The sequence below is a fragment of the Bacillus sp. T33-2 genome, from assembly GCF_002860205.1.
Lineage (GTDB): Bacteria > Bacillota > Bacilli > Bacillales > Cytobacillaceae > T33-2.
The window spans coordinates 1-46,468 of record NZ_PGVB01000050.1 but is presented as its reverse complement, the minus strand read 5'-3'; the positions used below and the strand labels follow the sequence as shown (position 1 = coordinate 46,468).

The window sequence follows — 46,468 nt, the reverse complement described above, 5'->3', positions numbered from 1 at the left end:
CAAACAGGTATCGGGGAGCTAGTTCGGTCATCTAGCCGGGTTCTAGGTGACACAAACAGGTATCGGCTAGCTGGTTCGGTCATCTAGCGGGGTTCTAGGTGACGCAAACAGGTATCGGCGAGCTAGTTCGGTCATCTAGCCGTGTTCTGGGTGACACAAACAGGTAGTAGTGGGCGGATTCGATATCCTAGGAGTGTCCGACGGGGTGGCAATGACACCGGCAATTTTATGCGACAAATGTGGCGGAAAAATATACCTTGAGTATATATATAGAAGTATATAGGAAAGAGTGCACAATTTCGGATGTTCTGTGAACAAAAAGAACCGGGCGGTTTTTGCCCGGTTTTTCTTACTGGTGGGGCCTGACCCCCAGTGCGTTAATACGATAACGCGACGGGGGTCAGGCCCCAGAGCGGGACGTTATCTACCCCGCTTGCCTTTCCGGTTCGCAAACCATGTGAGTTTTGCGGTGTTTTACATAAAAAATAATGGTTGCCGCGAGCGTGGTGCCTCCAAATATGACACACATCCACTGCAGTCCGACAACGTCGAGCAGGAAACCCGTTATCAAAAGAACTACCTGGAAGGTAACCCGGTCAAGCATGTTTCGGAAGGAGAAAAATCGGCCGTGAAAGTCCTTGGGCACCTTTGTTTGAAAAATGGTCGAAGCAGTAGGGAAAAAGCAGCCAATCGAAAATCCGAATATGACAAAAGCAAGGATGGTCAGCACCGGCTGGTCCGCCATATACAGAAGCAGCTGGGACAGGCCAATCGCGAAAGAGCTGGCAAATAAAATATTGTACGGCGAGAACTTGTAGCTGATTTGTTTGATAAAAAATGCACCGGTCATGAAGGCGATTCCTTCTGCCGTGTAGATCCACCCTTTAATGGCAGAGCTGTCCTGGAGTTCGCTGATATTGATGACCAAAAGATTGAAGCCGCCGATAAACAACAGGGGTATCAATGTCATGATTAGGGTCATTGCAACGATCGGAAGCTTGTTTATGACTGGAAATACTTCTTTAAATCCAGCCTTTTTTAAGGCCCTGCCTGTTGCCGGTAGATCTGCCTTCGTTTCATCTATGTTCAATAATAAGGTAAGGATGAACAGGATAATATACGCTGCCAATGAAAAGATATACAGCATGTATAAGGGCATGATCACCAAAAAGATTCCGCCAACAGCCGTTCCAAGTACCCTCGAAAGTGTCGCCACATTCATATGGACGCCATTCAGCTGGAGCAAATCTTTTTCAGCTACAACAAGGGGCAGTGCTGCCTGAAGTGCCGGAAAGTAAAAAGCGGCAGAAATTTGGATTAAAAAGAAAAAAATGAGCATCCACCAGATAGATCCTGTGTGAATCGCGATAAGCATGAAGATGACACTGACAGCCCTCATGACGCCGGCGCCCAGCATCACAGTTTTTTTGCTCGACTGATCAGTAAGCCGCCCTGCCCATGGGCCAACCGCTATCCCGGCAAGCAAGCCGCCGGCCATGAGGAGCGACTTGAAGAAATCGGACGGTATTTTATCCTGCATGAACTCCAAGTTTCCAATGATGCCAAGCCACAACCCGAGACCGGCGATAAACTCCCCTGTTAACAAAATCCATACGTTCCTGTTTCTCCACATCCCTTTGACCTCGCTATGTCTTATTTTTCGTGTTCCGAAATACTATTTCCATCTTACTACAGATCGTGACTGAATTGTGAAGTTTGTTAACAATTTCATTCGTGGATTTTTTAAATAAAACAAAAGTCTCGGCCGGAAGGGGTTGTCTATTGAGAGCAGTTACAGAAAATGAAAAAACAAAATTTCTATAAGCATAAATGTTAAAATTAGGTTATTGATTAGAATGTGACATATCTACCACACTATAAATTCAAGGGATACCGAATGCCAATCTTTTTCAGCCAAGGGGGAAGGAATTTGCATCCCACAGCTCCTTTTCAACCTTTGAATTTCCTCTTTAAAATCCTTTGATGATGGAATGTTGCTCATAATTGTTCACCAACCTTTTCTAGTATCTGTAACGATGATAGTTACAGAAGCTAACGAAAATTCCTTTTTATTTTCAAAAAAAGAAGCTGGATTAAAAGGTATTACCTCTCGTCCAACCTCCAAGTTATTTATTAATCATTATGTGTTCGATAATAGTTCTTGGCTGTGTAAATTGGCCAACTCCAGAAAATGTTTCCCTGAGCTACAATATATCGGTCTAAAAAGATCTCAAAATTCAAGTTTAAACGGGTGGTTTCTAAGAAGTTTGTTATAGACAGATAATTCGGGTCATTTTCTTCAAGGCATTTGCGGTCAACAACTAAATAGTGACCATCCAATAAATGAGCAATGGGTAAATAATTAGATGGCAGCAAACTTAAATCATTAAGAGACTGCTTAATTTTTTCTAATGAAAAGATATCCAACCCTCCGCCAGCATGTATATTATTGTCGATTATGATATCGAATATTGTGCTGCCATTATGTTGAAGCAGAAATTCCTTATGGTCTTCAGGCAGCATAAAATTTGTTAAATTCTCAAAATCAGTAATCGCGTCTATCATTGCTGGTGGGTTAAATTTACAAATGGCATTGCTAAGCGCGCCTGCCCGTCCTGATATGATAAGTTGATTATTAGTGTCTAGTCTTTTTTTTAATCCTTGTAGTGTTTTATGAACGAGTCTACTACCCATAAAAACTCCCCTCTATTACCTAGCGTATTGTCACAACTTTTATATTAGGAATTGGATCACTGTTGCTTACATTAAGGATTTAATTCAGTAATTCTTAGATTAATAAGTTCAAAATGGAAGGGAAGGGAAACTTTTACTCGTCCACATTTTAGATTAAGAAATCTCCTTAATTATATCGAAAAGGTTTAACTCGTTCACTTCCTCGACTACTTCTCTGGCAGTATTTCGATTAAATTTTTTTAACAGGCTGCTGACTTGTTTTTTGATAGTCTCCAATTCAACTGCACGTGCTTCGGCAATTTCCTTTCGTTTTAAACCGCTGCAAAGGAGTTTTAAAACCTCCAGTTCCGATGGTGTAAGGTTGGCGATAATTTTGAAAAAATGTGTTAGCTGATCTTCTGATTTTTTAATCCGGGCAAACTCATGTCTAATTTTTTCTGCAATAATTGGACGAATGGGTGATTGATTGTTCGCTGCGGAATAAATTGCTTCCAGTATTTCTTGTTTCGGTGCAGATTTCATTAAATAATCGACGATACCCGTTTGAAAAGCCGCAAAAACCACATTATTATCCTGATGGATCGTCAACATCACGATTTTCGTATCAGGTAAAATTTTATTAATTTCCGATGCAGCCTTTATACCCGCCATAGGGCTTTCCATCTCGATATCCATTAAAACAATGTCAGGTTTCTTTATAGCGGCATAGGCGACTGCTTCATATCCACTTTTGGCGGAACCAATCAAGGAAAGATTCCCAACGCTGTTAATAATCCTTTCGAGACGTCTTCGGTGGGCTTCCATATCATCCGCGATTAATATTTGAATGGTTTCCAAGATTCTTCCCTCCCTTAAAAATAATGTAGGGGTAAAATTTTATACCCTCTTTAGAAGCGGCAATAAAATATCAAATTGAGTATATTTCCCGAGTTCACTTGTTACTTCAATTTTTCCTCCATGGGCAGTAATGATTTTATGACAAAAGGAAAGACCGATTCCCCAATTTGTAATAGATGGTTTTGTTGAAAAAAATGGAGTGAAAATTTCATCCACGTTTTCGGCATCAATACCTGGACCGTCATCCTTAATCCTTACAGTTCCCCACTGGTCAACATGGTTAATACTCACCCAAACATTGCCCCCAGTGTTTTGTAAAGCCTCTACTGAATTTTTGATGATATTGACGGTTACTTCCTGGATTTGATCTTCATCTATCAGTACTAGATTGTTAGAACTGGATTTTTCGAAATGAATGTTCACATTCGATGTATTGGAACGGAAGTGTTTAACCGCTTTTTCAATAGGAATGTTCAGAGGTGCTCCCTTCATATTTAACGTAATCTGTTTCAGTTTGTCATTTGCCTCATTAATGCTTTGAAAGGATTTTTCGCAGGAGTCTACGATCAGTTTTAGGCTATACAGCGCATCCTCATCATTCGCGAATTTTTCCTGCAAGTATTCTGTTTCCGAACGAATCGCGAGCAAATGATTTTTGATGGCGTGGGTAAAGGCCCGAATTCCAAGGGAAGCCGTATCAATTTTTTTCTTTGTAATGATATTCATACTAGAGTAACGGGCTTCATTTGATTTGTACTTATAAACATTAATAATCATGATCACAATGGCTACAAGAACAACGAAAGGAAAAAATTGGTATTCAATTAAAAACAAATTAATCGAAGGCTGTAAATAATTTACATAGTTTTCGCTGAATGTCGCTCGAACAAAATTGGATGGCGCCCAGTAAAAAATAAATAGGTGTACAAAGGTCAAAGGCAGTAAGCTAATTAAATTATAAAGTGTATGATCTCGGATGAATCTAAGACTATTATTCATAAGGTAATGGTAGATAAATAAAGCAAAGCTGATCAATATGTACGCAAAATTTACTATCTGAAACACAATATCACCGGTGTGGCTATATTGATTATATTGGTCCAACATGCCATGATCTGAAGCAAGATTTTGAAGCTTAAGATTTATACTTGGATCATAAAAAAGGAATTGGATGATCCCAATCATACCCAGGAGAATGTATATGTAGAATAATTTTCGATTCATGTTATGGCTTGTAGCAAACAATACGGAATAACTTAATAATGAAAAATAAAAAAGGATAATACCGGTATTAAATAAGCGAATCAACGTATTCTCATCAAGGTTTTTCAGAACAAGATAAGTCCAGGTGCCTGGGCTGAAACCCAAGAATTGATTCACAATACTGAAATAATAATTAAATTTAGTTAAATAGAGTGTAAAAGCAATATAGGCTAAAATCCAGCCAATGGTTAGGGTACATAAAAAGAAGATGGAGCGGCTATCTAAGTTTTTATAAATAAAAAAAACAAGTAAAACGATACATAAAAGACTTAAAAAAATCACGGGAGTCACTCCTAGTTTGATAAAAAGGGGGAAAGAAATTTTCTACTTATTGAAAAAAATGAAAACCCTTACACTCAGTATATAACAAAATATTTAAAAAAATAAGGGGGAGAAACACATGCAAAGAATAGTTAGTTTAGTAGTTACTTTATTTTTATGCATTGGCTTAATCGCAGGCTGTGCAAGTAGTACGGAAAAAGGCAGTGCAGGTACTGGCAAGCCAAAAAAATCCAATGAAAAAGTTAGTTTAAAAATGGCGGTATTCCCAGCAGACGAGGGGGCTTTTAAAAGAGGGTACGATAATTTCAAAAAAGATCATCCAAATGTTGAAATTACGTTTGAAACCTTCCCGCAACAGCAGTATTACGAAAAAATCCGTATGCAGCTTTCAGGCGGGGATGGATATGATCTATTTACCGGTCAAATGGATAATATGATTGATACTGGTTTATTGGAACCGCTGGATAAACACATTAAAGAAAGTGAAATGGATGTTACGGGCTATGGAACGATGTATGACACCTATAAATATGAAGGAAAAGTGATGAGCCTGCCATATCGTAAATCTAACTGGATGCTCTATTATAATAAGACGTTATTCGACGAAAAAGGTGTCGAATATCCAAGCGATGATATGACATGGGATGAGTTTAGAGAACTAGCGAAAAAAATGACAAGTGGAAGCGGAGAAAATAAAATATACGGCGCATATTTACAACAATGGCCGCAAACATGGTATATGAGTGCCGTTCAAAAGGGTGCTTCCCTTATCGATAAAGACCATTCAGCATTTAAGGATGCATTGAAGCTGAGGATTGATCTGGAAAAGGATGGATCTATCATGAAATGGTCTGAACAGGTTACAACGGGAGCCCATTATAATGCAGCGTTCCAAAAAGGAAATATTGCGATGAACATTATTGGAGACTGGCATGTTGCCCAGCTTCGCCAAGCAGAAAAAGAAGGAACCTTAAAGTTTGATTGGGATGTTGTTCCGATTCCACATCCGGAGGGTGTTGCCAAGAATACATCACTTGCATTACCTGTATCGATCATGATGAATAAAAACACTAAGTATCCAAAAGAAGCCTTTGAATTCCTGAAATACATGACAGGAAAAGAAGGGGCAGAGCAACTTGCATCAGAAGGTTATTTAACCGGCTATATGGACAAGGATGTTGAAAAAGCCTATCTTGGCGATGGCACGCAAAAACCGAAAAACCTTCACTACTTCTTAGAAACAAAAGATTACCCTGAATACCCGATGCTTCCAGGTGTAAATAATATTGTGGTTTCACAAATCTTTAAACAAGAGGGCGAGCTCGCTTTCCATGGCCAGAAATCAGTGGATGACGCGATTAAGGAGATTACGAAACGTGTAAAAAACGAATGGGCAAGTAAGCACGGCAAGTAAAAATAAAAAGCAGGCACTGCTGCTAGATTAAACAGCAGTGCCCTGTTTTTTAATAGAAAGGACTGAATCCGATGAAGCAAGCGAAAAGGCCAAAATCGGCGATGATTAGACGAAACCGTTTGGTCGCCTATACCTTTCTTCTACCGAATATTATTGGTTTTGTCTTATTTATCCTCATTCCGGTTATTGCTTCTTTTTTAATGAGTTTTACATCATGGAATGGCTTCGGACAAATAGAATTTATCTGGTTTGAAAATTATCAGAATTTAATCGGAGATCCTAATTTTCGTATTTCATTTGTGAATAGCATTCTGTTTACATTAATTTCAGTGCCCATCACATTATTTTTATCTGTCTTGATTGCTATCGCTTTAAATCGGGGAATTCGCTTTGTGAAGTTCTTTAGGACAGCGGTGTTTTTACCGTATGTTACAGCAACGATTGCCGTTGCAGCGGTATGGCAGCTTATTTTCAATCCGACGATGGGTCCGATCAATGGAACATTGATGAAGTTTGGGATTGATAATCCTCCAGGCTGGTTGTCTTCAACAAGCTGGGCGTTAGTATCCGTCTCCGTGGTATATATTTGGCATTCGGTAGGTTATTATATGGTTCTCTTTTTAGCAGGGCTGCAGAATATTCCTGAACACTTGTATGAAGCAGCTGAATTGGACGGTGCAGGACCTTTAGCGAAATTTTTCCATGTAACACTACCAATGTTATCGCCTGTTATATTTTTTACGATGATCATTGGAGTCATCAATTCTTTTAAAGTCTTTGATTTAATTTATGTCCTAACAGGTGGAGGACCTGGAAGATCAACACATGTCCTTGTGTACGATATTTATAATACTGCCTTTAAGCAATTTGAATATGGATACGCTTCTTCCATGGCCTATGTGTTATTTCTCATCATCCTGATTTTCGCTTTTATCCAATTTAAAGGTCAAAAAAAATGGGTGAATTATTAATGTCAGTATTAAATCGATGTGTAAGAGAGACGAAAGGAGCTGAGTTTTTTCATGGAAATTGCAACTGAATCCTCGGTCTATACCCTTGGACATAAACCGCGAAAAGTATTGGTAAATAAAATACTTAAATATATTGCGATTATCTTTGTTTCATTTTTGATGGTGCTGCCCTTTATTTGGATGCTGTCTGCATCACTGAAGGCAGAGTCGGAAATTTTCGGTTTTCCGATTAAGTGGATTCCAGAGACATTCCAGTGGAGCAATTATATGGACGTTTGGACAAGGGTGCCTTTTCACATTTATTACTTAAATACATTGAAAATTGCAGTAGTAACAACGGCGTTAGTCATTATCAACAGTTCCCTTGCCGGTTACGCTTTTGCAAAAATCAAGTTTCCCGAAAGTAACCGTTTATTTTTCATCTATGTTGCAACCATGATGATCCCTTATCAGGTCATGATGATTCCGCAATTTATGCTGATGAAGGAATTAGGATTAGTCAATTCTCATTGGTCGTTGATTTTACTTGGAGCCTTTAATCCGTTTGGTGTGTTCTTGTTCCGTCAGTTTTTCTTATCGATACCAGATGAATTACTAGAAGCAGCAAGAATTGATGGACTAAGCGAGTTTGGTATCTATTGGAAGATTATTTTGCCTTTATCAAAACCCGCCATTGCCACTCTCGTCATTTTTTCTTTCATGCATTCATGGAATGATTTCTTAGGTCCATTAATTTATTTAACTTCCGACCATTTATATACGCTACAGCTTGGAATTCAGCATTTTATTACACAATATAACACGGAATATTCTCTGCTAATGGCCGCTGCCGTTTCAGCCGTCATCCCAACGATCATTGTCTACTTCTTAGCTCAAGACCATTTTATCAAAGGAGTAGCCAACACCGGTATAAAAGGATAAAGGAGCGAAGTAATGAAACTGCTTAAAAAAGCATTGTCAATTTTTATTTGTCTTTCATTGATCTTTGTGATGACATCGAATTCCTCGTTGATTTTTGCAGCTGAATCAGGCCGGCTTTTAAATACTGGATTTGAAGAAACAATTGCACCTAAGTCAGGATGGGACCAATTAGGTGCTGCTGAGTGGAGTGTATGGACACCGGCAGGAAATCCCGTTGTGTCTATTTCAGAAGACGCGAGTTACACGGGTAAATATGGATTAAAGATTAATGCAGCTCAAACCGCGAGAGCAGCAGTTTCACAAAATGTGTCCGTTCAGGGCGGAAAAACCTATGAACTTAGTACATGGCTTAAAACAGAGAATATTATCAGCAGTCAAGGTGCCAGGATGCGAGTGATTACTTATGAGGGAACTCAACAGCTCGGTCTCCTTTATTCATCGAGATTAACCGGCACCCACGATTGGTCGCAAATCAAAATGGAGGTAAAGCCTCCTGAAAATGCAGACAGTATTCTTGTTCAGCTTTTCTTTGAAACTGGGACGGGAACGGTGAAGTTTGATGATGTTTCCTTCAAATTGATTGAGCCTGCTACCTCGATTTCATTAGAGAACAGTGAATTAACGATTCAAGAACAGGAGACGGCTGATTTAAATGTAAAGCTGGAACCAGCAGATGCTAGTTCCATCGTTTCCTATATTTCTACTGATAATACAATTGCGACTGTGGATAATGGCATAGTGAGCGGAGTAAAAGCAGGAGAGGCCACAATTTTCGCTTATACAGATAATGGACTTTATGCCAGCAGCACGGTTAAGGTTGTGAAAAATGATGCTCTAGAACGGCCGGCTATCGAGGTGCTGGACATTTATCCAAAAGGAGTCCAACTTGATGTGGGCGAAGTGCGTGTATTTCAAGCAAAAACCACTCCTGAAAATGCTGATTCAGCAAAATTGGTCTGGCAATCTTCCAATGAAGCGGTAGCTGCTGTTCAAAATGGCCTGATTGAAGCAAAATCAGCCGGAAACGCGGTCATTACCGTTCAGACGGAAGATGGAAGGATAAAAAGTGAAAGCCAGATGACAGTTACCGAGCCTGTGCTGGACGAATATGACACTCTTCGTAAGAAGTGGGAAAACCTGATGACAGGTTTTGATTCTTATGACAACTCCAATGAAAGAATGAATCAAATTATAACCGAGCAAACAAACTCAGCAGAATTACTATGGAAGACGATGGTTAAGAATCAAGAGCGTTCTTTCCTGTGGTTTGATTTGGCTAGTACAGACAATTCTGCTGACATACGTGAAAGCTACCGAAATTTAACCACCATGACAAAAGCAGTGACGAATGAAAATTCCCCGCTTTATCGTAATCCGCAATTGCTAAAGGATATAGCGGACGCTCTTCTTTGGCTGTATGAAAACCGATATAACGAAACCATCACACAGTATAGCAATTGGTGGCATTGGGAAATTGGGGTTCCGAATGAATTAAACAGTATCATGGTCCTTCTGTATGATTACTTAGACAAAGAAACGATCCATCGTTATTTAAAGGTGGTAGATCACTTCCAGCCGGATCCAACCAAATCCGGAGCGACTACCCCGGAAAAATATCGTGAAGCCCGTGGAGCGAATAGGATTGATGTCAGCAAGGTAGTAGGAATTCGCGGCGTGATTGTAAAGGATGCGGAAAAAGTAGCTGCTGCGCGGGATGCACTAAGTCAAACCTTTGAAAACGTGACGAAAGGTGAAGGCTTTTACGAGGATGGATCGTTTATACAGCATGGGAATATTGCTTATAACGGATCATACGGAATTGTGTTAATTGAGGGACTAACAGAAATGCTTGAATTATTAAGCGGCTCGACTTGGGATGTAAGCGATCCAAATATAAACAATGTTTATCGATGGATTGAAAATGCTTTTGAGCCGTTTATGTACAAAGGTGCTTTGATGGATATGGTGAGAGGAAGAGCGATTTCCCGTGATTTTCTGCAGGATCATCAGGCTGGTCATACGGTCATCAAAAGTGTGATTCGCATGGCACAATTTGCTCCTGAACCATATGCCGAAAAGTACAAGAGTATGGCCAAATATTGGTTACAAGAAGATACTTTCCTAGATTACTTTGAAAATGCAAGCAATTTTCGAGACATTGCCATGGCTAAGAATCTATTAATGAATCAAGAGGTCAACCCCCGGGGAGACCTGGATTTTCACAAGACCTTTGCTTATATGGACCGAGTGGTTCACAGAAAACCGGGCTACGCTTTCGGGATCAGTATGTACTCTGAAAGAATTCAAAACTATGAAGATATGAATAATGAAAACCGAAAAGGCTGGTACACCGGTGATGGGATGACATACTTGTACAATGGTGATTTAGCTCAGTATAGTGATGGTTTCTGGGCGACAGTTGATCCTTACAGGATGCCTGGAACCACGGTTGATACGATGAAAAGAGCGGATGGAAGCGGCGAACATACCTCACCAGAATCATGGGTAGGGGGTTCAACGCTGAATCGATTTGGAGCTGCAGGTATGTCTTATAAAGCCTGGAACAGTTCTCTGACCGCCAAGAAATCTTGGTTTATGTTCGATAATGAAATCGTTGCGCTTGGTACGGGAATCAGCAGTAATGATAACAGAACGATTGAAACGATTGTTGAAAACCGCAAAATCCGTCATGACGGTAGTAATCAATTGATGATTAATGGTGAAAATCTCGAAATAAGTGACGGACAAAACCATTCAATTACTGCCGAATGGGCCTTCCTTGAAGGAAATGTTCCTGGAGCGGATATTGGCTACTATTTCCCAGAAGGAAAAACACTGACGGTAAAGAAAGAGGAACGGACTGGTGCATGGAAGGATATCAATTATAGCGGACCGGCTGATCTAATCAAGCGATCCTATGCCACGTTGTGGTTTGACCATGGTGTTAATCCAGTAAATGACACCTACTCCTATGTACTATTACCTGGTCTAAACCCGGAACAAACGAAACAATATTCCGCGAAACCGGAGATTGAGATTTTACGAAATGATACAGCTGTTCAAGCTGTCCTGGATAGGAAAGAAAATATCATTGGCGCTAATTTCTGGAATGATGAAAAGCAAACGGTGGGCTCCCTTACGGTTTATCAAAAAGCCTCCATCACGCTGCAGGAGAAAGATCGTGTCCTTGAGATTGCTGTTTCCGACCCAACGATGAAAAACAACGGGTTCATTGAAGTCGAATTCGATAGGAAGGCTGTCAAGGTTCTGGAGGCAGATGAAAATATTACCGTAGAATCCACCAAGCCATCAATCAAGTTGAAAGTCAATGTGAATCAAGCCCATGGCCAAACGTTCACAGTGAAATTGAAAATGATTCCGAGCAAAGAAGGCAACAGCCCACATTCCATTAAATAGGAACCGGCGGCCCAAAATTTTCAATCAATGACGCTGCGTAAAGCGTTTGGATCTTAAAACTAGAGGTGAAGGAATATGACAGTATTTGTGGATCAAGTGAGGAAAGAAAAAATAAACGATTTAGGAAAGTATCAAGAAACCCCTGCTGTAGATCTTCCCTTCGTGGAAAAAGCGATTCAGCATGTTTTAGCAAAAATTGATCAAAGCTTAGATGTGTTTACGGATTTGTTTCCCAACACAAACAGTGACAATCTTGTTTATAAACCGATTGAAAACGTAGAATGGACAACAAGCTTTTGGACTGGGATGCTATGGCTTGCCTATGAATATACAGGGGATGAAAAATACCGAAAAGTAGCCGAAAAGCAGGTAGAGAGTTTTAAAGAACGTCTTGATAAGCGTATTGAAGTAGACCACCATGACCTAGGATTTTTATACACTTTATCCTGTGTTAGCGCTTATAAATTGACTGGAAATAAGCTGGCAAGAGACACAGCGATTAAAGCTGCTGATCTATTAATTACGAGATACTACGATAAAGCGGGTATTATCCAGGCGTGGGGAGACTTGACAGATCCGAAGCAAAAGGGACGGATGATCATTGACTGTAATATGAATCTGCCATTGCTTTACTGGGCATCCGAAGTAACAGGAAAAGCTATATACCGGGAAATAGCGCAGAATCATGTTAAACAGGCGGCCAAATATATCGTCAGGCAGGATGCTTCAACCTTCCATACCTATTATATGGATCCAGAGACAGGAAAACCATTGTATGGAAATACGCACCAAGGGTTTTCGGATGATTCTTGCTGGGCACGTGGGCAGTCCTGGGGTATTTATGGATTTCCCCTAAGTTACCACTATACAGAAGACTGGAATTTAATTAAATTAGCGAAAAAGCTTACAAACTATTATTTAAATAGACTGCCGGAAGATCAAGTTTGCTACTGGGATTTGATTTTTACAGAAGGTGATGAAGAACGGGATAGTTCTGCGGCGGCGATTACCGTTTGCGGACTGTTGGAGATGACGAGACATTTGCCTTTAACGGATCCAGAAAAGAGAGTTTATGAGAATGCAGCGCTAGCAATGATTCAATCATTATATGAAAATTATACGACCGAACTAGACAGCGTAGCCAATGGCATTTTAAAGCATGCGGTCTATTATAAAGCTGGCGGCCTCGGTGTAGATGAGAGTTGTATATGGGGCGATTATTATTATTTTGAAGCATTGATCAGGCTGGCTAAAGACTGGAAAATGTATTGGTAAGAGATTTTAGCGGAGTGGGAAATAGCTTTTTAATCGATGTTTCCCACCCTGAATCTCACGGAAAGGGGAAAAGTTGGAATGATGGATGGAAAGATTTATAAAGCAATGGAATTTATGATGAATGCTTTCTTGTTAAATATCCTTTGGCTGGTGATGTGTCTGCCACTCATCACGATTTTCCCTGCCACAACAGCCATGTTCGCTGTGGTGCGCGAGTGGAAAAATCGAGGGGATATTCGAATTTTTGCTACCTTTTTTAAAAAATGGAAAGAGAATTTTAAACAAAGCATCGTCATTGGTATCATATGGCTGATTTTTACTGGCGTCCTTTTGGGGGATTTGATGATTACCAATCAGCTAAATTCCAATGTGAAATACATCTTATTTTCGTTTTTTTTCCTTTTATTAATATTGTATTTATTTGTATCCATCTATATTTTTCCTGTCATCGTCCATTACCAAGTAACTTGGAAAAATGCCATAAAGAATGCACTGCTATTATCGATCAGCCGCTTGCATAATACAATCTTGTCAATCGGCGTCCTTATCGGTGCGATTGCTTTATGTTTCTATTTTCCTGCTGCCATGATGCTGAGTTTCAGTTTGGGTGCTTATCTTATTCACTCCTTAGTTAGCAGAGGTTTTCACCTTGAAAATGAGGCGGAAGTTTCATAAATGAGCAGATTAATCAGCAAAGGAGGCTGCTATGAATAAGTATAATGTCATAACCAAAATAACTGAGTGTGGTGTCGTCGCGGTGGTAAGAGCTGACTCCAAAGAAGAAGCCGTGCAGATTTCGGAAGCTTGTGTAAAAGGCGGAATCTATGGAATTGAGGTTACCTTCACCATCCATGACGCAGAAGAGGTTATTAGAGAATTAGCGTCTCACTATGCTGACAACAGCGAGGTCGTTCTTGGGGCAGGTACGGTGCTCGATGCTGCAACGGCGAGAATCGCCATTTTAGCAGGTGCGCAATTTATTGTTAGCCCATGCTTTGATGAACACACGGCAAAGCTTTGCCATTTATATCAAGTTCCCTACATGCCAGGCTGCATGACGATTACGGAAATGAAAAACGCATTAGAGTATGGAGTGGATATCATCAAATTGTTCCCTGGTCAAGCATTTGGTCCAGAATTTATAAAAGCAGTAAAAGCTCCGCTTCCTCAGGTGAATATTATGCCAACCGGCGGAGTAAGCCTGGATAATGTGGACCAATGGATAAAAAATGGATGTGTTGCTGTCGGTGTGGGCGGAAATCTGCTTGCACCCGCCCAAATGGGAGATTATGAGAAAATTACTGAAAATGCACGTGAATATATTAAAAAAGTAACAGAAGCGAGAGAGTCATTATGATAAAAAAAATTGTCACTCTTGGAGAGATCATGCTTCGTCTCTCGACGCCAACGGGAATTCGTCTTAGCCAAACGGATCAATTTTCTGCTCATTACGGGGGTGCGGAAGCAAATGTGGCTGTGTCATTAGCTCAATTCGGATATGCCGTTTATTTTGTAACCAAGGTTCCTGATCATCCATTAGGAAAGGCTGTTGAACAGCACTTGAAATGCCATGGTGTCCAAACGAATTACCTGTTAAAGGGAGGAGAACGGTTGGGGACCTATTATTTAGAAGCAGGTGCAGGCGAGAGAAGTGCTCAGGTTACCTATGACAGGAAAAATTCGAGCTTTTCAAAGCTTGGAGTCGATGAGGTAAAAATAGAAGAGATTTTACAAGGAGCATCATTATTTCATGTTACGGGCATTACCCTGGCCTTATCTCCTTCCTTAAGGGAACTTGTTCTTCTTATTCTGCTAAAAGCAAAGGAACTGGGCGTAAAAACTAGCTTTGATTTTAACTACCGTGCAAAGCTTTGGAGTCAGGATGAGGCTTCCGAGGCAGTAAAACCATTGCTGCCGTACATTGATATTTGTTTTTGCGGGGAATTGGATGCCGTTCACATCCTTGGAGTTCATCCCGCGGATGGTTCATTATCCCAAGAAGAGAGACTGATCAATTACTATCAAACCATTAAAGAAATGTATCCAAATATTCAATATTTGTGTTCAACCTTTCGAACTGTCATTTCTGCTTCCAGTAATAAGCTGCAAGGAAACTTATATGTAGGTGGTAAACTTCACCAATCAAATGTTCATACAATTGAACCAATTGTCGATCGTGTGGGAGGCGGGGATGCATTTGCCGCAGGAATTTTATCGGGGATATTGGAAGAAATTCCAGCTGAGGAGATGGTTTCTTTTGCAGCAGCAGCCTCAGCCTTAAAACATACAATTCAAGGTGACTGTAACATTTTTTCAAGGGAAGAGATCCTTGATTTTGCCGCAAAGGAACCGGGTAAAATCGTCCGCTAATCGTTTACACGTGATCTTTGAGCAATCACTATCAAAAAGGAGAGATGAATGATGGAAACACGTTACGCACACCATCCGGAGGATATGAAAAAATATACGACGGAGGAATTGCGAAAAGAATTTCTCGTTGAAACTCTTTTTGAACCAGGTCAGGTACACCTAACCTATACACATGTGGACCGAATGGTTTTTGGAGGAGTCACTCCTGCTGGCCAGGAATTAACAATTAAGCTTGATAAAGAATTAGGAGTTGAGTATTTCTTAGAACGTCGGGAGTTAGGAATCATCAACATCGGCGGCGAAGGATCTGTCGTCGTCGACGGAACGGAATATGACATGCAGCAGAGAGACGGTTTATATGTTGGGAAAGGAACGAGGGAGGTACTATTCCGTTCGAAGGATGCTGAGAGTCCAGCTAAATTTTACATTAATTCTGCGCCCGCACATCATACGTATCCAACCGTTAAAATTGATATCAATCAAATTGACCCGTTACAAATGGGTTCTCCTGAAACATTAAATGAGCGCAAAATTTATCAATATGTTCACCCAAATGTTTGCGAAAGCTGTCAGCTGCAAATGGGTTTAACCATGCTGGCACCAGGAAGCGTCTGGAACACGATGCCTTGTCATACACATGAGCGCCGGATGGAAGTGTATTTATATTTTGATATGGAACCGGAGACTCGTGTCTTCCACTTTATGGGCAAGCCGGATGAAACAAGACATTTAGTGATGAAAAATGAACAAGCCGCAATCTCACCAAGCTGGTCGATTCATACTGGAACGGCAACAAGCAACTACACCTTTATTTGGGGAATGTGCGGAGAGAATATTACTTACAGTGACATGGACCATGTAAAAATGGAAGGTTTACGCTAGGCTTTGCCTAAGTATGAGTTCTTCAGATAGGGAGGGTTAATTAATGAGCAATCATCTTGAATCATTTTCACTTGAATATTTTAGCCTCGCCGGTAAAGTAGCGATCGTGACGGGCGCGAATAAAGGATTAGGACAGGGATATGCCGTTGCCCTTGCTAAAGCCGGTGCTGACATTTTTGTTGTTTCAAGGAGCGGGGATTGGAATGAAACCAGGGATCTATTAGAAGAAACAGGGAGCAGGGCGGCTTTTTTTCAGGCCGATTTAAGTGATAGAGAGGCTGTAAAACAAGTAATTCCCGAATGCCTAAAAACATATGGAAAACTTGATATTCTAGTAAACAATGCGGGTACGATCCTTCGCTCGCCATTATTAGAGTATAAAGAAGAAGATTGGGACCAAGTGATGGAGGTCAATTTACATTCTCTGTACTTGTTGAGTCAAGGGGCAGCCAAAGTGATGGCAGAGCAGAAAAGTGGGAAAATCATTAATATTGCTTCCATGCTTTCTTTCCAAGGCGGCAAGTTTGTCCCGTCCTATACGGCCAGTAAGCATGCTGTTGCAGGTCTTACAAAAGCGTTTGCCAATGAATTAGCCGATAAAAATATCCAAATCAATGCACTTGCCCCTGGTTATATTGCTACGGACAATACAGCCCCCATCCGAGCGGATGAAAAGCGTAACGCTGAAATCCTGTCACGAATTCCAGCAGGCCGCTGGGCTGATCCATCTGACTTGATGGGTGCTGTTGTATTTTTAGCAAGCAGAGCGTCCGATTATATGAACGGGCATGTTTTAGCGGTTGATGGAGGTTGGCTAGCGAGGTAAATAGAATGAGGTTTTGATTTTACTTCCTCAATTGTATTTGCCATCCGAATTCAGCAAAAATGCGTTAATCCTTCCTTGGTCTAATTTCACTAGAGAGGTAGGAAGCAAGTCTTGTTTTTGCTGTGTATGGACAGAAGTGACCTTACAATCCAGAAGCGGATTCCTGTTCATACTTTCGTTGCCAACCAGATACTCGTTAAAATTCTGTTTAATTTGATCCATTTGAGTTAAAACATCCGTATTACTGGCAGCTTTCACGCAGCGATCCAGAGCGTTTCTGCCACCAGCCAGCATTCAGCATCAGGGACAGAAGACATTTTATACAATATAAAGAAGTTTCCCTGGCGATTAAAGAGGTTGCAGAGAATGTAGAAGTCCAACATGCATTAACGGATAAAATAAATCGCCTATTACATCAATTTAAAGTTTAACTAGGAGGGGTGTTACAACTCTCTTTTTACTCTAATAAGAATTTTTTCACTGATTTCTTTAAAAATGCTTAAACTAGTGGGTGCGCTGATCCAGGAAGGATTAGCGCTTATTTTATGAATTAACGCTCATTTGGAACGCATGGAGCAGTTTTTGAATAGGAACGGGTGATTTATTACCATGGATATCCAAATGGGTTTTATGGTTTGGACAAGGTTTCCCTATCGATACACTCCGCTTATCCCCCCCCCCGAGATAATAACACTTGTTTCTGGAATCTTATTAGTTCGGTCATTAGAAAAGAGATAAATGTTTATATAACTTCATTCAATAAACAGGTGCGTAGATCCAGGAAGGATTAACCGCCTTTTCTTACTTCAAAATCAGTTACAAATGAGGAATAATAAGAGTTTTCAGGGATTAAAGTAACTAAAGTTTGGATTAACTTATCTATTGAGAAAAGTACAGTTGTTCCTAGCCAATTACCAGGTAAGAATTCAGCTGGTAACATAGGGTCAGCTATTATTAGATCATCCCTTATCTCCTTTAGTGTTAGAAAGTTTGTAAATACCTGTAAAGGATTTCGGTTCTTATCTGTAATTAAACTATTGAATTTTGTTTTATACTCATCCTCAAGCCATATTTGTATATTTTTGTAGTTAGTGTTGATTTCTTCTAAATTCCATAATGATCTAGCAGTGTTTGGACCTGATCTACCTTCAGGATCTATCCCATTTAACAAAAACTCATTACTTGAAATAATGGTTATATAATCTTCTATTTCAAGTGAATCAATCAGATTTATCACCTTATTTATTACATCCCATGGGTAAACATAAACGCTCTTGTAAAGCATACCAAAACCTAATTCTAGTAAACCTTTCCTAAATGCATCCCTTTTCCTTCTTAATGTTTCTGGAATCTCCAAGAATACTAAGTACCATTTTCCGTTCCAATGTTTAGTGTAAAAGTTATCCTTTTTAGAATATAGATTATATGCGTCTAGACCACTTGGTGTAATTTTATAAATTCCTCTCTCTAATGAGGTTATATAAGACATTCCTTTAAATTTAGATAAGATATTTCTTATTGATTGTGGAGTATAATTCATTTCCTCAAAAATATTAATGAGTTCTTTCCCTTCCATTTCAACCTTTTTAGATAATAAGTATAATAACTGCTTTTCAACTGTCACGTATTTCACCTCTACATAGAAAAGAATATAACGAATTAATAATGTTATTCAAGTGAACGCTATTAAAGAAAATAATTATTAAATGCTGCTTTTTTAAAAGAATAAATATCTATTACTTAGTTTAATTGACACATCAATGTATGTTATATAATATAAATATTAACGACCGTATTTATTCGTGTTATAAAAACCACAAGGAGGTTATTTATTTATAATTAAATATCTGAATAATAGCTATTAATTTGAAGGACGTGATAAAAGTGAATAATCTACAAGAAGTTAATGAATTTGAAACATTTCAACTGTTAAATGAAAACGGAGAAGTTGTACATAAGAACTTATTACCTGAACTAAATAATAAAGAGTTACAACTTCTAATGGAACGAATGATTTATACTAGAACAATTGATCAAAGATGCATTTCATTATCCAGGCAAGGAAGATTAGGATTTTATGCTCCAGTTGCTGGACAAGAAGCTAGTATGATTGGAACGCAGTTTGTACTAGAAAAAGAAGATTGGATATTACCGGGGTATAGAGATCTTCCACAAATGTTTTTTCAGGGGGTTCCATTATCCCAATTATTCCAATGGTCCAGGGGGCATCATAAAGGAGGTCTAATGCCTGAAGGAGTTAACGTTACACCTCCTCAAATCATAATAGGCGCACAAATTGTTCAAGCTACAGGAGTTGGACTTGGTTTAAAAAAGAGAAAGAAAAAAAATGTTGCAATTACTTATACTGGTGACGGTGGATCGTCTCAAGGAGATTTTTATGAGGGGATAAACTTTGCAGGAGTTTTCAATGCTCAAACCATTTTTGTTGTTCAAAATAATCAATTTGCAATCTCAACACCATTTGAAAAGCAAACAGCAGCAAAGTCGATTGCACATAAGTCTGTTGCTGCTGGAATTAAAGGCGTAAGGGTAGATGGAATGGATATTCTAGCTACTTACGTAGTTACAAAGGAAGCAAGAGAACGAGCAATTAGTTCAAATGGGCCTACGTTAATTGAAGCTGTTACCTATCGGTATGGTCCTCATTCAACATCAGGTGATGATCCAACACTCTATAGGAACGAACAACTTGAGAAAGAATGGGCCAAAAAAGATCCTATAAAAAGATTTAGATTGTTTTTAGAAAAACAAGGTTTATGGACTGAGGAACAGGAGTTTCAAATTATAGAACAAGCAAAAAAAGATGTAAAAAATGCAATAAAACAAGCTGAATCTGAGAGTAAGCCAAAGGTCTCCAATTTAATTGAGAATATGTATGAAGAACTACCTTTCAATTTAATGGAGCAGTTAAATCGAGTAAAAGATTTATGAATCAAGTGAGGTCAGAGGGATGAATGCGGTTACAGTCGTTATAGGCTCAATGTGTTTTTTAATGATTGCGTATCGTCTTTACGGTACTTTCATGGCTGTGAAAGTTATGAAAGTAAAAGCATTGGACGAAAAGAGAAAGACACCGGCACATGAGATGAAATGATGGAAAGGATTATGTGCCTACCAATAAATGGGTGACCTTTGGCCACCATTTTGCTGCAATCGCGGCAGCTGGACCGCTTGTCGGACCGATTTTGGCAGCCCAGTTCGGTTATCTTCCCGGATTGTTATGGCTATTAATCGGGGCGGTTATCGGGGGAGCTGTGCATGATGCAGTTGTCCTGTTTGCGTCCATGCGCAAAAAAGGAGGAAGTAGCGAAGGAAGAGCTTGGGCCTGTTGCGGGATTCTGTACAGGTTTGGCGATGCTGTTCATTATTACGATTACCATCTATAGTCGTTTTTCCCTTATGCTTACCAGAGGTATTTTCCTTCAGGCTCAAGCGCCAGCTTAAAGCGCTTAGGCCATAAATAGAGGATTTGAAAAATGAGAAAGAACAAAATGGCAATAAACATTTCATGTACTACATTTAATAAGAAGTATTCACAATAAAAAAGTTTTTATTTACTCCGCTTGACAATATACCCTATAGGGTATAATATAAGTCTATAAACACAGATATGGTGGTGGATATGTTAATTTCAATACTAGTGTTAGTTTTCGTCGTTCTGGGTACCAGCGTCTATAAACGCCATGTCCCTGTCCATAATGTTCCTTGTAATGAAACCGGTTTTCTTGAACCTCACACGACTATATTGGATATAAGGGATTATAATAACAAAGCCAATGATATAAAGCGTGAATCCTTAAATATACCTTATGCCTATCTAAGACGTTTTAATAGCGAGATCACGCCGGGTAAGATACATGTAATTGCTTCAAATAGATTAGAGTTAAATTTGGGAATTCGATTTTTAACGAGAAAAGGTTTTGATATAACCAGTTATGAAATATCTGAGTGTCCTTGTAAGCAGAAAGGTGGGTTAGAACATGGAATACGATAAAAATGTAATAAACCGTTTAAAACGGATTGAAGGCCAAATAAAAGGTGTATTAGGAATGATGGAACAAGGAAAAGACTGTAGGGATATTGTCACGCAATTATCAGCTGCACGAAATGCGATTGACCGTACAATAGGTGTCATTGTGAGTGAGAACTTGGAGCAATGTGTTCGTGAAAATGTCGAAAAAGGCGAAAACACAGACCATCTTGTAAAACAAGCTGTTGAGCTACTAATCAAAAGTAGATAAAATATAAGGGTTGACAGCTTATGCAATAGACATTATTATATACCCATCGGGGTATTAGAAAACCCTTTTATTTTTAAGTTAACAAATACCCATAGGGGTACGAGTATATTAATATAAATATGGAGGCTAAACGAAAAAACGAAATGAATGCAGATAAAGTATTAGATGCTAAGGGGCTTGCTTGTCCGATGCCAATCGTAAAAACAAAAAAAGCAATCAATGATTTACAATCAGGTCAGGTACTAGAAGTTCATGCAACAGATAAGGGAGCGAAGGCTGATTTAATAGCTTGGGCCAAATCTACTGGAAATGAACTGTTAAAACATGAAGAAGAAAACAATGGTTTAAAGTTTTGGGTTAAAAAGGGTTAATGTTCTTTATCTAAATACTAAGAGGGGGAAATTTCAATGACAGAACAAAAGAAAAAAACCACGATTATCTTATTCAGTGGAGATTATGATAAAGCAATGGCGGCTTACATCATTGCAAACGGGGCTGCAGCATATGACCATGAAGTGACTATTTTCCATACCTTCTGGGGTTTAAATGCACTGAGAAAAGATGAGCCATTAACATTAAACAAGGGATTCCTAGAAAAAATGTTTGCCAAAATGATGCCTCGCGGCGCTGACAAAATGGGCTTATCCAAAATGAACTTTGCTGGAATGGGACCTAAGATGATCAAGCAGGTCATCAAAAAGCACAATGCTATGACCCTTCCACAATTAATCGAGATGGCTCAAGAACAGGAAGTAAAGCTGATTGCATGTACGATGACAATGGATCTTTTAGGCCTCCAGCAAGAAGAACTGTTAGACGGCATTGAGTATGCAGGTGTGGCAGCTTATTTAGGGGATGCTGAAGACGGAAACGTGAACTTATTCATCTAAATTGATACGGGGGACCTAACGGTTCCCTACGTAATTAAGGAGATAGGTAAATGGAATATTTAAATTATGTGCTGATAGGACTGTTAATATATTTTCTCCTACAGCGTGTGCTGCCTACAAGTGGAGTAAAGCAAATTACCACTTCTGAGTTGAGAAATGAATTGAAAAATAAAAACAAACAATTTATAGATGTTCGTACAGCTGGTGAATTTAAATCTAAACATATCAATGGCTTTAAAAACATTCCCTTGAATGAGCTTAACAGGAAGGCAAACGAACTTTCGAAAGATAAAGAAGTAATCGTGATTTGCCAGAGTGGAATGAGAAGCAACAAAGCTAGCAAAACACTAAAAAAACTAGGTTTTAAAAATATAACAAATGTTAAAGGTGGAATGAGTGCTTGGCATTAAAATTTTGAACAGGAGGATAGCGGTATGGAACAAATCACTGCTAAAGAGGTCGAAGAGTTACTAAATGAAGGAAATACGCTCAATATTATCGATGTACGTGAAGTGGATGAAGTAGCCAATGGAAAGATACCAACTGCCATTCATATTCCGTTAGGATTGCTAGAATTCAAAATTCAGGATTTGGACAAATCCAAAGAATATATAATGGTTTGCCGTTCTGGAGCGCGAAGTGGCAGGGCAACCCATTTCCTTGAGGGACAAGGTTTTACAGTCATCGATATGACTGGTGGAATGCTAGCTTGGGAAGGAAAAACAGAATAAAAATATTTTGAAGTGTTAAATACCTATGCGGGTATAATTTGAAGGGGGATTTCTCGTGGAGATTATTAAATCAAATGTTATGTTGGATGCAAAAGGTTTAGCTTGCCCAATGCCGATAGTGAAAACCAAAAAGGCTATGACTCAGTTAGAGGGAGGCCAGGTGTTAGAGGTCCAAGCTACTGATAAAGGTTCAAAGGCTGACATTAAAGCTTGGGCTGAGAGTACAGGGCATCAGTATTTAGGTACTATTGAAGAAGGAAATGTCCTTAAGCATTACCTGAGAAAATCATCGGGTGAAGAAACAGTGGAAATTAAGCATCCGTACGTTATTAACAATGATAATCTTCAAGCAAAATTAGCGTCCAATGAGGATATTGTCATTCTGGATGTAAGGGAAGAGGCTGAATATGCGTTTAACCATATTCCTAATGCTATTTCCATTCCATTAGGTGAATTAGAAAGCCGTCTTAATGAATTAAATAAAGAGGACCAAATCTTTGTTGTATGCCGTACAGGCAGCCGCAGTGATTTAGCCGCGCAAAAGTTGGCGGCAAATGGATTTGGAAAAGTGGTTAATGTGCTGCCGGGCATGAGTAAGTGGTCAGGAGAAACTGTTAGCCTTAACCTGTAGTATCTAATGAATTATGTATAACAAACTGATGCCTGTACAAAAAACGTTCGGTGCAACGCAGTAAACCACAGCTTTTTCTGCCATGTGTTACTAGTACCGAACCATATCTATTCAACAGATTCTACATGATATATAACTTGAAATCGTGTAAGTGATAACCAGCCTAACTTAATCGTCAGTCGATTCTGTCTGTTTCGGTTTAGAATGTTTTCCTTTGATGTTCAGTCAAAGTCCATGACAAATCTGGTCGGTTAAAATGTGGCACTTCCATGGACTCACCCCTAGTATTTTTGGCCGCATAATAAAACATCTTTTTACTGTTATTTCCAAATCAAACCACCGCCCGTTTATAGCTATCTTGTATAGTATAGGTTCTAAGTATACGGGATGATATAACAGGTCACCAGGATGAGAGGGGCTTGTTTAAAAACGGGAAAACAAAAACCAACAACGAGATTTAACAGAGCAATTTATAGAAAAGGGAATTTGGGTCATTTTCTGTTCCATTCCCTTTGTTCAAAAAATATTTATTATAGGGATAGTAAAACATGAGTACAAAAGTAGCAATTATTGCAAGCAATGGTGGTTTGTTTGATGACGATGGATGTTATGGGACTGGAAAAAGAAGCGTTCGTTGAAGGCATTGAAGTTGGTGGGGCAGTGACATTCCTTGAGTTCGCAAAAGATGCTGATGTCACGTTAACATTTTAATAGAATAAAAAATTTTACTAAAAAATATACTGTAGGGGGTATTGTTATGACGGTAAGTATTATGACAGCTAAAGAAGTTACACAACGAGTTTTTAATAAGCAGGAATTGTTCATTCTTGATGTGCGAAATGTTGATGCATTTCAAGATTGGAAGATTGAAGGGCAAAATTTTGAGTACCTGAACATTCCGTATTTTGACCTGCTGGATGGGGTAGAAGAAATCCTGGATCAAATTCCGGCTAATAAAGAGGTATTAGTCGTGTGTGCGAAGGAAGGCTCATCTATCATGGTGGCTGAAATGCTATCAGAGGCAGGCCGTGATGTTTCATATCTGCAAGGCGGAATGAAAGCATGGAGTGAGTATTTAGAGCCTGTTAAAGTTGGAGACCTTAAAGATGGCGGAGCAATCTACCAATTTGTCCGCATCGGAAAAGGATGTCTTTCCTACATGGTCGTTTCTAATGGCGAGGCAGCGATCATTGATTCAACCCGTATGGCAGATGTGTACACCGCATTCGCCGATGGCATTGGAGCAAAAATTTCAAATGTTTTTGATACACACCTTCACGCTGACCATATTTCAGGTGGAAGAACGATTGCCGAAAAGACAAGTGCAACTTACTGGCTGCCTGCTAAAGATGCAAGAGAAGTAACATTTGAGTACCAGCCCTTAGAGGACGGCAACAGTGTAACCATTGGGAATACAATGATCAATATTGAAGCCCTCTACTCTCCGGGTCACACCATCGGCTCCACGTCATTTGTCGTGGATGAAAAGTATTTGCTTTCTGGAGATATCCTGTTTGTTGATTCCATCGGAAGACCGGATTTAGCGGGACTGGCTGAAGATTGGGTTGGGGACTTGAGAGAGACTTTATATAAACGTTACAGAGAACTTTCGGATGAACTGATTGTACTTCCGGCTCACTTCATGATTATCGAGGAATTGAATAATGACGGCAGCGTTGCGAAAAAATTAGGTACACTGTTTGCAGAAAATCATGGTCTGAACATTGAGGATGAAGCAGAATTCAGAAACATGGTAACCGGCAACCTGCCTCCGCAGCCAAATGCCTATCAAGAAATCCGTGAAACAAATATGGGCAAGCTTACACCGGATGACGAACAGCAGCGCGAGATGGAAATCGGACCTAACCGTTGTGCGGTGCGGTAATCCAAAAAATAAATATTATAAAATTATTTTGATATTAGGAGAGATGAACAATGAATTCAGATAAGGTATTAGACGCAAAAGGCCTTGCTTGCCCGATGCCAATCGTTAAGACTAAGAAAGCGATCAATGAACTGCAATCTGGACAAGTGCTGGAAATACATGCGACAGATAAGGGTGCAAAGGCTGACTTGGCCGCATGGTCAAACTCTGGAGGGCATGAGCTTTTGCTATCAACAGAAGAGAATGGCGTATTGAAATTCTGGATTAAAAAAGGTTAAGCCATAAGCAAAGGGAACCAAACTTGGTTCCCTTTTGGCAAGGGAGGTACTACAGATGGACATAACATTTATTATTACCATCTTTTTAATCGGATTCATAGGCTCCTATATATCAGGGATGCTTGGAATAGGCGGATCAATCATTAAATACCCGATGCTTTTATATATCCCGCCTATATTCGGTCTAGCAGCATTTAGTGCTCATGAGGTTTCAGGTATTAGTGCTGTACAAGTTTTTTTCGCTACGATTGGCGGAGTTTGGGCCTATAGAAAAGGGGGCTATCTCAATAAAACCCTGATTGGCTACATGGGAGCGAGTATTTTAGCAGGCAGTTTCATTGGAGGATATGGTTCCAAATTAATGTCCGAAGATGGTATAAACATTATATATGGCGTGCTGGCGTTAATAGCTGCGGTAATGATGTTTATACCAAAGAAGGGAATCGATGATATTCCTCTTGACCAAGTAAAGTTTAACAAGTGGCTGGCCGCATCATTATCATTAATCGTTGGGATCGGGAGCGGTATTGTCGGGGCAGCAGGAGCGTTCTTATTGGTGCCAATTATGCTGGTTGTGCTGAAGATACCAACAAGGATGACGATTGCTTCCTCATTAGCCATCACCTTTATTTCATCCATCGGTGCCACGATTGGTAAAATTACAACCGGACAAGTTAATTACTTTCCTGCCCTCATCATGGTGATTGCCAGCATTATCGCATCCCCTCTTGGAGCAATGGCGGGAAAAAAGATGAATACGAAACTTCTTCAGATCATATTAGCTGTGTTAATAACAGCAACTGCAGTAAAAATCTGGTTAGATATTTTATAAGTGCTAACTAAATAGAAATGGGAATAGTTTATCTGTCCCAAATATGGGGTGGTAAAAATGTTAAAGAGAAAGAACTGTTGTCAGGGTTCTTGAGGGATCACCAAGGAAAAACCCGGAAAGAAATTTATTCCTCCAATATGACCGGGGGTTTTCATCAGGAGTCATTATATTAATCCAAAAAGTATTATAAACGTCGGTTCGCTAGTATGTATGTTTCATTATATAAATTTGGTTTGTTGTATAAATCCAAATACAGCAGGAAGGGTAATACAGTTAGTTATTATCCTAGTGCCTTAACTTTAAAGGTTTATTTAGCATTTATAAAAGAGTAAGGAATCTATCTTATTATAATGTTACATAGACCTTTCTTTTTCTGATGCTATTAATATACACCAGTACATAGAAAATATTAGGCTCTGTGGATATAATTGACTCAAATCTCTGCAAACTAAAGAATTCGATTAATCAATATTCTTAGTTAAAGGCAGGAACAAACATAGAAAGGATGAAACGAATGAAGACAACGATTAATTGGACAGGAGACATGGCTTTTTCGGGAATAACACCATCAGGACATGAAATAAAGATGGATGCTGCTCCAGAGGTAGGGGGACAAAATAGTGGCGCAAGACCGACAGAGTTAATTTTGCATTCACTTGCCGGATGCACAGGAATTGATATTGTAATGATTTTGAAAAAAATGAGATATGAAATTCAAGCCTTAAATATGGAAATAGAAGGAACAAGGGCAGAAGATCATCCAAAACGATTTACCGATTTTCATATTCATTACTCACTTGAGGGAGACCTGCCCGAAGATAAGGTGGTTCGTGCTATTCAATTATCAAAGGATAAGTATTGCTCTGTATCACATTCATTAAATGCAAACATTGTAGCCAGCTATTCCATTAACGGTGTGAAAGGCAGTAAATATATATAAGGTGTAGGTTCCTGTTGTTTTTAATTGTACTATTCTTAAATACTTAACAGACCAACTAAGTACGCTAATGTATTGATTCAATACAACAAATGAACCTATGTATAAAGAGATGCTAAACTTTAAATGTTAAGCATCTCTTTTGTTTGAATAGCATCTTTTACTAAGACTTTTTCATTCCATATGGAGATAATATAACTTATAGGAAAATAGTAGGATATTTATGAATGACATTTATACTGCTACGATTTAAGCTTTTCCGCTTACGAAAAATGGAATGGGAAGTGTATAGAAATAGAGAGCTAAAAGTTAGTTACTGAAAAACTGCTTAGGATTTGAGATGCAAAAACATGAATTGCTTTTTCAAGGGGAGGAATGTTTATATTAGGTCGATTACCTACACCAGCACCATAGGCATTAGGGTTGGGGTTTTGAATATCCATAGGGATAGGATATGGTCGTCGATCTGGTTAGCCTCATAGAATCGATCCTCAAGAAAGCCAACTTGTTCATGAGAAAGTTCCAATACAATTTCGTTATCGCTATCCTCATACGCCTTCAATACAACTTAGCTGTCTGTGCATCACGGATCACATTCCCAATTCTAAGGTAGAGATTTTTTTCATCACAGATGTATTTGGTGAATTCACGCAATTTTGTTATATCCATTTGCTTTCGCTCCATAGTTTCTAAACTTCAATCTCTTATATTTGCCGGGTATCCCATTTATGGAGCCCATTTTAGTGAGGCAACGCTGAGACTCCGGTTAAGTTCTTTCTTCATTTTATAAATTTTGTGTTAGCGAGGATTATATAGACAGTTCCCCAATAAAAAGCCGGTGGTTACCTCGTGTTCCACAATCACTTCCTAAGTATTTAGAGAAAGAGGAGATTGCTAAGATTCGTAATCATAGCGAATTTAACCTCACTTTGAAATCAAGCGTTGATAGAATTTATGCTAACAAGAGGGTGCCGAGTTATAGAAGTAAGTGAACTAAATCGGGAGGAGGTAGATCTTGAGAACCGTACGGCATGTGTTGTGGGTAAAGGCAAAAAAATTCGCTATGTACACTTTACAGAAAAGTGTGCTCTTTTATTAGAACGGTATTTCTCATTAAGCCTTAATTCTTCATAGGCGCTTTTTGTAACTCTCATATATGAAAAAACAATAATTATATGGAGTTAATAAACACTTCACGTCCATCTGCGTGTCGTACAAGACATTTTTTTAACAAGCTCTGCTGCAAAAATCATAAGCTAAAAAACCAGCTGCAAACAGCTGGTATTATTTATTGATATTAAGCAATTTAAATAATGATGGCTTTTTCTTATCTACGATCTTTAACTGATCCATTTGTAATCGTTGTTCATGTTCAGCAACCCATTTTTTTAAATCCTGCTTATTCCGGCAACAGGCCATGAAAGTCTCGCCATTTTTCCCTACTCCGTTAATTATATATCTATGTCTAGTATTCTCCATTTACTGCCACCTTTTTCGCGATTATATTTAAGTTTATTCTGAAGACCAACCAGCTCAATACTATATTAATAGAAACACAGCACAAAAATAAGTGGAAATAGCTGCTCCGATGCACATGCGAGTCTTTAGGAATTGTTGTCCATGCATTTTTCCAGATCTTTTTCAATTATAAATATTTCTATTCTTTCTCCAGTCTTCGTACTTATATCACTATGTGAAGATAGGACCTTACATCCAGTTAGATTTTGCACAATGCTTTCGTGCTCTTCACTATACATTTCCCTCAGAATTTGCCTCATTTGTTTGACTATTTTTTTTCCATCCTCATTTTTAATTAAATGCTTTTCCTCCACTGTAAGAACTCCCTTAAAGCGCGTGATTATCATATCATTGATAATATAAGTTTTAGCTTCTTGAGGGCCCCTGCCTACGAGGTCACGCTGGAATTTTATAAAGGCAGCACTTATCTCAGCCTCTAGCTTTTTCTTTATATGTGCCATAATTTTCTCCCTGTTCTAAGGAATCTCGAAAATATCATAAAGCCCATGCTTGAATTTTGTCAATGTGATTATGAAAATAAAAAAGCCAGGTGATATTTAAGTTAATTAAATGTGGTATAAAAAAAGCCATATAAAAAGGTGTATTATCTGTCGGACATGGGTTTACAAATAGCAAACGATAAGGTTAGAATGTTTTCATGAACATAAAATACTAGAATAAATATCGGCCAAATCTCAAAGGTTTGAGAACGGAGGAACCACTAATAGGGGTTAATTCTGCATTTGCAGGAAGGATGAGATACTCTTTCGCCATCCTACCCGTCAGCTAACTTCGTCGGCTAAAGCGAAGGAGGTCATTATAAGACCGCCTTGATCAGGGGGCTCTTTTGTTGCTGAACTTACAGCAAAATAGCAGCCTGGGCATATACGCAGGTCTTTTTTATTATGCGTAGCATGAAAAGGATTGTTGGAAGACAGAATGCAGAGAGAGCTTAAAAAGCTGGCTAGGCGTTAGGTAGACCAATGAATGCTTTTCTCCATCTTAAAGTGTTTTACAGGCAAAACTTAAACTTCTAATTCTTCTACCTGTTTGTAGTATAGGGAAGATGGATAGTTTTTTGCCATGACGAACCATTGGAGGAGAGTAGGCATTGGTCTATTTTTTGTGCTCAAGCTGCTTTTTTCGGTGGGTAATTTGCACTCGTTGCACAGGATTTGAAATCATGTAATTGACAAATACTAAATGAATAATAATTGCTGTTCAGGAGGCCTATTGTGTCACAATCTTTTATTGCGCTAAGCATTCTCATCATTGTGTATGCAATTATCATTTCCGAGAAGATACATCGGACAATTATAGCATTGGTCGGTGGCATACTAATGATTTGTCTTGGAGTACTTAATCAAGAGGAGGCACTCCATCATATTGACTTCAACACACTGGGATTTTTAATTGGAATGATGGTCTTTATCTTGGACAGGTGGGGAATTGAAATCGACAACACTTCTCATTCTTTGGATGAGTGCATTGCTTTCTGCTTTTGTTAACAATATCCCGTTTGTAGCCACAATGATCCCTATGATTAAAGAAATGGAGAAATGGGCATGACCAACTTGGAGCCATGTGGTGGAGCTTACCACTGGGAGCTTGTTTAGGCGGGAATGGAACCTTGATAGGAGCCAGTGCGAATTTGGTGGTCGCCGGATTAGTAGCAAAAGAAGGGCACCCAATTTCCTTTGTTAAGTATTTAGTTATTGGTTTTCCTTTGATGCTGGTCTCTATAGTGATTTGCACCATTTATGTGTATATAAGATATCTTTTATAATCCACAACACTTTTAAGGCAGGAGATAAACATGAAGAAAATAACGGACTATCTGGATCCGCCAAAAATAATCGTATTGGGCTTTGCGACATTGATCCTGATCGGTGCATTTTTACTGACCCTACCTATTGCAACGCACGATGGAAACGGCCTTGTTTTTCTAAATGCGTTATTCACCGCTACCTCGGCTACTTGTGTGACCGGGTTGGTGGTCGTCGATACGGCCGATACATTTACGACATTCGGTGAATTGGTAATCTTGACACTGATCCAAATTGGCGGACTAGGCTTTATGACATTCGCCACATTCTTTTTTTTTCTTTTGGGCAAGAAGATTTCTTTAAGAGAACGGCTGATATTGCAGGAGGCGTTGAACAACGTTTCTTTTGCGGGAATTGTGCGTCTGGTAAAAAGGGTGTTGATTTTCACAGCCATCATTGAACTGACGGGTGCGACTATCCTTGCAATCCGATTCTCTTTTGAAATGCCCATTGGGAAAGCCATTTATTGGGGAATATTTCATGCAATATCAAATTTCAATAACGCAGGCTTTGACTTAAACAGGGAATTCCGAAGCCTGACACCTTTTGTGGATGATCCAACTGTCGTCTTGACCGTTTGCGCACTCATTACGTTAGGTGGAATTGGCTTTATCGTGTTGAATGAACTGTATGAATTTCATGATACACGACGGGTTTCAGTGCATACGAAGGTAGTTTTGCTAACAACATTAATTCTGACCCTTGGTGCGGCCATATTGATTTTCATCTTTGAATACGGGAACGACAAAACTCTTGAGCCGCTTTCTTATACTGGAAAGGTGTTGGGCTCCTTATTCCAGGCCGTTACACCAAGGACAGCTGGTTCAAACACATTGCCAATTGGGGATTTAACACAATCATCATTATTCCTGCTCATCTTCCTGATGTTTGTTGGAGCTGGGCCGGGATCCACTGCAGGAGGCATAAAAATCACTACGTTAGCTGTTCTGTTAACAGCAGTTTGGTCTCAAATCAAAGGGAAGGAACATGTCGTTATGTTCCAGCGCCGAATTGTGATGGAAACCATTTTCAAGGCACTTACTGTCGCGGTCAGTGGATTGATCATTGTAATGACCATTACGATGATACTGACGATTTCCGAGGGAGAACGACACAATTTCATCATGTACCTGTTTGAAGCTACATCGGCGTTTGGCACGGTAGGTTTGTCAATGGGACTCACACCTGAACTGTCACCCATTGGCCGTATTGTCATTATCCTGACAATGTTTGCAGGCAGATTAGGGCCATTGACTGTTGCTTATGCAGTCGCCGTGAGAAGAAAGCCTGATAATTTCACTCATCCAAAAGGAAAAATAATGATTGGTTAAAATCCACATTGAAGGGAGTGTTCACGCATGGCACAGCGCCAGTTTGCAGTAATCGGTTTGGGGCGATTTGGAAGCAGTATTGCACGTAAATTGCATGAAGCTGGACAAGAGGTCCTGGGAATTGACATCAATGAAGAGCGAATTGAAGACGCAGAGCTATCAGTTACGCATGCAGTAATAGCAGATGCCACAGAAGAGGCCGCTCTTTTATCCATTGGTATCCGCAATTTCGACTGTGTGATTGTCGCTATTGGAAATGATATGCAATCCAGTATTTTAGCAACTATGTTATTGAAAGAATTGGGAGTAAAAAAAGTAATTGCCAAAGCCCTGGGCAAAAACCATGGAAAAGTGTTAGATAGAGTAGGTGCCGATTGGGTTGTGTATCCGGAACGGGATATCGGGGAACGAGTTGCACATCAACTTCTGTCGCCTAATGTGCTCAACTTCATTGAACTCTCAAGAGAGTATAGTATTGAGGAGATTAAAATTCCTGAAAGCATGACAGGAAAGAGCCTTCGTGAACTGGATTTACGGGCTGAATTCAATATAAGCGCGATAGCAATCCTTACTGGAGGGGATATCATCATCTCTCCTTCACCTGATCAAGTCATTCGAAGGGGAGATATTTTAGTGGTGATAGGGAACACCGAAGATCTTGCCACATTTTCGAATATCGATTAGATCATACCTCTTAAATATATTCTTCATTATCGAATGGCTCATCCGATTTGTGAAGAGGCATGGGAGCTACAAACAAAAGACCACCTCATCACAGTCTTTAGTTCGTGCCTATGGTAAAGCTAGGGTAATCGAAAAGTCTTTATTCACTACTTGCGTTTTTTCAGTTTTTCTTATGTAGTTGGGGATATTATCATGTAAAAGCAAGGTGCAAATCGTATTCATCCTTTTTGTTTTATATCACGGTAAAAAAGTCCAGATAACAGAATGACATACAGTATTGTGAATTGAAGAAATGAGACAGCTAGCCTACCGGTATCGAATATGTTTTTGAACAATAAACAAGGCTTTATCCACTTCATGGAGAATTAGATATTAAGAGGGCTGGATATAATGAGAAATAAAGGCAGTGATAACATGATGGCACAACAGCAACCCTTTTAAGGCATACTTGCGGCGTGCCTGCATATGCTTTATCGTTAGTTCGAGTGCCTCAAAAAAATTAGTAGAAATGGGTTGATTGCATGGCCAAACAAAGTTTGTTCGGCAATAGAGTCTTCCGAGCCATTATTATTTCAGGCTTGTTTTTACAAATCGGTATTTGGGTTCGGAATTTCGCCGTACTTTTATATGTGATGGAACAGACCAACGGGGATGCATTTGCGGTCTCAATGATATCCGTAGCAGAGTTTACCCCGATTTTTATCTTTTCTTTTATTGGAGGAACGTTTGCCGATCGGTGGAGCCCGAAAAAAACGATGGTCTGGTGCGATATTCTGAGTGCGATTTCTATTTTCGCAGTGATTGCGACACTATTATTCGGAACGTGGAAAGTTGTGTTTTTTGCCACTTTGATATCCGCAATCCTTTCGCAATTTTCCCAGCCATCGGGTATGAAACTGTTTAAAATGCATTTATCTGAAGATCAAGTTCAAGTCGGAATGTCGGTTTACCAAACTGTATTTGCTGTATTTATGGTCCTGGGTCCTATTATCGGAACATTTGCCTACCAATCATTTGGCATAAACATTTCAATTGCTGTGACTGGTATAGCGTTTTTACTATCTGCTGCGGCGCTGACTTTCCTTCCGCCAGACCGTGAGCTGGAAAAAGAGACCGGGACAACATTATGGCAAGAAATGAAGAGCGGGGTTAAATATGTTTTAGGGAAGAAAGAATTGAGCCTGTTAGGTCTTTGTTTTATGGCAGCAGGACTTGGGGTTGGTTTCATTCACCCGCTGTCGATTTTTCTCGTGACTGAACAACTGGGTCTGCCAAAAGAAAACCTTCAATGGCTTCTAATGGTTAACGGGGCCGGAATGATCTTAGGTGGAGCGGCTGCCATGATGTTTGCGAAAAAAGTGGCTCCGCAGAGGCTGCTGGTGTTTGGGATGCTTGTGAATGCAATTGGCCTGGCAGTGATGGGGTACTCCACGAACCTTTGGCTGACACTGACTGCAGAATTTTTTAACGGCTTAATGATGCCATGCATCCAGATCGGCATTAATACGTTGATCTTGCAAAGAACGCAGGAGGCCTTTATTGGAAGGGTAAATGGCATTTTGAGCCCGCTTTTCACAGGGTCGATGGTAGTGACCATGAGTGCAGCAGGTGTATTAAAAGAGCAATTTTCCCTGGTTGCTGTATTTGAGGGAGCTGCAGTATTATTCATCATTGGAATGCTTGTGATTTTGCCACTGTTCAAACAGAAAGAACAGCAGCATGCTGTTAGTGTTAATGATTAAATCATATGGAAAGGCAGCCTGACCATGGAGTTAACGCGTGACGGTCAGGCTGCTGCATTGAAAGTGTGTTATTTTCCTTTGACTATTTTCACACAAGCACCTATAATAACAGTGTATTTTTAAACTTTAAGGAGGATTATTAAAAAATGACACATGCGATGAGACTTCGATTCCCAACTTTGAACCGGTAATTAAATACGTTCAAAGGCTCTGTTTTATGTTTGCAGAGTAACGGGATAAGTCTGTCCTTTTTTAATAATCTTCATTTCATATCATGTATATGTAATGTTAGAAAGGCGGATTTTTCTTCCTTTCTTTATTTATGTCAAAATTCCTTTCTTTGTTTATGCAATGGGAAGGTTTATTTGGCGACGGCTCCTGGCAGCCCCTAACCGAATAAGGATGGGTCTTCTTCCCTTTACTCTAATCACAGGCAGATCGCATGTGATTTTTTTGTTTTCTAGATATTTTAAGCAGATTGAATAAATACGAAAGAGAAACGAGGCAGTGAATAATGGAAAAAGTATGTCTTGAATTAGAAAATATAGAACTCTCATTTTTAGATCGTTTAGTGTTAAATATCCCCCGGCTGGCAGTACATCAGTTTGACCGTATTGGGATTGTCGGGAAGAATGGAGCTGGCAAGAGTACGCTGTTGAAACTGATGGACGGCCAAATCAAGCCGGAGAAAGGTCATGTAAAACGCTTTGCGGATTTTGCCTATTTTGACCAACTGGCATCTCCAGTGGAAAGAGAAGTAGATTATGAGTTAGCTGGAAAGCTGTCAGTCCCGCAAACCGAAATTGAAAACTTTAGTGGTGGCGAACAGACAAGGCTAAAGCTGGCACAGATTTTTTCAGGCTATCATCAAGGTTTATTGATTGATGAGCCGACCACCCACCTTGACGAGGATGGTACACGATTTTTTATCGAACAACTGACTTATTATTATGGAGCGCTCGTGCTTGTAAGCCATGACCGCTATGTTTTTGATGAACTCGTAACAAAAATTTGGGAAATCGAAGATGGCTGCGTAACAGAATACACAGGAAACTATTCAGATTACGCAGCCCAGAAAGAACTTCAACGAAAGCAACAAAAAGAACAGCATGAAAAATATATGAAAGAAAAGGCTCGTCTTTTAAAAGCCGCAGAGGAAAAAATGAGGAAGGCTGATAAAATCACTCAAGCCAATGGACATATATCAAAAAAGGAAACTAAAGCAAAAGCGAATAAAATGTTTATGACTAAATCAAAAGATACAAGCCAAAAGGCGGTCCAGCGTGCTGCAAAAGCGATTGAACAGCGAGTTGCACAACTCGAGGGTGTGGATGCCCCAAAAGAGGAACACCTACTTCATTTTTATCAACCCTCTGCACTTAAGATTCACAATAAATACCCAATCATGGGTGAGCGGGTAACCTTAAAAGCCGGTGATAAAACGCTTCTCAAAGAAGCAAGTTTTCAATTCCCGTTAGGCAAAACCATTGTGATCAAGGGAAGCAATGGTTCAGGAAAAACAACTCTTCTTCACCATATTTTAAAACGGGGAGAAGGACTGGTCATATCTCCTAAAGCTGTTATTGGAGCATATGAACAGATGGATTATCAATTTGATAAGGATGAAACGGTACTGGGTTATATGAAAGCAAGAAGTGACTTTGACGAAAGTAAAATTCGTTCAGTCCTTCACTCGATGAATTTTACAGGAAATGATCTTAACAAGAATGTTCGCAATTTAAGCGGTGGAGAGGCGATCCGTCTAGTACTGTGCCAACTGTTTTTGGGAAGATACAACGTGCTGGTTTTAGATGAACCGACAAATTTCCTGGATGTGTTTTGTATTGAAGCGTTGGAGCGCTTTTTAAAGGCATATGAAGGTACAGTCCTTATCGTATCACATGACCGTAGGTTTATCGAACGTGTCGCTGATTGTATATATGCCATTGAACAACGACAACTAGTATTGAGAAAGAATGATGTGTAACAAAGAGAAAAACAAATGAATATTGGAAAAAGAACATCCCTTCTTCCATCAATTTTAGGTTCAGTGCGCCAGGCACGTAAAAAACCCTTGGGTTCAAGGGTTTTTTACTTCTTATGAATGTTTTCCGCGGGGTTATACGAGTCCCAGCTCTCATCCGGTTGTTCTGCTTCCTTCGCCGCCAGGTGAGATCTGACTTCCAATTCATCCCGTTCTTTTTTGATCCTTTTCAGTTCCCGCTTCAAACCATAAATCCGTGTCATTCCAACCGCACCCATGATAATAACTCCCGCAAGCACAGATCCCAGTACAACCAAAATCAGCGGCCATCTTGCAGTTCCAAAGAAATAATCCACCTCAACAGATTCAACATTCATCACTGCAAAAAGGGCGATCAGAATGGCAAAAAGTAAAGCAAGCAGCATGCCCCATTGTGTCTTCAAAGAGAAACCTCCTTTCAGATTCGTATCCGATATTCTAAAGGTACCCAAAGGCGATGATAAAAAACCAAATCGGCAACCAAGGTAAATAAAACATCCCTATGCCAGTTTGGTAAAGGGTACCGTTTTGATTTGATGTTCTTAATTTGAGGTCGAATGACAGTCTTTTTGACATAGTGCATTCTACTAACCTGTCCCTTTAGTTGAAGCAGGTACATCTTTCTATAATTATTTAAGTTAGATAGAGTTTTAAAATAATATAAAAGGGTATATACAAAAGTTGATATATATATAGGCGGAAAGGGAGAGCTAACCAAATGAAAACAATCGTAAACATGAGGGAAGAAATAAAATCCTATATCGATGAAAACCAGGAAAAGTTTCAGGAAAAATTGCTTTCCGAAGCAGTAAACGTCTCAGGAAAAATTACAGAGATTTTAGACAGGGGAAATATTGATTTATTAAAGAATGCAAGAAGATTGATATTTTATGTAATTGACCAGGAAAATGAGGAATTAGTAAAATTCGCCAAACAGGAAGGCATTGCCTGGGCGGAGCACTCATTAACACTTTCGTTAAAATTGGAGTGGGTACAAGCCATTAGAAGAACCTTATGGCATTTTATAAGCTTGCTCGACTCTGAAAAACATATAACAAACGAACGTAATGATTATTATGATCTAGAAAAAATGGTAAATGACAAGGTTGATCATTTTCTTAACAGCTTTTTCCTTAGTTATTCAAAATATAAGGATGAAATGATCCATAGACAAAGAGAAATGGTCGAACATTTATCAGTACCAATTATTCCTGTAAACGAAACCGTTTCAGTCTTGCCCCTGATTGGCATCATTGACAGCTACAGGATGCAAGTGATTGAGGAAAAAGTATTAAATGATATAGCTCAGTCAAGAATCCAAACGTTGGTAATAGACCTTTCAGGTACCGCGATGATGGAAAGGGATGATATAGATAATTTTGAAAAAGTATTGGCTGGTGTCGCGATGATGGGCTGCAAGGCAGTACTTACCGGTCTTCGCCCTGACCTTGTAAGGAGAATGGTGCATGCAGGAATCCGATTTGACAAAGATACTGAAACGAGAGGCACACTGCAGGAAACCTTGAAGAAATACCTCTGATTTTAACCAAAAAGTATATTTCCTGCAACCAGAAAATCATTTCAAAAATTACTTGTTAAAAAAGCGATGCCCTAAAAGCATTGCTTTTGTTTAATTTCCGCTCCCAAAAAAATTAATGAGAATACGACATGTAAGAGGACCCTACCTAATTAATGAAGCCGTATGGAATATCTCGGTTTAATACGATTTTCTCATGCATACCTGCAATACATACAGGTTCATTTATAAAGATATAATTGAATAATCTCGATACGTCACCCATCAATTTAGACTAATCTGGTCTAATGAGGTAAAATTTTCTCATATACAAAGATAAAACTGTACAGGGAGGGCTATAGTGGACACAAACAAAGATTTATATCATTTTTTTCTTGATAAGACCTGGCAATTGACAGAGGAATGGTATGCCAATTTAGATAAAAGCGATCCGGCAGGAGTGTATGCCTCCACCGACCCTGAGGCTATTAAAGCCGTAAAGCAGCAGAACTATGCGTTTCATGTAAAATTCAGTGAAGTTTTTAATAAAGAAAAAAGTACCTTTTTGGCTGATTTTGAAAACTGGATTTTAATGGTAGCACAAGATGAGGAGCATGCTCAGACACCTCTTCACTTCATTATCAGGGAATTTCACAGAACCCAGAATCAGTATCTGGATCTAATTACTGAATTTATTGAAACACATAATGAACAATATTCTTTAAATGAATTTAACTCTATGTTTCGGCTGGTCACAGATACTATGAGTTATGTGATCGAATGGTTTACGGAAGAGTATAATAGACACGCTGTTAAAAGACTTGCAGCTCAGCAAGAATTAATTTTGGAGTTAAGTACTCCAGTTATTGCTTTAAGCAAAGAGGTAGCTTTATTGCCATTAGTAGGCGAAATTGATACTGCCCGTGCAAAAATACTGCACGAAAGAACTTTAACAGAATGCAGTCGATTAGGAGTGAATAGATTACTTTTAGATTTGTCAGGTGTGGTGTTTGTTGATACCATGGTTGCACAACAAATCTTTCAATTAATTGATGCACTACGGTTAATCGGAGTAAGCACAAGTCTTTCCGGAATCAGGCCTGAAGTGGCACAAACAGCAATCCAGCTTGGATTGTCCTTTGATAATATATGCATAAATTCTTCGCTTGCGAAATCAATCAAGCTAGCTAAAATTTAACAAGCCCTTTCGACGAGAAGGGCTTTTCGTATGTCCTCTAAAGTTCCTCTGCCCGGGAGTATAGGTCAGAGCTAATAATTTCATCCCCTTTAATTATGAATTTATGGCATTTCATTAACGAAGTATTAAGCGAACTCGGAACTCTCTCTGCATCATACGCACAAACTAGGCATAATTCTTGTTCAGTGATAATCTGTCTGCTTTATTTTCAAGCTCTTCCAGTATTTTATAAATCTCTTCTTGCTGTCCCCATTCTACGTGAGCCCAGGTACGGAAAGAGATATTCTTTTCATAAAAAGGAGCTACTATTTTAGTTAAGTTTTCAAAAATTGTGTCAGGTTGAAAACTGCCTGTAGACATGTTGTAATCAAAGTTATTTATGGTGTGAACCTGTGCTATTTGATCCTTCGTCAGCACTTTTTCAAGTTTCGAATATAATTGAGGGATTAACCTCTCACTCTGTATTACCAATATATGATGGTTTTCCTCGACCCCGGAAAGTATGTAAGAAATTAAATTATTTAAATAGGACTCTGTTTCCGTAATATAATAAGTAATATGCACATGTTTATTTTCTTTTATTAATTGAGAAAATTTTTCTTTCATTAAAAAACCTCCTTTTTAAATTAAGCAAATCCTACCAAAGATACTATACTAAATGTACCTCTTATTCAATTAACCTGCCATGTTAGCACAATTTGTATAGAGTTGTTACAAAAAACTAGAATTGAACAGGGTTGCGCCCAATTCCAGCCTTTTTACTGTTTATATTTTTTTCTTCACGATAAGGCCAGGCGCTAACAATATCGAATGGTAATGCCATTTATTCGATCGGTAAAAAGGTGAAGAAGTATGAAGGACAGGATTATGGTGATAATGCTTAAGGAATATTTTAACGAGAAGGTGTTCCTTATGCAGGACTGTATATGTTTTATCAACGAACATCATAAACTAAACTTCAAACAAACGCTGTTGAAGTTTCCCGAGGCAAAAACCGATCCCCGGCAACAAACAGCTTGTTATATCTTGGCCGTTCCAATGATTTTTAAGAAAGTCGGAAAATACTTGGCCACGTTTGAATATCCGGTGGATTGGATTTGGAGATGGGAATGGAAATACACGTTGTCCAATTTAGAGATATTTCAATCCGCGCCGAACCAACAGGAATATTGGGAGCCCGATTACGAGTTAACAAGCTGCATGATTCAGTTAGGAAAATTCTCTTTGAATATGTGGAATGGCTATGAGCATTTCAATTTCATGGACTTCCTTTCTGAATTGGATGAAAAGCACTATGCGGTCTTCATGACTGCAATAAGCATGAGAAGGGGAAAGTTTAGCGAATGGAACATGGATAGGATTAACTAATGTAATGAAGTCATCGGGGGTGTGGAAATAAACGGAATAGCCAAAATAAGGCGGGCGAGCTGCAGAACACATTACTGCAGCCGGTTTTTGTATTATTCATAAATCAACAATTCTACCGCTGGGATGTCGGCTGGAGCCCATACTAACGATGCGAGATTTTCTTTTTTTAGCCAGATTAGCTTGGAATGTTCATTTGAAACAGGGATGCCTTCAATGATTTTAGACTTTATCGCTATCAAATGAATGATGAACGTCTCATATTCATGGGTATGTTCATTCAAAATTTCTTCCGTTTCAATGATGCAGCCCAATTCCTCATTGATTTCCCGCTTTAAGGCTGTTGATAAATCTTCACCCTGCTCTACTTTACCGCCTGGAAACTCCCACATGTTCGGAATCAGCATTTTTGGTGATCTAAGCGCACAGAGGATTTCCTGCTTGTCATTTTCAATTACCGCGGCCACAACTTTAATAGACTTTTTCATAATCGGCCTCCACTAATACAGTTACCAAATATCATAACATCATTCGTATGAGCTGGTAAAACACGCTCAGCTTCTTCCAGAATGATTGCCTGGTAGATTTTCTTTAAATCAGCCATGATAATTTTCTGTTCTTGTACGAAACGTATTTCATCGAATTACGGATCTGATGAACTGATGCACAGTTGGATATCTGTCTTGGGAATAACCGAGTTAATGGCGTCAGAAAAGCCGGAAAGCCCGTCCTTACAGGCAATCAGGATATCCTGCACCCCCTCTGCAAGACATTACAGACACCAAGCCAGAAGCCCGCACTCTCATTTTCTCCTATTCAAATCCCAAGGATCTCTTTGTGGTCTGAGAGATTAATCCCTAACACCTATAAGCCGCCTTGTTACAATACGGTTTTCTGATTAACGCAGGTTTTTATTGAAGGATTAAAAGGATGGTGAAGAGGAGATGGATATTTAAAATAAAATCAAATAATTTAACTCAATTGATATTCAGTTCACAATACTGTTCAACGGTATAAGACGGGGTATTCGTTTCTTTTGTTTTTATTGTTTGCCCTAAGTGTCATATCAAAATATTTTCATTCTCCTTATTTAAAATATTTAATATTCGATCACTCTTCAGAAAAGGGCGAGGTGATAGTCGTGCATAAGAAGCAGGACATGAATATCGCAGTTATATGCTGCTTAATTTTATTCATCTATGGTTTTTATCGATTTATTTGGTACCTTTCAGATTTCAAAATTGTCCACAAGTTATTGAACCAAGAACGGATTGCTAAAAACATGCCATAATTCATCCATATTATGGTATCATCATAATATCGGAATAAAGCTGTTTTTAGGAGGAGTCTGTCAACGAGGGATAAGTATGTCCCTTGTTGACAGACTCTTTTTGTATTTTTTTAAATTTTAATCAAATGATAAGTATGAAAGGTGGAATTTGGTGTTAATCCTTCAGTTAGCTATTATATTAGTAACAGCAAAAATAGCTGGTAGCTTAAGCGTAAGATTGGGTCAGCCCTCAGTACTGGGTCAGCTGCTCATTGGGATTGTCCTGGGACCCTCGGTTTTAGGATTAGTGACCGAGACAGAGACCTTAGCAGAATTTAGTCAAATCGGTGTTATCTTGCTGATGTTTATTGCAGGGCTCGAAACGGATATTGATGACTTTAAACAAAATGGAAAAGCATCAACGTATGTGGGGTTAGGCGGTATTGCTGTACCATTGGTTTTAGGATACTTTGCGGGTAAAATGTTAAATCTTCCTGATACGCAATCATGGTTTATGGGTTTGCTGCTTTCTGCTACCAGTGTAAGTATTTCCGTACAGGCACTTAAGGAGATGAATCAATTAAACAGCCCGGAAGGTAACAGTATCTTAGGGGCTGCTGTTATTGATGACGTGGTAGTCATTATCGCTTTGGCATTCCTTATGAGTTTTGCCGGTGGAGATGTCAATTTGACAATGGTTATAGTAAAGAAAGTATTATTCTTTGCAGGAGCCATTCTCATTGGATGGAAACTTGTTCCTTGGTTCCTTAATAAATTTTCCTCATTAAGGGTGACAGAAACAGTCATTTCCTCTGCCCTGATTGTCTGTTTTGTTTATGCCTATCTGGCAGAATACACCGGGGTTGCAGCGATTATCGGATCCTATATAGCGGGAGTGGCGATCAGTGTAACAAAATTTAAACATGAGGTAGTTGAGAAGGTAGAAACGATTAGTTATTCCATTTTTGTTCCAGTATTCTTTACCTCCATTGGCGTTACTGCACAATTTGGTGGTATTGCGGAACATTTCGGTCTCATTGTTCTTTTAAGCATTTTAGCCATTTTAACGAAATTAATAGGTGCATCAATTGGGGCAAAATTGGCTGGATTCCAATGGAACAGTTCATTAGCAATAGGTGCAGCTATGGTGTCCCGGGGGGAAGTAGCCTTAATTATCGCAGGAATTGGTTTAGAAACTAAACTTCTATCTCAGGATTTATTTGCTGTTATTGTTGTGGTGATATTGATTACAACGATTGTCACTCCACCCATGATGAAATGTTTTTTTAAGTCCGATATGCAAGTGCAGGATTTAGCTTAATCTATAGTAAAAGAACAACCCCCAAATGAAATGGGGGTTGTTCTTTTACGTATTAGGATTCTCTGTTAAACATCTAGAAATGATGTTCATCCAACTTCGTTTTCTATATTTGTTCGGGAGTACGACGCAGTTAAGCACAATAGCCATTAGAAAAACTAGACCATTGATAGCTTCAATCACTGCTACCAACTTACACCACCCTAGTGGGGTAATATCCACCGTAGCTTCAAGCAGCCATGGTCATGCTGGTTTTGTAGCGGTTTCTCTTTTCTTCTTCGCATTCACAACCATCATGGCCTATTACTATATTGCTGAAACAAACATTGCATACCTTACTAAAGGAAAAGACAGCAAAATTCCAATGTTCCTTTTAAAAATTGTTATTCTTGGGGCAACCTTCTATGGAGCTGTCAAAACCGCATGGCTTGCATGGGCGTGATGTCGGTCTTGGCCTGATGGTATGGGTAAACCTGATTACTCTCCTAATCCTAGCGAAACCGGCTTTACTCGCCCTTAGGGATTATGAGGAGGAGAAAAAGCAGGGGCTCGACCCTGTATTTAACTCCACAAAACTTGGAATTAAAAATGCTGAATACTGGGAAGAAGAATATACTTTCGATTACGAAAAAGATGTTTCCTAATGTTAACAAATAAACTAAAAGCAGGACTTGCACTGTTAGTTTTATTCCCTCCTGCACAACGTGAGCAAAAAATATTTATAATAAAGTAATCCTACTCACTTGGCACAAGGGTAAATCAATCTTGATAATTAATTAGAAGAAAATTAAGCATACGGAGCTTCCAGCTGGGAATATTATGGTTCATGAAATTAACGACTGTTTGGGATTATCCGAGAGCAGTAGTACTGAGAGCACAGATGCTGTAGCTCATCAGGAAAGGGGCAAACATGTAATTAATGACCACAATATATAACCCCCTCCGATAGAGGGGGTTATAGTAATCATTCTACTACTATTTTTTAACAACTAATTTTTCCTTCTTAAGTGCTTTAAGAAGCGAGAATACAACTAGAAGCATGACAATTGTAAAAGGAAAGGCGGCGATGATTGATGCCCTTTGTAATGCCTCCAGGCCGCCCGTCCATAAAAGGATTGCCGCAGTACCTGATTGGATAATTCCCCAAACAAACTTAACCTTATTAGAAGGGTTCAGGCTTCCGTTGGTCGTTTGCATACCAAGCACAAATGTGGCTGAGTCTGCTGAGGTAATAAAAAAAGTACTGATTAGAAAAATAGCTATTATAGAAAGTGCATTAGAAAGCGGGAAATTCTCAAACATAGCAAAGAGTGCTACTTCGCTCCCTTGAATGTTAATTGCCTCCATCAGTTCTTTATGCTTAAAAAACTCCAGGTAAATTCCTGTTCCCCCAAATACTGAGAACCACAAAGCACCAAAAATGGTTGGCACTAATAGAACCCCGATTAAAAATTCCCTTATTGTCCTTCCCTTGGAAATACGGGCAATAAAGGTACCCACAAATGGTGCCCATGCGATCCACCAGGCCCAGTAAAAAATAGTCCAATCTTGGAACCAGGTCATTTTCTCATAAAAAGGACTGAGACTAAAACTCATTGATGGCAGGTTTTGCAAATAAGAACCAAGGGTATTCGTAAACAAATCCATAATAAAGTTGGTAGGGCCAATAAATAATAAGAATATAAGAAGAGCGACAGCAAGAAAAATATTGAGATTGCTCAAGTACTTAATTCCTTTATTAAGACCCGTTTGAGCTGAAAGCATAAACAGGACAGTGACGATTCCAATAACAATTATTTGTGTGGTAAATTTATTCTCTACTCCAGTGAAAGTATAAGAAAGACCGCCGCTTATTTGAATTGCACCGAGACCCAAAGAGGTTGCTACTCCGAATACTGTTGCAAATACTGCTACACAATCTACAATTACTCCTATTGGGCCGTTTACTTTATCGCCTAAAATTGGCCGTAACAAAGAGCTTATTACACCTGGCTGGTCTTTGCGGAATTGAAAGTAAGCAAGTGCAAGGCCTATTACTGCGTATATGGCCCAAGGATGGAACCCCCAGTGGAAAAAAGAAAATCTCATGGCTGTTCTTGCAGCTTCCACAGTCTGTCCCTTAATAAAAGGTGGTGTGTAGTAATGGAACAAAGGCTCTGCCACTCCCCAGAAAACAAGTCCAATTCCCATACCAGCACTAAAAAGCATGGCAAACCATGTTGTATAGCTGTAAGCCGGCCTATCGGCATCTTTCCCTAAACGTATATTTCCATATTTTGAAACAACTAAAATAATAGCAAAAACCAGAAATAAGGTAGCTGATAACAAGTAAAACCAGCCGAATTTCTCCAAAAGTACTCCTTGTATTGTGTGGGTAACCTTATCAAGATTACTGTTTGGAATAATGCCCCACAAAATAAAAACTCCTGTAATAATAATGGATATAGTAAATACTGGTGATAATTTTTTCATCCAATCCCCCTAAATAAAATCTCCCCTAAAGGAAAGTATTTATCTTGTTAACTTTTCGTTCGTTTTGAATTTTCTGATTAAATAAAGTGAGGATGAAGGGGAATACAACATGGGCCAAAACGCATGAAAATACAGAAGATGTTTTAGAGTAAAAAGACCCTCAAAGGTTGTAGTGTTTATATTCGACTTTTGAATTAATTTTCATACTTTCGTAATTTAAGTCATCTTCACAAGGAACCAACCCAAAGGTCCCAATACACTTCCGCTAAACAAAGCACCCCTTCTTTTAGCAAAGAAGACATCACGAAATTAGGAAAAGCAACTCAATGGCATTGTCGAACTTACCTCACAATATAAATTCTTATTACTCACCTCCTACGTTCATTAATGCTAACAAAGATTTCAACTCAATGCCAGTCATTCGGGTTTCTGCTGAGTACGATAACATATTTCAGAATCGGCTGCCAATGCAGCATTTTGTTTATTCAAGCGCCGGTTTTTGCGCTTCATGGGTGCCTACAGGGCAGGTGGATAAAAAAAGAAATTACAGATTTTCCGAACGAGAAAGCCCATGCAGGGCGCAGCCCGTCTTTAGACATGGGATGAT

At 39.2% G+C, this 46,468-nt stretch carries 45 protein-coding genes, 4 pseudogenes and 1 riboswitch; of the genes and pseudogenes, 36 read left to right on the top strand and 13 right to left on the bottom strand.

Going from position 1 to position 46,468, the window contains the following annotated elements; genetic code table 11:
- Positions 1-424: 424 nt before the first annotated feature.
- From CVD19_RS22825 to CVD19_RS22810, 4 genes are all read right to left on the bottom strand, one after another.
- On the bottom strand, positions 425-1,633 hold the full coding sequence (locus CVD19_RS22825) for an MFS transporter (RefSeq protein WP_101585481.1): 1,209 nt from the start codon (positions 1,631-1,633) through the stop codon (positions 425-427).
- Between the two features lie 500 nt (positions 1,634-2,133).
- Positions 2,134-2,694 (bottom strand): SMI1/KNR4 family protein, encoded by a 561-nt coding sequence (locus CVD19_RS22820; protein ID WP_101585480.1) that lies wholly within the window; start codon positions 2,692-2,694, stop codon positions 2,134-2,136.
- Between the two features lie 153 nt (positions 2,695-2,847).
- On the bottom strand, positions 2,848-3,531 hold the full coding sequence (locus CVD19_RS22815; RefSeq protein WP_101585479.1) for a response regulator transcription factor: 684 nt from the start codon (positions 3,529-3,531) through the stop codon (positions 2,848-2,850).
- Positions 3,532-3,570: 39 nt separating this feature from the next.
- Positions 3,571-5,076 (bottom strand): sensor histidine kinase, encoded by a 1,506-nt coding sequence (locus CVD19_RS22810; RefSeq protein WP_101585478.1) that lies wholly within the window; start codon positions 5,074-5,076, stop codon positions 3,571-3,573.
- Positions 5,077-5,194: 118 nt separating this feature from the next.
- Between CVD19_RS22810 and CVD19_RS22805 the strand changes: the two genes are divergently transcribed.
- The 10 genes from CVD19_RS22805 (at position 5,195) to kduD (ending at position 17,152) form a co-directional block, all read left to right on the top strand.
- The gene (locus tag CVD19_RS22805) at positions 5,195-6,490 is read left to right on the top strand and encodes an ABC transporter substrate-binding protein (protein WP_101585477.1); all 1,296 of its coding nucleotides are present in this window, start codon (positions 5,195-5,197) and stop codon (positions 6,488-6,490) included.
- Between the two features lie 71 nt (positions 6,491-6,561).
- Positions 6,562-7,461: a carbohydrate ABC transporter permease gene (locus tag CVD19_RS22800; protein ID WP_101585476.1), complete on the top strand. Its 900-nt coding sequence runs from the start codon at positions 6,562-6,564 to the stop codon at positions 7,459-7,461.
- A gap of 51 nt (positions 7,462-7,512) precedes the next feature.
- Positions 7,513-8,382 carry a carbohydrate ABC transporter permease gene (locus CVD19_RS22795; protein WP_101585475.1) on the top strand — a complete coding sequence of 290 codons (870 nt, stop codon included), beginning with the start codon at positions 7,513-7,515 and terminating at the stop codon, positions 8,380-8,382.
- A 12-nt stretch (positions 8,383-8,394) separates the two neighbouring features.
- Complete coding sequence (locus CVD19_RS22790; protein ID WP_101585474.1) at positions 8,395-11,799, top strand: polysaccharide lyase family 8 super-sandwich domain-containing protein; 3,405 nt, start codon at positions 8,395-8,397, stop codon at positions 11,797-11,799.
- A gap of 75 nt (positions 11,800-11,874) precedes the next feature.
- Entirely contained in the window at positions 11,875-13,074 is a 1,200-nt protein-coding gene (locus tag CVD19_RS22785) for a glycoside hydrolase family 88 protein (protein WP_101585473.1), read from the top strand.
- Positions 13,075-13,152: 78 nt separating this feature from the next.
- Entirely contained in the window at positions 13,153-13,749 is a 597-nt protein-coding gene (locus tag CVD19_RS22780) for a YesL family protein (RefSeq protein ID WP_180953758.1), read from the top strand.
- A gap of 31 nt (positions 13,750-13,780) precedes the next feature.
- The gene (locus tag CVD19_RS22775) at positions 13,781-14,431 is read left to right on the top strand and encodes a bifunctional 4-hydroxy-2-oxoglutarate aldolase/2-dehydro-3-deoxy-phosphogluconate aldolase (protein ID WP_101585471.1); all 651 of its coding nucleotides are present in this window, start codon (positions 13,781-13,783) and stop codon (positions 14,429-14,431) included.
- Entirely contained in the window at positions 14,428-15,444 is a 1,017-nt protein-coding gene (locus CVD19_RS22770) for a sugar kinase (protein ID WP_308314894.1), read from the top strand. The genes CVD19_RS22775 and CVD19_RS22770 overlap by 4 nt, the downstream gene beginning before the upstream one ends.
- Positions 15,445-15,495: 51 nt before the next feature.
- Positions 15,496-16,326 (top strand): 5-dehydro-4-deoxy-D-glucuronate isomerase, encoded by an 831-nt coding sequence (kduI, locus tag CVD19_RS22765; protein ID WP_101585470.1) that lies wholly within the window; start codon positions 15,496-15,498, stop codon positions 16,324-16,326.
- 43 nt (positions 16,327-16,369) lie between these two features.
- On the top strand, positions 16,370-17,152 hold the full coding sequence (kduD, locus tag CVD19_RS22760) for a 2-dehydro-3-deoxy-D-gluconate 5-dehydrogenase KduD (protein WP_101585469.1): 783 nt from the start codon (positions 16,370-16,372) through the stop codon (positions 17,150-17,152).
- A gap of 27 nt (positions 17,153-17,179) precedes the next feature.
- On the opposite strand, the gene CVD19_RS22755 is transcribed toward kduD, so the two are convergent.
- A complete protein-coding gene (locus CVD19_RS22755) occupies positions 17,180-17,374 on the bottom strand; it encodes a hypothetical protein (protein ID WP_142383561.1) in 195 nt (64 codons plus the stop codon).
- Between the two features lie 565 nt (positions 17,375-17,939).
- Positions 17,940-18,776, bottom strand: coding sequence for a PaaX family transcriptional regulator C-terminal domain-containing protein (locus CVD19_RS22750; protein WP_101585467.1), 837 nt, complete (start codon positions 18,774-18,776; stop codon positions 17,940-17,942).
- Positions 18,777-19,036: 260 nt separating this feature from the next.
- On the opposite strand from CVD19_RS22750, the gene pdhA reads away from it, so the two are divergent.
- The 14 genes and pseudogenes from pdhA (at position 19,037) to CVD19_RS26005 (ending at position 28,732) form a co-directional block, all read left to right on the top strand.
- Positions 19,037-20,104, top strand: a complete 1,068-nt coding sequence (pdhA, locus tag CVD19_RS22745) for a pyruvate dehydrogenase (acetyl-transferring) E1 component subunit alpha (protein ID WP_180953757.1) — start codon at positions 19,037-19,039, stop codon at positions 20,102-20,104.
- 19 nt (positions 20,105-20,123) lie between these two features.
- Positions 20,124-20,554: pseudogene (locus tag CVD19_RS22740) on the top strand (carbon starvation CstA family protein); the annotation flags it as partial.
- A 599-nt stretch (positions 20,555-21,153) separates the two neighbouring features.
- Complete coding sequence (locus CVD19_RS22730) at positions 21,154-21,414, top strand: metal-sensitive transcriptional regulator (RefSeq protein WP_101585464.1); 261 nt, start codon at positions 21,154-21,156, stop codon at positions 21,412-21,414.
- Between the two features lie 143 nt (positions 21,415-21,557).
- Complete coding sequence (locus tag CVD19_RS22725; protein WP_101585482.1) at positions 21,558-21,785, top strand: sulfurtransferase TusA family protein; 228 nt, start codon at positions 21,558-21,560, stop codon at positions 21,783-21,785.
- Positions 21,786-21,821: 36 nt separating this feature from the next.
- A complete protein-coding gene (locus tag CVD19_RS22720; RefSeq protein WP_101585463.1) occupies positions 21,822-22,304 on the top strand; it encodes a DsrE/DsrF/DrsH-like family protein in 483 nt (160 codons plus the stop codon).
- Positions 22,305-22,354: 50 nt separating this feature from the next.
- Positions 22,355-22,714 carry a rhodanese-like domain-containing protein gene (locus CVD19_RS22715; protein ID WP_101585462.1) on the top strand — a complete coding sequence of 120 codons (360 nt, stop codon included), beginning with the start codon at positions 22,355-22,357 and terminating at the stop codon, positions 22,712-22,714.
- 24 nt (positions 22,715-22,738) lie between these two features.
- On the top strand, positions 22,739-23,035 hold the full coding sequence (locus CVD19_RS22710; RefSeq protein ID WP_101585461.1) for a rhodanese-like domain-containing protein: 297 nt from the start codon (positions 22,739-22,741) through the stop codon (positions 23,033-23,035).
- A 55-nt stretch (positions 23,036-23,090) separates the two neighbouring features.
- Positions 23,091-23,666, top strand: a complete 576-nt coding sequence (locus CVD19_RS22705) for a sulfurtransferase TusA family protein (RefSeq protein ID WP_101585460.1) — start codon at positions 23,091-23,093, stop codon at positions 23,664-23,666.
- A gap of 588 nt (positions 23,667-24,254) precedes the next feature.
- Positions 24,255-24,377, top strand: a pseudogene (locus tag CVD19_RS22700) (DsrE/DsrF/DrsH-like family protein); the annotation flags it as partial.
- A gap of 46 nt (positions 24,378-24,423) precedes the next feature.
- Positions 24,424-25,551, top strand: a complete 1,128-nt coding sequence (locus tag CVD19_RS22695; RefSeq protein ID WP_101585459.1) for an MBL fold metallo-hydrolase — start codon at positions 24,424-24,426, stop codon at positions 25,549-25,551.
- Between the two features lie 50 nt (positions 25,552-25,601).
- Entirely contained in the window at positions 25,602-25,829 is a 228-nt protein-coding gene (locus tag CVD19_RS22690; protein WP_101585458.1) for a sulfurtransferase TusA family protein, read from the top strand.
- A 55-nt stretch (positions 25,830-25,884) separates the two neighbouring features.
- A complete protein-coding gene (locus tag CVD19_RS22685; protein ID WP_101585457.1) occupies positions 25,885-26,661 on the top strand; it encodes a sulfite exporter TauE/SafE family protein in 777 nt (258 codons plus the stop codon).
- Positions 26,662-27,175: 514 nt separating this feature from the next.
- The gene (locus tag CVD19_RS22680) at positions 27,176-27,601 is read left to right on the top strand and encodes an OsmC family protein (RefSeq protein ID WP_101585456.1); all 426 of its coding nucleotides are present in this window, start codon (positions 27,176-27,178) and stop codon (positions 27,599-27,601) included.
- 951 nt (positions 27,602-28,552) lie between these two features.
- Positions 28,553-28,732 carry a tyrosine-type recombinase/integrase gene (locus CVD19_RS26005; RefSeq protein ID WP_101585455.1) on the top strand — a complete coding sequence of 60 codons (180 nt, stop codon included), beginning with the start codon at positions 28,553-28,555 and terminating at the stop codon, positions 28,730-28,732.
- Between the two features lie 150 nt (positions 28,733-28,882).
- Here the strand turns inward: CVD19_RS26005 and CVD19_RS22670 are convergent, their stop codons facing one another.
- Both CVD19_RS22670 and CVD19_RS22665 read right to left on the bottom strand, forming a co-directional pair.
- Complete coding sequence (locus CVD19_RS22670) at positions 28,883-29,077, bottom strand: hypothetical protein (protein WP_101585454.1); 195 nt, start codon at positions 29,075-29,077, stop codon at positions 28,883-28,885.
- Between the two features lie 125 nt (positions 29,078-29,202).
- Positions 29,203-29,577 (bottom strand): DUF2294 domain-containing protein, encoded by a 375-nt coding sequence (locus tag CVD19_RS22665; RefSeq protein WP_101585453.1) that lies wholly within the window; start codon positions 29,575-29,577, stop codon positions 29,203-29,205.
- A gap of 215 nt (positions 29,578-29,792) precedes the next feature.
- Positions 29,793-29,932: riboswitch (cyclic di-AMP (ydaO/yuaA leader) on the top strand.
- 419 nt (positions 29,933-30,351) lie between these two features.
- Between CVD19_RS22665 and CVD19_RS25655 the strand changes: the two genes are divergently transcribed.
- From CVD19_RS25655 to CVD19_RS22640, 7 genes are all read left to right on the top strand, one after another.
- Positions 30,352-30,624 (top strand): SLC13 family permease, encoded by a 273-nt coding sequence (locus tag CVD19_RS25655; protein ID WP_257985262.1) that lies wholly within the window; start codon positions 30,352-30,354, stop codon positions 30,622-30,624.
- Positions 30,596-30,685 carry a hypothetical protein gene (locus CVD19_RS26000; protein WP_374702918.1) on the top strand — a complete coding sequence of 30 codons (90 nt, stop codon included), beginning with the start codon at positions 30,596-30,598 and terminating at the stop codon, positions 30,683-30,685. The genes CVD19_RS25655 and CVD19_RS26000 overlap by 29 nt, the downstream gene beginning before the upstream one ends.
- A 247-nt stretch (positions 30,686-30,932) precedes the next feature.
- The gene (locus CVD19_RS22655) at positions 30,933-32,273 is read left to right on the top strand and encodes a TrkH family potassium uptake protein (RefSeq protein ID WP_101585452.1); all 1,341 of its coding nucleotides are present in this window, start codon (positions 30,933-30,935) and stop codon (positions 32,271-32,273) included.
- 27 nt (positions 32,274-32,300) lie between these two features.
- The gene (locus CVD19_RS22650; RefSeq protein ID WP_101585451.1) at positions 32,301-32,957 is read left to right on the top strand and encodes a potassium channel family protein; all 657 of its coding nucleotides are present in this window, start codon (positions 32,301-32,303) and stop codon (positions 32,955-32,957) included.
- 521 nt (positions 32,958-33,478) lie between these two features.
- Positions 33,479-34,699 (top strand): MFS transporter, encoded by a 1,221-nt coding sequence (locus CVD19_RS22645; RefSeq protein ID WP_101585450.1) that lies wholly within the window; start codon positions 33,479-33,481, stop codon positions 34,697-34,699.
- 146 nt (positions 34,700-34,845) lie between these two features.
- Entirely contained in the window at positions 34,846-34,890 is a 45-nt protein-coding gene (locus CVD19_RS25995; protein WP_142383562.1) for an erythromycin resistance leader peptide, read from the top strand.
- A 323-nt stretch (positions 34,891-35,213) separates the two neighbouring features.
- A complete protein-coding gene (locus CVD19_RS22640; protein ID WP_101585449.1) occupies positions 35,214-36,686 on the top strand; it encodes an Msr family ABC-F type ribosomal protection protein in 1,473 nt (490 codons plus the stop codon).
- Positions 36,687-36,790: 104 nt separating this feature from the next.
- Here the strand turns inward: CVD19_RS22640 and CVD19_RS22635 are convergent, their stop codons facing one another.
- Complete coding sequence (locus CVD19_RS22635; RefSeq protein ID WP_101585448.1) at positions 36,791-37,126, bottom strand: LapA family protein; 336 nt, start codon at positions 37,124-37,126, stop codon at positions 36,791-36,793.
- 314 nt (positions 37,127-37,440) lie between these two features.
- Here CVD19_RS22635 and CVD19_RS22630 point away from each other — a divergent pair, with 314 nt between their 5' ends.
- Positions 37,441-38,262: an STAS domain-containing protein gene (locus CVD19_RS22630; protein ID WP_101585447.1), complete on the top strand. Its 822-nt coding sequence runs from the start codon at positions 37,441-37,443 to the stop codon at positions 38,260-38,262.
- A 337-nt stretch (positions 38,263-38,599) separates the two neighbouring features.
- Positions 38,600-39,436: an STAS domain-containing protein gene (locus CVD19_RS22625; protein ID WP_101585446.1), complete on the top strand. Its 837-nt coding sequence runs from the start codon at positions 38,600-38,602 to the stop codon at positions 39,434-39,436.
- 165 nt (positions 39,437-39,601) lie between these two features.
- Here CVD19_RS22625 and CVD19_RS22620 read toward each other — a convergent pair whose 3' ends face one another.
- Positions 39,602-40,042 carry an MEDS domain-containing protein gene (locus CVD19_RS22620; protein WP_257985260.1) on the bottom strand — a complete coding sequence of 147 codons (441 nt, stop codon included), beginning with the start codon at positions 40,040-40,042 and terminating at the stop codon, positions 39,602-39,604.
- A 246-nt stretch (positions 40,043-40,288) separates the two neighbouring features.
- Between CVD19_RS22620 and CVD19_RS22615 the strand changes: the two genes are divergently transcribed.
- Positions 40,289-40,804 (top strand): DUF2538 family protein, encoded by a 516-nt coding sequence (locus CVD19_RS22615; RefSeq protein ID WP_101585445.1) that lies wholly within the window; start codon positions 40,289-40,291, stop codon positions 40,802-40,804.
- A 92-nt stretch (positions 40,805-40,896) separates the two neighbouring features.
- Here the strand turns inward: CVD19_RS22615 and CVD19_RS22610 are convergent, their stop codons facing one another.
- A complete protein-coding gene (locus tag CVD19_RS22610; RefSeq protein WP_101585444.1) occupies positions 40,897-41,289 on the bottom strand; it encodes a (deoxy)nucleoside triphosphate pyrophosphohydrolase in 393 nt (130 codons plus the stop codon).
- Between the two features lie 65 nt (positions 41,290-41,354).
- Positions 41,355-41,682 (bottom strand): annotated as a pseudogene (locus CVD19_RS22605) (transposase); the annotation flags it as partial.
- Positions 41,683-42,243: 561 nt separating this feature from the next.
- On the opposite strand from CVD19_RS22605, the gene CVD19_RS22600 reads away from it, so the two are divergent.
- Positions 42,244-43,392 carry a cation:proton antiporter gene (locus tag CVD19_RS22600; protein WP_101585443.1) on the top strand — a complete coding sequence of 383 codons (1,149 nt, stop codon included), beginning with the start codon at positions 42,244-42,246 and terminating at the stop codon, positions 43,390-43,392.
- A 244-nt stretch (positions 43,393-43,636) separates the two neighbouring features.
- A pseudogene (locus CVD19_RS25990) lies at positions 43,637-44,033 on the top strand (alanine:cation symporter family protein); the annotation flags it as partial.
- Positions 44,034-44,364: 331 nt separating this feature from the next.
- Here the strand turns inward: CVD19_RS25990 and CVD19_RS22590 are convergent.
- Complete coding sequence (locus CVD19_RS22590; RefSeq protein ID WP_101585442.1) at positions 44,365-45,861, bottom strand: glycine betaine uptake BCCT transporter; 1,497 nt, start codon at positions 45,859-45,861, stop codon at positions 44,365-44,367.
- Between the last annotated feature and the right edge of the window lie 607 nt (positions 45,862-46,468).

Excerpts from the sequence above, each read along its gene's own strand:
- CVD19_RS22825 (WP_101585481.1), bottom strand. The coding sequence starts at position 1,633 with ATGTGGAGAAACAGGAACGTATGGATTTTGTTAACAGGGGAGTTTATC.
- CVD19_RS22820 (WP_101585480.1), bottom strand. The coding sequence starts at position 2,694 with ATGGGTAGTAGACTCGTTCATAAAACACTACAAGGATTAAAAAAAAGA.
- CVD19_RS22805 (WP_101585477.1), top strand. The coding sequence starts at position 5,195 with ATGCAAAGAATAGTTAGTTTAGTAGTTACTTTATTTTTATGCATTGGC.
- CVD19_RS22800 (WP_101585476.1), top strand. The coding sequence starts at position 6,562 with ATGAAGCAAGCGAAAAGGCCAAAATCGGCGATGATTAGACGAAACCGT.
- CVD19_RS22795 (WP_101585475.1), top strand. The coding sequence starts at position 7,513 with ATGGAAATTGCAACTGAATCCTCGGTCTATACCCTTGGACATAAACCG.
- CVD19_RS22790 (WP_101585474.1), top strand. The coding sequence starts at position 8,395 with ATGAAACTGCTTAAAAAAGCATTGTCAATTTTTATTTGTCTTTCATTG.
- CVD19_RS22785 (WP_101585473.1), top strand. The coding sequence starts at position 11,875 with ATGACAGTATTTGTGGATCAAGTGAGGAAAGAAAAAATAAACGATTTA.
- CVD19_RS22780 (WP_180953758.1), top strand. The coding sequence starts at position 13,153 with ATGATGGATGGAAAGATTTATAAAGCAATGGAATTTATGATGAATGCT.
- CVD19_RS22775 (WP_101585471.1), top strand. The coding sequence starts at position 13,781 with ATGAATAAGTATAATGTCATAACCAAAATAACTGAGTGTGGTGTCGTC.
- CVD19_RS22770 (WP_308314894.1), top strand. The coding sequence starts at position 14,428 with ATGATAAAAAAAATTGTCACTCTTGGAGAGATCATGCTTCGTCTCTCG.
- kduI (WP_101585470.1), top strand. The coding sequence starts at position 15,496 with ATGGAAACACGTTACGCACACCATCCGGAGGATATGAAAAAATATACG.
- kduD (WP_101585469.1), top strand. The coding sequence starts at position 16,370 with ATGAGCAATCATCTTGAATCATTTTCACTTGAATATTTTAGCCTCGCC.
- CVD19_RS22755 (WP_142383561.1), bottom strand. The coding sequence starts at position 17,374 with ATGGATCAAATTAAACAGAATTTTAACGAGTATCTGGTTGGCAACGAA.
- CVD19_RS22730 (WP_101585464.1), top strand. The coding sequence starts at position 21,154 with ATGGAATACGATAAAAATGTAATAAACCGTTTAAAACGGATTGAAGGC.
- CVD19_RS22725 (WP_101585482.1), top strand. The coding sequence starts at position 21,558 with ATGAATGCAGATAAAGTATTAGATGCTAAGGGGCTTGCTTGTCCGATG.
- CVD19_RS22720 (WP_101585463.1), top strand. The coding sequence starts at position 21,822 with ATGACAGAACAAAAGAAAAAAACCACGATTATCTTATTCAGTGGAGAT.
- CVD19_RS22715 (WP_101585462.1), top strand. The coding sequence starts at position 22,355 with ATGGAATATTTAAATTATGTGCTGATAGGACTGTTAATATATTTTCTC.
- CVD19_RS22710 (WP_101585461.1), top strand. The coding sequence starts at position 22,739 with ATGGAACAAATCACTGCTAAAGAGGTCGAAGAGTTACTAAATGAAGGA.
- CVD19_RS22695 (WP_101585459.1), top strand. The coding sequence starts at position 24,424 with ATGACGGTAAGTATTATGACAGCTAAAGAAGTTACACAACGAGTTTTT.
- CVD19_RS22690 (WP_101585458.1), top strand. The coding sequence starts at position 25,602 with ATGAATTCAGATAAGGTATTAGACGCAAAAGGCCTTGCTTGCCCGATG.
- CVD19_RS22685 (WP_101585457.1), top strand. The coding sequence starts at position 25,885 with ATGGACATAACATTTATTATTACCATCTTTTTAATCGGATTCATAGGC.
- CVD19_RS22680 (WP_101585456.1), top strand. The coding sequence starts at position 27,176 with ATGAAGACAACGATTAATTGGACAGGAGACATGGCTTTTTCGGGAATA.
- CVD19_RS26005 (WP_101585455.1), top strand. The coding sequence starts at position 28,553 with ATGCTAACAAGAGGGTGCCGAGTTATAGAAGTAAGTGAACTAAATCGG.
- CVD19_RS22670 (WP_101585454.1), bottom strand. The coding sequence starts at position 29,077 with ATGGAGAATACTAGACATAGATATATAATTAACGGAGTAGGGAAAAAT.
- CVD19_RS22665 (WP_101585453.1), bottom strand. The coding sequence starts at position 29,577 with ATGGCACATATAAAGAAAAAGCTAGAGGCTGAGATAAGTGCTGCCTTT.
- CVD19_RS26000 (WP_374702918.1), top strand. The coding sequence starts at position 30,596 with ATGAGTGCATTGCTTTCTGCTTTTGTTAACAATATCCCGTTTGTAGCC.
- CVD19_RS22655 (WP_101585452.1), top strand. The coding sequence starts at position 30,933 with ATGAAGAAAATAACGGACTATCTGGATCCGCCAAAAATAATCGTATTG.
- CVD19_RS22650 (WP_101585451.1), top strand. The coding sequence starts at position 32,301 with ATGGCACAGCGCCAGTTTGCAGTAATCGGTTTGGGGCGATTTGGAAGC.
- CVD19_RS22645 (WP_101585450.1), top strand. The coding sequence starts at position 33,479 with ATGGCCAAACAAAGTTTGTTCGGCAATAGAGTCTTCCGAGCCATTATT.
- CVD19_RS22640 (WP_101585449.1), top strand. The coding sequence starts at position 35,214 with ATGGAAAAAGTATGTCTTGAATTAGAAAATATAGAACTCTCATTTTTA.
- CVD19_RS22630 (WP_101585447.1), top strand. The coding sequence starts at position 37,441 with ATGAAAACAATCGTAAACATGAGGGAAGAAATAAAATCCTATATCGAT.
- CVD19_RS22620 (WP_257985260.1), bottom strand. The coding sequence starts at position 40,042 with ATGAAAGAAAAATTTTCTCAATTAATAAAAGAAAATAAACATGTGCAT.
- CVD19_RS22615 (WP_101585445.1), top strand. The coding sequence starts at position 40,289 with ATGAAGGACAGGATTATGGTGATAATGCTTAAGGAATATTTTAACGAG.
- CVD19_RS22610 (WP_101585444.1), bottom strand. The coding sequence starts at position 41,289 with ATGAAAAAGTCTATTAAAGTTGTGGCCGCGGTAATTGAAAATGACAAG.
- CVD19_RS22590 (WP_101585442.1), bottom strand. The coding sequence starts at position 45,861 with ATGAAAAAATTATCACCAGTATTTACTATATCCATTATTATTACAGGA.